The sequence below is a fragment of the Pseudidiomarina marina genome, from assembly GCF_003987045.1.
Taxonomy (GTDB): domain Bacteria; phylum Pseudomonadota; class Gammaproteobacteria; order Enterobacterales; family Alteromonadaceae; genus Pseudidiomarina; species Pseudidiomarina marina.
Map to the genome: position 1 here is coordinate 115,343 of NZ_PIPZ01000004.1, position 57,671 is coordinate 173,013.

Sequence of the window (57,671 nt, forward strand, 5' to 3'; positions counted from 1 at the left end):
GCGTAACGCTTTGGCTTCAATCTGACGAATCCGCTCACGGGTAACGTCAAACTGTTTACCAACTTCTTCCAACGTATGGTCGGTATTCATATCAATACCAAAGCGCATACGAAGTACTTTTGCTTCACGTTGCGTCAACCCACCTAACACTTCGCGAACCGCGTTGCGTAAGCTTTCTGAAGTCGCTGAGTCCACCGGAAGATCCAACGTGGTGTCCTCAATGAAGTCGCCAAGATGCGAATCTTCATCGTCACCAATTGGAGTCTCCATCGAAATGGGCTCTTTAGCGATTTTCAGCACTTTGCGGATTTTGTCTTCTGGCATGACCATGCGCTCGGCCAACTCTTCTGGGGTAGGTTCACGACCCATTTCCTGAAGCATTTGACGCGAGATACGGTTCAATTTATTGATGGTTTCAATCATGTGAACCGGAATACGAATGGTACGCGCCTGGTCCGCAATTGAACGCGTAATGGCCTGACGAATCCACCATGTTGCATAAGTTGAGAACTTATAGCCACGACGATATTCGAACTTATCTACTGCTTTCATCAAGCCGATGTTACCTTCTTGAATTAAATCCAAGAACTGTAAACCACGGTTGGTGTATTTTTTCGCAATAGAGATAACCAAACGCAAGTTCGCTTCAACCATCTCTTTCTTCGCACGGCGAGCTTTCGCTTCACCAATTGACATGCGACGGTTGATATCTTTGACTTTAGCAATGGTTAAGCCAGTTTCCACTTCCACTTCTGCAAGCTTGTGAATACAACGCTCCAACTCTGGTTGCAGCGTTGATAGCGACTCGGAATACGCTTCGCCATCGTCAATGGCTTTCGCCAACCACGCGGTGCTATTCTCGTTACCCGCAAACAGCTTCATGAATGCGCGTTTCGGCATGCCCGCCTGTTCAACACACATTTTCATGATTAAACGTTCTTGTACACGCACGCGGTGCATCATGTCACGCATGTCTTTAACTAAGCGATCAAACTGCTTTGGTACCAGACGGAATTGCTTAAACAATTCGCTTAGCGCTTCAATTTCTTTGCGCGCTTTTGCGTTATCACGACCATGCTTGCTAATTGCGGCACGGGTTTTCTCGTATTGGTCACGAAGTTCAGCGAATTTCTGACGCGCGAATTCAGGATCGATACCGCTATCTGAGCTGTCATCATCACTGTCATCGTCGTCGTCATCAACGTCTTCATCTTCGTCTTCAAGCTGGTCTTCGCTCAGTTCAGAACCAATGTGCGTTGCAGCGACAGGCGCTTCATCCACTTCATTCGGGTCAATAAAACCAGAAATAATGTCGGTTAAACGCATTTCTTCCGCTTCGCATGAATCCCACTGGTCCAACAAGAAGTTGATGGCTTCAGGATATTCAGCAACGGAACATTGAACTTGGTTAATACCATCTTCAATGCGTTTTGCGATGTCGATCTCGCCTTCGCGAGTTAACAATTCAACTGTGCCCATTTCACGCATGTACATGCGCACAGGGTCAGTGGTGCGACCCAACTCACCATCCACGCTTGCTAATGCTTGCGCGGCGGCTTCAGCTGCGTCTTCATCAGCGGTGTCTTCGCTCATCATCAATTCATCGGCATCGGGTGCGTTTTCAAACACCTGAATACCCATGTCATTGATCATGCCGATGATGTCTTCGATTTGATCCGAATCAACGATCTCAGAAGGTAGGTGATCGTTCACTTCTGAAAAAGTGAGATAACCTTGCTCCTTACCTTTGGCAATAAGAAGCCTGAGCTGTGATTGACGACTCTGCTGCATACAGATCTACCACCTGTTATTAATATAGAAAAGTAACCGGTCTTAAACTTACGGCGACTCAAAAAGGTACGATTATGTACACTAATTAGATGAGTGCGTGAGGTATAAAATTCAAGACCGGAAATTGTAGCAGATACTGTCGTTTTCAGCCAGAATTTAATCAGTTATTCTCAGGAATTCGTGTCAATGCTAACTCACCGGTACCAATTAAATTGCCGTCGGCAAACACAATTGGGGTGCATTCATCGCGAGTGGTGTTGCCGTCAGCGTGCACACGTTGGGTACGATAATACAGTACGCGATAGCGTACATTATCAACCGTCCATAAGTCGGAAAATTCCGGCGTGCCTAATTCTCGTTGCACGGCGTCAACGGACATTCCATTAGTAAATGACGCGATGGCTGTGCGATTACGTTTCTCTTTTTTGGTCACACTATCACTCGAGCTATAGTGCTCACCATCGCCGTTCACAGCAATTACACAGCCTTGCAAACCTGCAGATAAGATAACAACAGCACCAACCATGGCTAACTTTGGAAACTTCATGTTTTACTCCTCATTTTTATTCTATTTAAGTACAAATTTATGGTTTACACCTAATTGTGTATGCAAAATTAATGCCACAAACTTATACTATTGTTTTTAATGTGTTTTTTTATAACAAACGATGCAAAACATTGGTGTGGAACGCGAATGTTTTAGTAAAACCGAACGCAAATTAGCGTTTTTCACGATCTTTCAAATACTGCAACAAGGTGAGGTATTCTTGTTTTTCTGCTTTATTCAACGGCGCAGTACGCTCTTTCTCCAGCAACTCATTCGCTCGCTGTTCAACAAACAAATCAATGAAAAAGGCAAAAATATCGAAGAATTCCTGCGCTGCCTTTTCGGCATCAAGATGATGCTCCCAACGAGCCAACTGGCGTAACGCTTTTTCTTCGGGCTCGCCACGCCATAATTCTAATATTTGTGCCGAGGTTAACGACTGTAAGTGAGTCTGTTCGTGCAATTTCAACAACAAATCGATACCTGGTTGTTTCAACGCACTTAATTCAGTGTGTAGCGGAATTTCGCGACCGATTTCTGGGTGTTGCACCAACAAGCCGATTGCGCGACGCATTGGGGTCAGTTTTAGAGCCGACTGTTCGGGCTTTGTCCGTGCAGGCGCTTTGATTTGTGCTTCTAACTGTGATGTCTCCCGACGGAGCAGTCGCGCCAAACGCTCCATTAGAGTTTCACGGTAAAAGTCACTCGCGATGCGCTCAATAAGTGGTTTTGCCTGCTTCAATAGCAATGATTTGCCGGCATCCGATTGCACGTCAATGGTTTCGGTGAGGTGGGCAAAAAAGTAATCGGTAAAGCTTTGCGCTTTTTGCAGCCGCTGAGTAAAGGCTTCTGCCCCCTCTTTGCGCACTAACGTATCCGGATCTTCGCCATCAGGCAAAAATAAGAAACTCAATTCAATGCCATCATTGAGCAATGGCAAGGCATTTTCTAATGCTCGCCAAGCAGCGTCACGGCCTGCCCGGTCGCCATCGTAGCAACACACCACTTTACGCGTGGCGCGAAACAACATCTGCAATTGGTCCGTTGTCGTTGCGGTTCCAAGTGATGCCACCGCATAACTAATACCGGCTTGTGCCAACGCAACAACATCCATGTAGCCTTCAACAATCACAACCTGTTCGAGTTCACGGTTTGCTTGTCGCGCTTCGTAAAAACCATAGAGTTCACGGCCTTTGTGGAAGATTCGAGTTTCTGGTGAGTTCAAATACTTCGGACCGTCCCCCTCGAGTACACGCCCGCCAAAGCCAACCACGCGCCCACGTCGATCACGTATCGGAAACATCACACGGTCGCGGAAGAAGTCGTAATAGCGGCCTTGCTCGTTTTGATTCACGAGTTTCAGATCAACCAGTTGTTGCTTGGATCGTTGATCTGATCCTAAGGCATTCAAAACGCCGTCCCAACCGTCAGGGGCATAGCCAATTTGAAACTGCTTTACGATGTCGCCACTTAAACCACGTCCTTTTAAATAGTCGATAACACGTTTTGAGTTGGCATGATGACGTAATTGGTGCGCAAAGAACTTGGTTGCGCGTTCCATTTGCTCGTAATCGCTGGACTCTTGCGCGCGCTTGCGCGCATCGGCCGCTGGATTTGTTGAGGTCTCCCGCGGCACTTCAAGACCGAGCATGTGAGCTAACTCTTCCACTGCCTCTGGGAACTCAAGGCCATCAAATTTCATCAAGAAATCAAGCGCATTGCCATGCTCACCACAACCAAAACAATGATAAAACTGTTTGTCGGGCGCTACAGTAAAACTCGGTGATTTTTCGTTATGAAACGGACAACAGGCTTGGTAGTTTCGCCCTGCCTTTTTCAGCGGTACACGGCTATCGACAATCTCTACGACATCAGCTCGTTCAATGAGATCGTGAATAAAGCTTTTAGGAATTAAACCTGCCATGGCCTGCCTGTGCACGTAATTATAATGGAATTGCGAAGCGAGAATTGTGCCTTAGATTGTACTCTGACTTGAGTTTGGTGCAAGCCAGATATGAAAAAGCCGGACTGAGTCTAACTCATTCCGGCTCTTCGAGGTCTGTGCTGTAGTGACACCGCTATCGGCTGTGCCGCTACGGTACCAGTTACTTAGTACAGACGAGTGCGACGTGCATTTTCACGCGACAATTTTTTCGCGTGACGCTTAACCGCAGCTGCTTTCTTGCGCTTACGCTCAGAAGTTGGCTTTTCGTAGAATTCACGACGACGAACTTCTGATAATACACCTGCTTTCTCGCAAGAGCGCTTAAAGCGACGCAGAGCTACGTCAAACGGCTCGTTTTCTTTTACTTTAACAACTGGCATTAAAATCTCACCTCAATGAAAATTCTGTTGTTGAATTAGTTGAATCAACTGTGGATGAATAAATCTGGTTAAAAAATAACCACCACGATTAAATTTGGTGCTGAATTGTAGCGAGTTCAGATCCTGATGTAAAGCCTAAGATCAATTTAAATGAGTATGTTTTGGGGAAGGAAGTGTCACCACTGTGAGACAGGCTGAACAGGCTCACATTGGGGTGTGGCGACACTTCCAATAGCGTTATGAACCAACTTAAAGTGCCAGCTCGCCTAGCATTCTCGCACAACTATGCGACGATAATTGACGCACAATTTTAGTTTTATCTAAAATAATTTAAAAATCATGCAGTTCTGCCAATTAGTTTGTAAACTATACCTTCTTACTTTTGCCTGGAGCATGTCATGTTGGATACCTTTCTATTTCAATTCACTTCTTTATTCACCATGATCAACCCCATTGCTGCGGTACCGATTTATATTGCACTCACTGAAGCGATGGCACCAAAGGCAGCGCGTTGGGTTGCCATGCGGGCGGCAATTACCGCTTGTATTGCTCTTTGTGTATTTGCATTAGTAGGCGAAGCAATTTTTAGCTTCTTTAATATTTCAGTGAACGGGTTACGGGTTGCCGGTGGTATTTTATTCTTCGTGATGGGGTTTGAGATGCTACGCGGTCGCACTGTGCCAAAACGTGTTGATGGCGAGACCGAAAGTGATTTTGGCTCGGATGTCGCAGTCACCCCAATTGGTATTCCGATGGTTGCAGGGCCTGGTGCCATCACCATGGTAATCTTGTTTATTCAAGAAAGCCCAGCAACATCAAATACCATTAGCTTATTCGCAGCAATCATCGCGGTATGTATTCTCACGGCTTTTGTATTAGCAACTGGTCGTCAGTTGATGGCAAAGCTTGGCCGCAGTGGTAGTAAGATTTTAATGCGATTGATGGGCCTAATTGTGATGTTGATTGCCGTCGAGTTTTTCTTCGCCGGCATCAAGCCATATATTATCGATATTGCCCGCGCTATTTAAGCGCGGGTACTTCCATACCGCGTTTGGCATAAAACTCTGCGACATGTTGTTCTAAGCGATCTTCATCAATGGCGTCGCGCAAATCTTGCATGACCTTCTGATAAAAATGCAGGTTGTGAATAGTATTCAAGCGACCACCGAGCATCTCGTTAGAACGGTCTAAGTGATGCAAATACGCGCGAGAATAATTTTTACAGGTGTAGCAATCACATTCAGGATCAAGTGGCCCGGTATCGGTACGATGAACCGCATTACGGATTTTCACCACACCATTACTAACAAACAAATGACCATTACGGGCGTTTCGCGTTGGCATCACGCAGTCAAACATATCCACGCCACGACGTACGGCTTCCACTAAATCTTCTGGTTTACCGACACCCATCAGGTAGCGCGGTTTATCAATTGGCATTTCTGGCGCGATATGATCCAAAATTCGCATCATATCTTCTTTTGGCTCACCAACTGACAGGCCACCAATGGCATAACCATCAAAGCCAATATCTGTGAGTCCTTCCAACGAAATAGTACGTAACTCTTCGTACATACCGCCTTGAATAATCCCGAATAATGCCGATGGATTATCGCCGTGTGCGGTTTTAGAACGTTCCGCCCAGCGCAATGACAACTCCATTGACGAGCGCGCTTCGGCGTGTGTTGCAGGATACGGCGTGCACTCGTCGAAAATCATGACAATGTCTGAGCCAAGGTCGCGTTGCACTTCCATCGACTTCTCAGGGGTGAGAAGAATTTTTTCGCCGTTAATTGGCGAGCGGAAAGTTACACCTTCTTCGGTAATTTTACGTAGCTCGCCCAAGCTAAAAACTTGGAAGCCACCTGAATCGGTCAGAATTGGTTTATCCCAATTCATAAAGTCATGCAGATCGCCGTGTTGCTTAATAATCGACGTACCTGGACGCAGCATAAGGTGGAAGGTGTTACCCAAACAAATTTGAGCACCTGTTGCTTTAACTTCTTCTGGCGTCATGCCTTTTACGGTACCTGCAGTACCTACTGGCATAAAAGCAGGTGTTTCAACGACACCGCGATCAAAAACCATACGGCCTCGGCGCGCTTTGCCCGAGGTTTTCAATAATTCAAATTTCATTTTTTCACCGATAAATTATCACGGAAAAACAGTCCGAGGCGCTTAGTATACCTTAGCGCTCAGTTCGGGTCACAAACATTGCATCGCCATAACTAAAGAACCGGTAACGTTCATGCACGGCTTCACTGTATGCATTAAGTACATGCTCGCGTCCGGCAAAAGCCGACACCAACATAATCAGCGTCGATTCTGGCAGATGAAAGTTGGTGATCATGGCGTCCACAACTTGGAATTCATACCCTGGGTAAATAAAGATATCGGTATCAGAAAAGAATGGCTGTAATGCTTCACCATTTTGCTTCGCGGCTTGTGCTGCCGATTCGAGCGAACGAACCGATGTTGTGCCGACTGCAATCACGCGACCACCGCGCCGACGCGTTGCTGCAATTGCGGCGACGGTTTCTTCCGGTACTTCAGCATATTCACTATGCATGTGATGCTCTTCGATATTATCAACTCGCACCGGCTGGAATGTTCCTGCGCCTACGTGTAGCGTCACATAGGCAAACTCCGCGCCCTTTTCACGTAATTGTGCCAATATTGCATCGTCAAAATGAAGTCCCGCTGTGGGTGCGGCTACTGCTCCTGGCTTTTTGTTGTAGACGGTTTGATAGCGCTCGCGATCACTGTCCTCATCCGGACGGTCGATATAAGGTGGTAATGGCATATGTCCATATTGCTCAAGCACATTTAGTACCGGCTCTTGGGTATTGAACTGCAACTCAAACAACGCATCTTGGCGACCGACCATTTCGACTTCCACTGCGCCTTCTAAAATCATTTTTGCGCCAGGCTTCGGCGAGCGATTGCTACGCAAATGCGCAAGCACGCGGTGTTCGTCGATAATCCGCTCAACCAACACTTCAACTTTACCGCCAGATACCTTTTCACCCAACATTCGCGCCGGTATCACTCGGGTATCGTTAAAAATAAGCAGATCACCCGCTTGTATGTGGTCCACAATATTTTTGAAGGTTTGGTGTGTCACCGCACCAGTTGTGCCATTCAGGCACAATAAACGACTGGCACTGCGCTCCGGTTGCGGATAACGCGCAATCAATTCATCAGGTAATTCAAAGCTAAAATCTTTAACATTCATGGCGGTTTCATCACAAATTCAATTGGCGCGTACTTTACCGTTTTTACGGCTTGAAAAAAAGTGAAGGTAAAAAAAAGCGCGCCGTAGGAGGCGCGCTAAAAACGAGATGACAACCGATCGTGGAGACCGGTTGCAGTTAATACGTTCTCATCATTAAAAATGGATCAAAAAAAAAGAGCACCGAAGTGCTCTTTTTCTCATTTCGATAGTCATTAAACGCCAAAAGCGGCCTTAATGATAAAGAAGAAAATAATCGACATGATAGCGCCGGCAGGGAGTGTGACAACCCATGACACCACGATATTACGCACAACACCTAGGTTTAACGCTGCAATACCCCGAGCCATACCAACACCTAATACCGCACCAACCAACGTTTGCGTGGTTGAAATTGGTAAGCCTGTACCTGATGCGATAACAACCGTTGTCGCGGCAGCCAATTCAGCAGCAAAACCGCGGCTTGGTGTTAAGTGTGTGATGCCTTTACCAATGGTTGCAATAACACGACGGCCCAGCATTGCCAAACCGAGCACAATACCAAATGCACCAATAGGAAGTACCCACCAAGCAAGCTTCGCTTTCGAGGCAATTTCACCGCCACTTTCTACCACACTGACAACAGCGGCTAATGGACCGATTGCATTAGCTACGTCGTTTGAACCGTGTGCGAATGCCATAGCACAAGCCGTTACAATCATCAGAACAGCAAAGACTTTTTCTACGTTGGTGTAGTGCATGTCTTTGTCAGCGGCAGGATCAAACTTCAAACGTGAAATGAGGATTTTACCCAAAATACCGACAACAACGGCAATACTGATTGCAAGTGAATATCCTTCAACACTGCTTAACTCGATACCAACGTGCTTTAAGCCTTTCTTGATAGTTACAAGCGAAATCATGAAGCCTGTCAGTGCCATGTAAAAAGGCACATAACGCTTCGCCATGTTCAATGGGTTTTCGCTGTCAAAAATAAGCTTTTGGGCACTTAAGAATACGAAGTAGGCGATAATACCTGCAATCATCGGCGTTACTATCCAGCTACCGATAATGCCGACTACCGAGCCCCAATTGACTGATTCAACTCCAACGCCAACGGCCGAGAAGCCTACAATCGCGCCAATGATTGAATGCGTCGTTGAAACTGGCCAACCTGCCCAAGACGCGATCAACAACCAAGTTCCAGCGGCGAGCAATGAACCAATCATGCCAAACACCAACAATTCGGGTGTATCAACAAAATAGGCTGACTCAATAATGCCTTTTCGTATGGTTGAGGTGACTTCACCACCCGCCAAATAGGCGCCAGCAAATTCAAAAATCATCGCAACAACAATGGCTTGCTTAATGGTAAGGGCTTTGGAACCAACAGATGTTCCCATCGCATTGGCAACGTCGTTCGCACCAATGCCCCATGCCATAAACAAACCAAATACAGCCGCTAGCACGATCAATGTCATGCTATAAGTGCTTAAAATATCCATCTAAATTACCCCGACTTAGACTCGTGCAAGCATGAGCTCAAAACGTGCACCCACGCGCTCGGCTAGGTCGGCCAAATCACCAACCCAATCTAAAATTTGATACAAGAACATGGCGTCAAGCGGATTCATATCCTGCTCAAGGGCACGCAATTGACGACGCAATTTTACTTGAAGTGCATCGGTGTCTTGCTCAATTTCATCCAGTTCAGAAATCATCTTATCAACGATGGTTCGTTCACGACCTTTGAAGCCAACCTCAAGCAGATCATCAAACTCACCAATTGTTTCTTTAGCTTTATCGGTAGCATCTAGGCAACGCGATAAATAAGCATCGAAACCTTCAACCATTGAGGCAGGGATTTGCATTTCACGGCCAGTCATCAAGCCTGAAATATCCTTTGCTTTATTGGCAATACGATCTTGCTGCGATACCAATTCTAATAAATCAGTCCGCTCAACTGGCATAAACAATCCGCCAGGAAGATTCAATCGAATTTCGCGTTTAAGGTCGTCAGCGGCTTTTTCTTTTTTGACGATCTCTTTTCGGTGGATTTCAGCTTCTTCCCAGTCACCTGCATAGACGGCTTGGAAAAAAGGCTTTAAGGTCATCGCACAATCGTGCACTTGATCAATATGCTCGATCATCGGTTTGATCGGTGACTTGGCAAATACACCAAGAAACGAGTTTGCAGACATAAAAGTTCGCCTTTGTTGCTGCGGAAATATACGTTAGATATACCTGATTTCAGGTGCGCGAATACTAACGAAGATTAATAAGTCACGCAAAGAATAATTTAACTATTGTGCTTAAACAATAACCTATTTATTGTGAAAAAGTCACATCACAGCTTGGAGTATTAAGGAAAATGTTCGAGTGGATCATGATGCCAGAAGCTTGGCTTGCGTTATTGACCCTAACGCTACTAGAGATTGTTCTGGGCATAGACAATATCATCTTTATTTCAATTTTAGTGGGCCGCTTGCCTGCGGAGCAACGTCACAAAGCGAGACAGATCGGTTTGATGCTTGCAATGGGCATGCGTATTGCGCTGCTATTAGCGATTGTTTGGGTCATGGGCCTCACCAAGCCACTCTTCTCGGTACTGGAATACTCGTTTTCAGGTCGAGATTTGATTTTGCTAGGCGGTGGCTTATTTTTGCTGGCAAAAAGCACACTTGAAATACATCATTCTTTGGAAGGTGCCGAGTCTCATAAGTCGGCAGGTAAGGCTGCGACATTTGGGGCAATTATCGCGCAGATTGCTGTTATCGATATCGTTTTTTCGCTCGATTCAGTGATTACCGCAGTTGGATTAGTGGATCATGTCAGTGTGATGATTATCGCGGTTGTTGTTGCTGTGTTGGTGATGTTAGTTGCGGCAAAATCAATTGGCGATTTTGTTGATGCGCACCCGACTATAAAAATGCTGGCATTGAGCTTCTTAATACTTATCGGATTTACTTTGGTTGGTGAAGGTTTAGGCTTCCACGTTCCGAAAGGCTACGTATATTTTGCGATGGCATTTAGTCTGGGCGTCGAGCTACTGAACTTGCGCGTCCGGAAGCATCGAGAGCCTGTTCATTTGAAGAAACGTATTGGCGACGGACAATAGTCCGTCGCAATACTTACAACAGGTTAGAAAGAGTAAACCAGCGTTACTGCTGTTTCGGTGTCGAGCTTTTCTTTGCTCTCATCTTCTAAATAAGAGTTGTGAGAGCCAGCCACCGAGAATTTCAGCGCAAGTGAACTGTTCACATTTGCAGAAATCGAAACTTCAGCACGGGTCTTAGTATTCTCTTCACCAACTTCGGTAGACGCTAACGCGTTGAATTTCGAGTTTTTCGAGATATCCCAAACAAGGTTACCCGCTAAACGCAGAATCGCGCTGCTCTCTTGTTCTTGCGGAACGCCACCAACAATCGGCTTGTTAATTGAGTAACCAGGACCCACTTCGTAATCAGCATACAGCGCTTCGCTATAGCGATAACGTGCACCATAACCTACCGCGAACGTACCTTGATACTCGTAACCGCTGAATTTATCTTCCTCATATGAGCCGAATACAAAAACTGATGAACGGCTTTCAGGCGAGAACTTATAGTTACTCTGAGCAGATAAAAACGTTTTGTCACCCGTTAAGATGGTATCGCCTGTCGCTTGGTCTTTTTGTTCTGAGCGATAGTAATCAATAACACCTTTATGACGCCAATTCTCAACGTCGCGTGCAAGGTTCAGCTTAGCCTTAAAAGTCTCGGTGTCTGTGTTACCCGACGTGAACAGCAAGCCTATTTCCGCACTAGCGTCCCATTCCGATTTGGTCTCGGTATCTAGATCACTGGCATCGTCATACATAAAAATACTTGCAGACGCAGTCGGGCTAGCGAACCCAACGACTGTAACTAGGGCTAATGATAATAATGTTAAGCGCACATGGACCCCCTTTCCTTTCTTTTTTATTCGCAATTCCAGCGAAACCTCACCCTTCATTATACAGATTAAGGTTTCGCTCGCTAAGGGTGATTTAGTTCACTTTAGCGTCTAATTCGCCCCGTTCGTAGCGCTTAAACATTTCCTCAAGCGATATCACTTTAATTTTGCTGGCTTGGCCTGCACAACCAAACGCCTCGTAACGCGCCTTGCAAATTTCGTACATGGCGTCCGTTGAAGCCTTCAAATATTTACGCGGATCGAAGTTGCTGGTGTTTTGTGCCAAGTGACGACGTATCGCACCCGTTGAGGCTAAACGCAAGTCGGTATCAATGTTAACTTTACGCACGCCATGTTTGATGCCCTCTGCGATTTGCTCTACTGGCACGCCGTAGGTTTCTGGAATCTCACCGCCAAATTCGTTGATTACTTTTAACCACTCTTGCGGCACTGACGATGAACCATGCATTACTAGATGCGTGTTTGGAATGCGCTTGTGGATTTCTTTAATGCGATCAATCGCTAAAATATCACCGGTTGGTGGACGCGAGAACTTATAGGCACCATGCGAGGTTCCGCAAGCGATAGCTAATGCGTCAACATTGGTTGCACGAACAAACTGTGCGGCTTCTTCTGGGTCCGTTAACAATTGGTCATGCGTTAATTTACCTTCTGCACCAACGCCGTCTTCTTCGCCTGCTTCACCTGTTTCAAGCGAGCCTAAAACACCCAGCTCACCTTCAACGGATACACCGCAAGCATGCGCCATGGCGACAGCTTCTTGCGTTACTTTCACGTTGTAATCATAGTCTGCTGGTGTTTTACCATCTTCTTTTAACGAACCATCCATCATTACTGAGCTAAAGCCAAGTTGAATTGAACGCTGACAAATGGCTGGTGATGTACCATGATCTTGGTGCATAACCACAGGAATATGTGGCCATTCTTCAATTGCTGCCAAGATTAAATGACGCAAAAACGGGGCACCAGCATAGCTACGCGCACCCGCTGAAGCTTGAACGATAACTGGGCTATCGGTTGCATCTGCAGCTTCCATTATGGCGCGCATTTGCTCAAGATTGTTTACATTAAATGCCGGTACGCCGTAATTATTTTCAGCTGCGTGATCAAGCAACTGACGTAATGAAATCAATGCCATGTAATATTCTCCTAATTTCCTATTTGGTTTGGCGTATTAGCCATTTAACGCGCGTTCTTCCAGAATCGCGACAGCAGGTAATTTCTTACCTTCTAAGAATTCTAAAAATGCACCGCCGCCGGTTGAGATATAACTAATTTTATCAGCGATGCCGTACTTATCAATTGCCGCCAGTGTATCGCCACCGCCAGCAATCGAAAATGCTTTACTGTTTGCAATAGCATGCGCGAGAGCTTTAGTACCTTCACCAAACTGATCAAATTCAAATACGCCCACTGGACCATTCCACACAATGGTGCCGGCTTGTTCAAGAATCTTTGCAAAAGCTTCTGCTGTATCAGGGCCGATATCGAACACCATGTCATCTGCAGTAATACTGTCGACTGATTTAGTCTCTGCTTTCGCATCTGCACTGAATTCTTTACCGGTAACCACGTCAGAAGGTAACGGAATGTCACCACCTTTTGCTTGCGCCGCCGCTACAAGACGTTTGGCTTCATCGATTAAATCTTCTTCGTATAGTGATTTACCAACGTTATGACCGGCCGCAGCAATGAACGTATTCGCAATACCACCACCAACAATCAATTGGTCAACTACGCTTGATAGCGACTCTAAAACCGTCAGTTTGGTTGAAACTTTTGAGCCACCTACTATAGCTACGAGCGGACGCGCCGGGTTTGCAAGCGCTTTACCTAAAGCATCTAGCTCGGCAGCCAGTAACGGGCCAGCACACGCCACATCCGCAAACTTAGCAACACCATGTGTTGATGCCTGTGCACGGTGTGCGGTACCAAAGGCATCCATCACAAACACATCGCATAACGCCGCTAATTTTTGTGCCAACGTATCGTCGTTTTTCTTTTCGCCTTTATTAAAGCGAATGTTTTCAAACACAACCACTTCGTTGCTATTTACTTCAACACCGTCAAGGTAATCTTTGGCGAGGCGAACTGGAACATCTAATGCATCGTTTAAGTAGTCAACAACGGGTTGCATGGAAAATTCAGCGTCGTAAACGCCCTCTTCCGGACGGCCTAAGTGTGACATCACCATCACTTTTGCACCAGCCGCGAGTGCGGCTTGGATAGTCGGCATCGCTGCACGTAAGCGCGCATCAGAAGTGACCTTGCCATCTTTAATAGGTACGTTCAAATCTTCGCGAATGAGAACTCGCAATCCTTCAAGATCTAAATCCGCCATGGTAATTACAGCTGACATATCTTTGCCTCGTCTATTCATTTCAAATCAGTAATTAATTCCGTGCAAGCATCACTTGCGCGGTATCTAACATGCGGTTTGCAAATCCCCACTCGTTATCACACCAGCACAACACTTTAATTAATCGCTTATCTGCTACACGTGTTTGGGTGCCATCAACAATGCTTGAGCGTGGGTCATGGTTAAAATCTATCGATACTAACGGTTCATCAACAAAACCCAGAATGCTTGCCATTGGCCCGCGCGCAGCATCAGACAGCACTTCATTGACATGCGTCACAGTCACTGGCGTATTTACCGTGACGCTTAAATCCATTGCCGTCACATTCGTTGTTGGCACGCGTACTTGGATTGCTTCAAAACGTCCAGCAAACTTCGGTAGAATTCGCTCGATACCTCGAGCTAAGCGCGTATCGACCGGAATAATAGAGCGCCCAGCAGCACGAGCTAAACGCGGATCAGTGTGATAGGCATCAATGACTTGTTGATCATGCATGGCGGCGTGAATGGTTGTAATAGCGCCACTATCGATACCAAAGGCTTCATCAAGTACTTTGATAACTGGCACGATGCAGTTTGTGGTACACGAGCCATTCGAGACCCATTTGTGGTGAGCCTCAATAGCATCCGAATTTACGCCATAGATTGCGGTGAAATCTAAATCTGCACTGCCTGGTTGCGAAAACAAAACCTTTGGAACGCCGACTTTTTCATAGGCGGCGCCATGCTCAGGATCACCATGAACACCGGTGCAATCTAACACCAAATCAAGCGCCAGATCACGCCAGTTCAAATCTCGAATTTCGCTTTCCGCTGACACCACAATGCGATCACCGCCAACCTCAAGATGATGTTCATCACGAACAGCAACTGGGCTTTGAAAACGACCATGACTGGTGTCGTATTTTAGTAAATGAGCCATCGCCTCAACGGGCGCCAGCTCATTAATCGCAACAACTTCAATATGGTTGCGATAACCGCGCTCGTACAATGAGCGCAGAACACTGCGCCCAATACGTCCAAATCCATTGATACCAATACGAGCTGGTTTTACACTCATGCGTTTAGTAGTTCCTGTGCCGTCGCAATGACGTTTTCAGTGGTGAAACCAAAGTGCTTAAATAAATCACCTGCAGGCGCTGACTCCCCAAAGCTGGTCATACCGATAATACGACCATTTAGGCCCACATATTTGTACCAATAATCGGCAATACCAGCCTCAACCGCAATGCGCTTCGTGACAGCACTTGGTAATACGTGCTCACGATAGGCTGCATCTTGCTGCTCAAACACATCCGTTGCTGGCATTGAAACAACGCGCACTTGATGTCCTGACGCTTGCAACGTTTTCGCTGCACTAACAGCAAGCGCAACTTCAGAGCCTGTTGCAATGAGAATCAATTCAGGTGCTTGTTCGCAATCAAGTAAAACATAGCCACCACGCTCGATGTTTTTCAGTTGGTCATTAGTGCGCTGTTGTTGTGCAAGATTTTGACGACTGAAAATTAGTGACGTCGGCCCATTCTTACGCATTAATGCGTATTTCCAAGCAACAGCAGACTCAACTTGGTCACACGGACGCCATGTACTCATATTCGGTGTCATACGCAAACTAGCAATTTGTTCAACCGGCTGATGGGTAGGTCCGTCTTCACCAAGACCAATTGAATCGTGAGTGTAGACGAAAATACTTTGCTGCTTCATCAGCGCAGCCATACGAACCGCGTTGCGCGCGTACTCCATGAACATCAAAAAGGTGGCGCCGTAGGGTGTAAACCCACCATGCAAGGCAATGCCGTTCATGATGGCCGACATGCCGAATTCGCGAACTCCGTAGAATACGTAATTACCACTGGCATCATCTTTGCTAATACCTTTGGAGCCGCTCCACAGTGTTAGGTTCGACCCTGCTAAGTCAGCCGAGCCACCGAGCAGCTCTGGCAATAACGGACCATAGGTATTCAGTGCGTTCTGCGATGCTTTGCGGCTCGCAATATCCGCTGGTTCGGCTTGAAGCTTGGCAATATAGGCATCAGCTTGTGCCACGAAATCATTTGGTAAATCGCCGGCTAAGCGGCGCTTTAACTCAGCGGCTAACTCTGGATATTCCTGCGCGTAGCTGTTGAAGCGCTGTTGCCAGTTGGCTTCAGCTTTGGCTCCGGCTTCTTTAGCAGACCAAGCAGCATAAACGTCGTCAGGTATCTCAAATGGTCCGTGCTGCCAGCCTAACTGCTCACGCGCAGCAACAATCTCATCGGCACCTAATGGCGCACCATGGCAACTTTCTGTGCCTTGTTTGTTCGGAGCGCCGAAACCAATAATGGTTTTGCAAATGATTAACGTTGGTTTACTCGTTTCAGCGCGTGCGGTTTCCACAGCGGCTTTTACTGCGTTGGCGTCATGCCCATCAACGTCGGCAATAACATGCCAGTTATAAGCTTCAAAGCGTTTCGACGTATCATCGGTAAACCAGCCCTCAACCTCACCATCAATTGAAATGCCGTTGTCGTCATAAAATGCGATTAACTTTCCGAGGCCTAACGTTCCTGCTAGTGAACAGGCTTCATGAGAAATACCTTCCATCAAACAGCCGTCACCAAGAAAGGTGTAGGTGTAGTGATCAACCACGTCATGACCCGGACGGTTGAATTGTGCCGCCAAAGTTTTTTCTGCTAGTGCCATACCAACGGCGTTAGTGACGCCTTGCCCAAGCGGGCCCGTGGTGGTTTCTATTCCCGGTGCATAGCCATATTCTGGATGACCTGGTGTTTTTGAATGCAATTGGCGGAAGTTTTTTAGCTCACTCAGATCAAGTTCGTAACCTGTGAGGTGCAACAGTGAGTAAATTAACATCGAACCATGACCATTTGATAAAACAAACCGGTCACGGTCGGCCCAATTCGGGTTGGCAGGGTTATGCTTTAAGAAGTCGCGCCACAGTACTTCGGCGATATCCGCCATGCCCATAGGCGCGCCTGGATGCCCAGAATTCGCTTGTTGCACGGCATCCATGCTCAGCGCACGAATAGCATTGGCTAGGTATTTTCGCTCAGTTACTGCTGTTGTCATAACAAACCCCGAATTTTAGCGTAAGGAAAAATGCACAAATGGTGCGCGTATTCTCCACAATTCGGGGCTTTGACGCAAATTAGATATCAGCTCGGAGTGCTTCAACCTTGTCCGTTTTTTCCCACGGGAACTCATCACGACCAAAGTGACCATAAGCCGCTGTTGGTTGATAAATTGGGCGCTCGAGGTCAAGCATTTGAATTAAACCGTATGGGCGTAGGTCAAAATGCTTGCGAACTAAAGCAATCAATTTTTCTTCGCTGTGCTCACTAGTACCGAAGGTTTCAATGCTAATTGACGTTGGCTCCGCAACACCTATCGCGTAAGACACCTGAATCTCAAGGCGCTCTGCAAGCCCGGCTGCTACTAAATTCTTCGCCACGTAACGTGCGGCATAAGCGGCACTGCGATCCACTTTCGACGGATCTTTACCAGAGAATGCGCCGCCGCCGTGACGTGCCATACCGCCGTATGTATCGACGATAATTTTACGACCAGTTAGCCCGCAGTCACCCATTGGCCCGCCAATAACAAACTTACCAGTTGGATTGATAAAAATGCGCTCTTGGCTTTTCGGAAACCATTCTTCTGGTAATACCGGCTTGATAATCGTTTCAATCACCGCTTCGCGTAGGTCTTTTTGACTGATATCTTGGTGGTGCTGGGTCGACAAAACCACGGCATCGATACCTACCGGACGGCCATCTTCATAAATAAAGGTTAACTGAGATTTTGCATCGGGGCGCAACCACGGTAGTGTGCCATTCTTGCGCACTTCCGCTTGACGCTGCACTAAACGATGCGCGTAGGTAATTGGTGCTGGCATCAGCACGTCAGTTTCGTTCGAGGCGTAGCCAAACATCAAACCTTGGTCGCCGGCACCTTGTTCTTCTAAACTACCGCGATCAACCCCTTGATTGATATCAGGTGATTGCTTACCAATAGCATTTAGTACCGCGCATGAGTCGGCATCGAATCCCATATCTGAGTGCACATAACCAATATTACGAACTGTATTACGGGTAATTTCTTCAATATCCACCCAAGCGTTGGTGTTAATTTCGCCGCCGACAAGCACCATGCCGGTTTTCACATAGGTCTCACAGGCGACGCGTGCGCGCGAATCTTGTGTGAGTATCGCATCAAGTACCGCGTCAGAAATTTGGTCGGCAATTTTGTCCGGATGACCTTCTGATACGGATTCAGAAGTGAATAAATGCTGTGCCATGCTTTGCAATCTCTAATCAAAGTTGGGAAGAAAAAAGTGGGCGTAGTTTAACTGAACCACACCCACTTTTCTACATTTAGACGTCTAAAAGTCTTTATTTCTGTTTTAATGTCGCCATATCAATAACAAAGCGATATTTCACATCACTTTTGAGCATCCGCTCATATGCTTCGTTAATGTCGTCCATGGCAATCATCTCAATATCTGAAGTGATGCCATGTTCAGCACAGAAATCCAGCATTTCTTGAGTTTCTGCGATACCACCAATTAACGAGCCGGCTAAGCTGCGTCGTTTTGCAATTAAGTTGTATACCGCAGGTGACGGATGCGATTCAGCGGGTACGCCGACTAATGTCATGGTGCCATTCAAGCGCAATAGCGTCAGGTAGGTATCCAGGTCGTGTGGCGCTGCAACCGTGTTAAGAATGAAATCAAGGCGATTACGCCATGCTTTCATTTGCTCTTCGTCTTTTGAAATGACCACATGGTCAGCGCCAAGACGTTTAGCATCATCAACTTTGCTTGGCGATGTCGTAAACAGTACTACTTCAGCACCCATGGCCTTGGCTAATTTAACCGCCATGTGACCTAGTCCGCCCAAGCCAACCACACCGACTTTATGACCGTCACGAACACCCCAGTGACGTAATGGTGAATAAGTGGTGATACCAGCACAAAGTAGCGGGGCAACGCCGGCTAGATCGAGCTTGTCTGATACTTTCAAAACGAAATCTTGATCAACAGTGATACGATTTGAGTAACCACCGAAGGTCACCCCACCAGAGTGTTTATCTTCACCATTATAGGTTCCAACAAAACCATTATCGCAATACTGCTCGTAGCCATCTTCACAGTTAGCACAGGTGCGACACGAATCCACCATACAACCAACACCAACGGTATCGCCAACTTGATATTTGGTGACCTTTTTACCAACGCGCGTGACTTTACCGACAATTTCATGGCCTGGCACACATGGAAACACAGTACCGCCCCATTCATTACGAGCCTGATGCAAATCAGAGTGACAAACGCCGCAGTAGGCTATCTCTATTTCAACATCGTTTTCGGTGGGGTCACGACGTTCGAACTCGAAATATTCAAGCGGCTTATCGGCTGCTTGAGCCGCAAATCCTAATGCTTTTGGCATGTTTACTCCTTAATTGTCACCGTATAACAACGCTTCATTCACGGTTTGAGTTAATGGGTGATAGCCTGGTTTTGCTTGCTGATAGACTTCACGTGCCCATTTTAAATTATCGGATGTTTTCGCTAGTTCACGGTAAAGTGGACTAACCAGCTTATTCCGACCAATCGTTAGCAAATAACTACGCAATCTTTCGCGCGCTGGTTCATATTTTTTCACAATCGCCAGTTTTAACCAGGCATGTGCAATTTCACTATTCTGAATGTTCGTTAAATTAAACTCGCGATCGAGTCGCGCCATGTTGTTGGCAGAGATATCTAAAGGCAGATTGTTGATAAAGTGCAACCATTCATGCGTTGTCCATTTATCAGTTTGTAACTGACCGCCTTTCAACCACCGCTGCATCTGTTGTTCTACTTGAGTAAACGCATCTGACGTCGGTTTTGGTGCATCTTCTGGTAAACCTGGCTCATGCAACCACTCGTTGATTTTACTCATGGTGACAGTGTCTGGCTGTTTATCCAGAAGTTGACGCTTTAGGTATGTTTTGAATTGCTCCGTTGAAATACTTTGAAACGCGAAGTCTTCAAAGTACTGACGCAAAAACTTGTCAAACATGTCGCGACCAAATTTTTGCTCAAGGTAAACCAAGAACAATTGGCCCTTTACATAAGGTACTTGGGAGAAAACATCATCAGGATGTCGCGTGCCTAAATCGATATTGAGCACAGTATCCTGCGGTTTTAAAAGCTCCATGTTATCTAATAAGTCCTGGTACCCCAGCGCTAGCTCCATGTTCGCGCGGCGCTCACCAAACAAAGCTTCCATGATGCGGTTTTCAACGTAGCTCGTGAAGCCTTCGTTTATCCACAAATCGCGCCAGCTTGCATTTGTGACAAGATTACCTGACCAACTATGTGCAAGTTCATGTGCAATAAGGTTTACTAAACTCCGATCGCCGGAAACAACAGTTGGCGTGATAAAAGACAACCGCGGATTCTCCATACCACCAAACGGAAAGCTCGGCGGCAAAATGAGTAAATCGTAGCGATCCCAGCGGTATGGCCCATACATTGCTTCGGTGGTTTCAATCATGGCTGGGGTATCCGCAAATTCCCAAGCGGCGTCTTCTAAAATGTACTGTTCTGCAAACACCGCAACATTTTCACTAATTGACTTAATCGCTAAATCACCTGCGGCAATCGCAATCAAGTAAGGGGGAATCGGTTGGGGCATGGCGAATTCATAGGTTCCAGGACGCTCATCACTTAAGCTGTTATCGGCGCTCATCACTGCCAATAGGCCTTTGGGTGTGGTGATGGTTGCGTTGTAGGTTAATCGTAATGCTGGGCTGTCTTGAATAGGAATCCAGCTACGCGAATGTATTGGTTGGGATTGGCTAAACATAAACGGATGCTTTTTGCCCGCTGTCTGCTCTGGCGTTAACCATTGCAAACCACTTGCTGTTGGTGCGGTTTGGTAATGAATACGCACTTGCTTGGCCACGCTACCAATATCAACAATTAATTCGCGGCCTAGGCTTGGGTGAACATCGCCTAAAGTAAACTTCGTTGGCTGCCACTGATCATCGATTAACAATTCTGCACGTTCGATGGTTAAATCACTGGTGTCGAGATAAAGCTGCGTGGTTTTATCATGACGAGCCAAGGTATAGGTTGCATGACCTTTCAATTGACGCGCTTCAAAATCGACCGTCAAGTTCAGCTCAAGGTGCGGCGTCGACACTTGATTCAAACGTGCGTAACTGTGGACATCTTCTGCTTGAGCAGGTTGACCCGCCACCAAAGCAACAATAAAACTCAACATTATTACGAATCGCGACAGATACATGTAATTCATCTCCTAGGTAATCACGCTTGAGCCATGATCGGTCGGATGACTAACAAAATCAAATTTTTTCAAGCTGTCAAACTTTCCGCTGAATGATAAGATGCAATCAAATCTGGCTACTCAGAAGGGTTTACCTTTCATGCGAATTCCACGCATTTATCAGACTGCTTCAAGCCCCTGGAGCATTGGTGAAATGATTGAGCTTGAAGCCGATGCAGCGAATCATGTTGGTCGAGTTTTACGAATGAACACGGGGCAGCAACTTGAACTTTTTAATGGTGACGGCAGTAATTACGCTGCGACAATTATTGAATCGTCAAAACGCTCGGTTACTGTGCAAGTCGAGCATATTGAAGCAAATGCATCGGAGTCTGCTGTGCACATTCATCTCGCGCAAGGCATATCGCGCGGTGACCGAATGGATTTTGTTTTGCAAAAATCAGTGGAATTAGGTGTGGCAGAAATTACACCTCTGTTCACGGAGCGTTGTGGCGTTAAGCTGAGTGGAGAGCGGCTATTGAAAAAACAGCAGCAATGGCAAAAAATAGTTATAGCCGCTTGTGAACAAAGTGGCCGTAGCAAGGTTCCAACAGTACATACGCCGGTGTCATTTAACCAGTGGTTGACGCAGTTACCGGAAGGGCTTCGCCTAACTCTCGACCCCTATGCTGAAAAGCCATTGCGAGATCTCGCCGAATATCCGGAGAAGTTGACCCTTTTTATTGGCCCAGAAGGCGGTCTTAGTGACCATGAAGTGACAAGCGCCAGTGAACATGGTTTTTTGCCAGTTCGCCTTGGTCCTCGCATTCTGCGTACCGAAACGGCCGCACTGACGGCTTTAAGTATTATTCAATATCAATTTGGCGACCTAGCCTAACTGATGGCTTAACGATTAGCCTAATTAAGGAATTCTAATGAAACTTGCGATGATTATGGACCCGATTGAATCGGTTAAAACCTACAAAGACACAAGTTTTCGTTTGCTGCTTGAAGCTCAGGCGCGAGACTACGAAATCTACTATCTCACCATGAATGATTTGTCGCTCATTGAAGGTGAGCCGATGGGTAACGCCCGTTCACTGCAAGTTGTCGACCAACCGACCGATTTTTATACACTAGGCGAGCCGACAGAAATGAATTTGGGTAGTTTTGATGTCATTTTAATGCGCAAAGACCCGCCGTTTGATACCGAGTTTGTTTACGCGACGTACTTACTTGAGCTAGCCGAGCGTCGCGGTGCTCTGGTGGTGAATAAACCACAAAGCTTGCGAGATTGTAATGAGAAACTCTTCACCGCTTGGTTCTCTGATCTCACCCCGCCAACGATTGTTACCCGTCGTGCCGAACAGATCCGTGCGTTCCACGAGCAGCATCGTGACATTATTCTAAAACCATTGGACGGCATGGGTGGTGCTTCAATTTTCCGTGTTCGTGATGATGGTACTAATTTAGGTGTGATTATTGAAACCCTAACCAACCATGGTCAGCAGTTCGCCATGGTACAAAAATACCTACCAGAAATTAAAGACGGCGATAAACGTATTTTGATTATTGATGGTGAGCCAATGCCATATTCCCTTGCTCGCGTTCCATCAGCAGGTGAAACTCGCGGCAATTTAGCCGCTGGTGGCACCGGCCGCCCGCAGCCGCTTAGCGAATCGGACTGGGAAGTTGCGCGTCAAGTTGGCCCAGAATTAAAACGTCGTGGTTTAACCATCGTCGGCTTAGATGTGATTGGCGACCGCGTGACCGAAATAAATGTCACCAGTCCTACTTGTATGCGTGAAATTGAGGCCGCATATGATATTAATATCGCTGCCAAAGTTTTTGAGGCCATTGAGCGCCAGCTTGGCATGTGTTGATTGTTGTAAACATCATGCTATTGCGGAGAAGTTAAACAGATGGAAACCTTACAAAGCCTGCAAAATCACTTTTTGATCGCTATGCCGAGCATGGATGATCCGTATTTTGCGCGCACAGTCACTTATATTTGTGAACACAATGCGGAAGGCGCTATGGGGCTCATCATTAATCAACCGGTGGAGCTAAGCGTCGAAGATTTGTTGGAAAAGTTGGAAATTGTGATTCCAGAGCATAACCAACGATTGGATGGCCCTGTCTATTCAGGCGGCCCACTTGCTCGCGACCGTGGTTTCGTATTGCACTCAGCCGATCAAAATTGGCGTAGCTCAGTACAGCTTAGCGATGATGTTGTGATTACCACATCGAAAGATATTCTTGAGGCGATGGGTAAAGGCAATATGCCAAGTGACTACTTACTCACCTTGGGTTATGCGGGCTGGGAAGCAGGCCAACTTGAACGCGAATTAGCCGAGAATAGTTGGCTGACCATCCCTGCTGATAACGACATTTTGTTTCACACGCCAAGCAAAGAGCGTTGGCAAAAGGCGGTGAAGAAATTGGGTATTCAAACATGGCAGCTTGGTCCTGACGTGGGGCATGCATGAGCCAAGTCATCGGCTTCGATTTTGGTACACACAGTATTGGTGTCGCCGTTGGTCAAACGATTACCGGTACTGCCTCACCACTTGCGGCGCTGAAAGCTAAAGATGGCCAACCGAGCTGGGATGCTGTCGAAAAGTTGATTAAGGAATGGCAACCGGAGTTTCTTGTGGTTGGTTTGCCGCTGAATATGGATGGCACTGAGCAACCGCTTACCGATCTTGCTCGCAAGTTTGCGAATCGACTGCATGGTCGCTTCGGCATTCAAGTGGTATTGCAAGATGAGCGCTTAACCACGGTAGCTGCAAAAGAAACCCTATTTGGCCGCGGCGGCTATAAACAATTGCAAAAAGGCAAAGTTGATAGCGCCGCTGCTCAGTTGATACTTGAAGATTACTTTAACCAGAATTAAAGATTTTCTTCTGCGTATTGTGCCAACGAACTACGTACGACACCGTTGAGGTTCACCGTTGCACTGCCTGGGTAGTCTTTGAACCGCTCCACTATGTAGGTTAAACCTGACGTTACTGCAGTTAAATAGTAACTATCAATCTGCGCTAAGTTCCCCGAACAAATAATTTTTGTGCCGGTACCACAACGGGTAATAATGGTTTTCAATTGAGATGCGGTTAGGTTTTGCGATTCGTCTAACAGTACAATTGCGTTTTGAATACTGCGACCTCGCATAAAATTCAACGATTTAAACTGAATATTCGCCTTGTTCATGATGTAGTTTAGGCTCGATTCCATGCTCTCATCGTGTTTATGCAATACCTCGAGTGAATCGGTGATTGCCGCCAGCCAAGGCGCCATTTTCTCTTCTTCAGTACCGGGCAAATAACCAATCGACTCAGCAATTTCTGGGGTATTTCGTGTAACAATGATTTTCTCGTAAATACCCTGTTCAACCACCAATTCGAGTGCTGAAGCTAAAGCTAGTAGTGTTTTACCGCTACCCGCAGGCCCCGTCAAAATAACAAGATCAATTGCTGGGTCGAGTAAAGCGTTCATTGCCATAGCCTGATAAATGTTCTTGGGCTGAATGCCCCAAGCCCGATAGCTCATCATACGCTCAAACCCAATGTCATGAAGGCGCACGTGTTGGTTATCGTAACCAACGACCTTTGCAGCAAAGTGTTCAGTTTGGTCAATAATGTATTGATTACGAAAAACCGTAGGCAATACTTTGCGCTCCACTTCGTGAAACGTTTCACGCCCCTCTTGCGCACTGGTTACCTCCCCCACGTGCTCCCAAAAGTCACCTTCAATTTCAACAAAGCCTTTTGAGAGAAATCGAATATCATCAATTAATTGGTCGGTGCGGTAATCTTCAACATGCTTCACGCCGGCGCCCTTGGCCTTTAAACGCATGTTGATATCTTTCGTAACCAGAACAACTTTCGTATCAGGATGTTGGTGTTGAATGGCCAGCGCCGATTGAATAATTCGGTGATCATTCTCGGACAGGTTTAACACGGCATCCTGCTGTTTTAACTGGTAATCTGGAAATATTGCTAAGGTACCTTGAGCTTGGTGAGCACCTTGCATATTGCTTAACGGAACGCCGGCAATAATTTGTTCTGGCGTGGCATCCTTCAATGCGTTTTCCAGTGAGCGAATTGCCGTTCGCGCTTCGCGGCTAACGTCTTTATGACGGTCTTTAATGTTATCGAGCTCTTCTAACACCACCATCGGAATCACAACGTGGTGTTCATCAAAATTCAAAAACGCGAGGGGTTCATGGAGGAGAATATTGGTATCAAGCAGGTAATACTTTGGAACGGTTTCAGTCATAACGGACCTCAAGCTACGTTGATATTTTAGTGATTGTGATAACGTGCCTTTCATTTCTAAGACTAGCCTAACTTTTATGAAAATGGTGTGAATATTGAAATAATTTTCGCTACCATGTGCGCCCTTTTTATCGACTATGCTGTATAGGTCATTTATTCATGGTAGCGAACGCAACATCAATGCAATTTATTCCAGGTCAACGCTGGCTCAGCGAAACCGAAATGGAGCAAGGCTTGGGTATGGTAAGCCAGCTTCAAGGACGCATGGTCACGGTGTTATTTCCCGTTACCGGCGAGTTTCGCCATTACGCAATGAATGAAGCGCCACTCGCTCGTTATCGATTGCTGGTTGATGAACAAGGGCACCATGGTGATGGCTGGTCTTTTCGTGTAACTCAAGTTGAAGAGCACGAAGGGCTTCTAACCTATCACGGCATGCGTGAAGACAACGATGAAGCCGTTGTCGTGCCCGAGGCACAGCTTGCGGCACAGGTAGCCACCAACCATCCGCTGACGCGGATTCTTGCCGGCAAAGTCGATCGCCTCGATATGTATCAATTGCGCCAGCAAGCACAGCAACATTTACAGAGATGGCAAAGCAGCTCGGCTGCTGGTTTGATCGGGGCGCGAGCCGACTTATTACCACATCAGCTGTATGTTGCTGGACAGATAGCCGATCGTCATCACCCGCGCGTATTACTCGCCGATGAAGTTGGTCTTGGTAAAACCATTGAAGCTGGGTTGATTCTGCAGCGCCGACTGCTAACTGGGCGCAGTGAACGTATCTTGATTGTGGTACCAGACAGTCTTGCTCATCAATGGTTAGTCGAGCTACTGAGGCGATTTAACTTAGGCTTTAGCCTATTTGATGTTGAACGATGTGAGCAAGCGGCCCTTGATGGCGATGCCATTTTTGCCAGTGAACAACTCGTTTTAGTTCCGCAATCGTTGCTTGCAAACCCTATTTGGTCTGGCGAGTTGTTTGAAGTGAGTTGGGACTTACTTATTGTCGATGAAGCGCATCAACTCGCCCCAGCTGAAATATGCTTTGCGTTACTACAACAACTTTCCCAGCACGTTCCAAGTGTACTGCTGTTAACCGCAACACCGGAACAGGCGGGGTTAGAAGCCCATTTCGCACGCTTACAATTGTTAGACCCTGATCGGTTTAATAACTTCGAGGCTTTTGTTGAAGAACAAGAGAGTTATCAAGCCTTGGTACCAAAAGCTGAAGCGTTAGCCAACAGCGGGCAGTTGGAGGCGCTTGATGAGCTCTTAGACAGTTATGGTACTGGCCGAGTGATGTTTCGAAATAGCCGTCGTCACATCGGTGGCTTCCCGACACGTCATCTGCAAGTTACCGAGTTGGACGCGGGCGATGCTCTGCTCCAACGCTTTGAATGGTTAGTTGCCCTGCTCAAAGCTCATAAAAATGAGAAATTTGTACTCATATGTCGCAGCAGCGAATTGGTCTTGGCGTTGCACGAAATGCTGCGTGTACAACAAGGCATTCATGCCGCAGTATTCCATGAGGGGCTGAGCTTAGTTGAGCGCGACCGCGCTGCCGCCTACTTTGCCAGCCCTGAAGATGGGTGTCAGTTACTCTTATGTTCCGAAATTGGTAGTGAGGGACGCAACTTCCAGTTCGCCCAACACTTAATTCTGTTCGACCTGCCGCGACACCCTGACTTATTAGAGCAGCGTATAGGTCGACTTGACCGTCTTGGGCAACGAGAAGACATCTATATTCATGTGCCAGTGGTTGACAATAGCGCCGAACAAATTCTGTTTGCTTGGTATGAAGCAATGAATGCCTTTACCCAAACCAACGCTATTGGTGCCATGTTGTATCGCCACTTTGCACCAGCGCTCGAGCAACTCATTGATCACCAAACAAATGGCGATTTCGATGAGGAGTTGTTAAGTATAACGCTACAAGAAACTCGCGATATGGCGGCAAAAATGCGTGTCGCGGCAGATGCCGGACGCGATCGCTTACAAGAGCTCAATGCCTTTCGTCCTCATCAAATAAACGAGCTACTCAGCGCAATTGAAGCCATTCAACAACCTGCAGAACTCGAGCGATTCATGTTGTCGTTTTGGGATCGCTTTGGCCTCGAGTTCGATCGCTTGAATGACGATAGCGGCTGGTTATACCCAACCGATCAAATGCGTATACCTCTAGCAGAGCTACCAGAAGAAGGTTTGACAGTGACATTCTCACGTGCTTATGCGTTAGCACACGAATACGTGACGTTTTTGAGTTGGGATCATCCATTAGTGCAACAAGCGCTTGAACTATTGACGCGTGATACGTTTGGTAGCACAGCCGTTGCATTACTTCAAAATCGAGCTTTGCCTGCTGGTGCATGGTTTATTGAACTACAATTCAGTAGCGTTGTGCTAGCACCGAAACAGCTAGCCGTGCAGGAGTTTTATCCACATCATAGTTTCCGCGTTTTACTCGATGGTCAAATGCGCGACCTCACTAATAAAGTGGCTCCGGGCGCACTTGATAAACAATTGCAGTTTGTGGATAAGAAACAAGCTCGGCTATTACTCAAACAACTACGAACAGAATGCCAAACAGCCATACAGGCCGCTTGGAAGCCAGCCGAAGAGCAACAACATAAGGCACTTGCAAGCGCCAGCGAACAGGTTACTGAAGTGCTCAATCACGAGTTGGCACGTTTAATTAAGCTAAAACAATCGAACCCGTTAGTGCGCGATAGTGAGCTAAACGCTATTTCACAGCGTCGCGATGCGCTTCTGGCTGCATTCGAGCAACCATTGCTGCAACTCGATTCGGTTCGTATCATGGTGAATATGCCAGCATGACGCTATTGCACTATTCACCTCCAACAACGCCATACTTGGATATTGTCTATAGTGACGATGACGTGGTGGTTATTAATAAGCCGAGCGGTTTGCTTAGTGTTCCTGGCAAGGCTCCCGAACATCGCGACTCAGCTTGGTTTCGTCTAGAGCGAAGCTGTCCGCAAGTGCGCGTTATCCACCGTTTAGATATGGCCACATCAGGATTGTTGGTCTTTGCTCGAAATAAAGTGGCACAGGCATCGTTACAACGTCAGTTTGAACGGCGTACTGTCAGTAAATGCTATCGAGCACAGGTATGGGGGCATTTACCTGCACAACGTGGCGCAATTGACTTGGCACTGCGCTGTGATTGGCCAAATCGACCACGGCAGATGGTTGATTTGGTTCTTGGCAAGCCTGCACTCACCTTTTATCAGGTGATTGGAAAGCATGTGCATGGTGATATCGTCGCGCTCACGCCTTATACAGGTCGCTCACATCAGTTGCGTGTTCACATGCAGGCGCTTGGTACGCCAATAATTGGTGACAAATTTTATGCATCCAGTGAGGGATACGCTGCTGCAGCGCGGCTATTATTACACGCTGAACACTTGGCGTTTGATCAGCCCACAAGCGGTGAGCGTTTGGTCTTTAATTGCCCTGCCGACTTTTAATTAATTCATAAGCCGCTTGAATTTGTTGTGCTTTCGCTCGCGCTGATTCGCGCATTTCCGGCGGTAAGCCCTGTGCGGCAAGCTTATCGGGGTGATGCTTGTTCATCAATTTACGATAGGCCTTCTTGACCTCAGAAAAGCTTGCTGAGCGACTCACACCGAGCACGGCATAGGCATCATCAAGTTGATTCGCCGTGGTTTGCTGGCTGTACTGCTGCGAACTTCCGCCGGTGCCGAATCGCTGCCCGGCTTGTGCCATTTGCAATAAGATATCCAATTGTGCGCGACGAAACCCAAGTGCTTGCGTTACCTTCAGTAAAACCTCGTATTCGGCTTGCTCAAGCTGTCCATCGTGCAGTGCAATTGTTAGTAATTGCTCGAGGAAAAACTGCAGCAGATCTCGCCGCCACGCAAGTTGAGTTCGAAGTTGCTGAACGCGCTGAGTGAGCGGGAAATCAGATTGTTTACCTTCGCGAAAGCTCTCTTGAGCATCAATACGCGCTTCTTCTGAAAGCTGGAGGTGATCCATTAAGCGCGTGACGTAATCTATGTCTTGTTCGGTCACGCGGCCTTTTGATTTTGCTAAGTGCCCTAAAACGGCAAACAAAGTACTCACGAATTGCTGGGGTTGAGTGCTGTTTTGCTGCATTGCGCGGGTTAGTGATTTATCAAACCAGTGACCAATCATTAGTCCCAACAGTAGACCGATGAATCGCGCAAATAAAAAACCAAAAAAGCCGCCGAGAATTTTACCCCAGATCATGGGTACTCCTGTAATTGTGCTAGTCGCTTGGGAGTGCCGACATCAGTCCACTCCGCGGAAATAATCGATGCTGCGATTTGTTCGTTTTCAATACCACTGTCTAATAATGGCCGCAGTCGAATAAACTGTTCACTACCAGATTGGTAATCGCTAAATAACTGCGGCGAAAATAGCCCCATCCCGGTATAGGTATAAGTTTGCTTACTTCCCGTTGCCGCTTGTAACATGCCGCTTTGCACAGCGAAGTCGCCGTGGGCGTTATGCGGCGGGTTGTTCGCCAGCAATAGATGGGCAACAATACCAGCAGGAAGTTCACGAGGTAATGCACTGAAATCTAAAGTGGTGAAAATATCGCCGTTGATTACCCAAAATGGCTCGTCGCCAAGCATTGGTAACGCTCGAATAATACCCCCAGCGGTTTCTAATCCCCCCTCAGGTTCGGGTGAAAATAGAATTTCCAATCCAAACTGCTTGCCATTACCCAGAGCTTGCACCAATTGTTCGCCCAACCACGCATGGTTTATCACCACTTGTTTAATGCCTTGTGCGGCAAGTTTTTCCAAATGGTATTCAATGAGGGGCTTACCGCGCACCCGCAACAACGGCTTCGGCGTCGTATCGGTGAGTGGTCGCATGCGCTCGCCTCGACCAGCCGCCAGTATCATTGCTCGCACTAGATGCGCTCCTGCAGTGCCGGCTGAATATGTTCTGCTAGCCAGCGCCGATAGTCGGCAAATTCTGGGTAGAGCCCAGCGACATCGTATAAATAGCCGACCGTTCTCGGAATATCCTGCAAATAGCCCGCCTTACCATCGCGGTGATAAAGCCGTGCAAAAATACCCGCAGCCTTGGTATGGCGTTGCATTCCCATTAAATCAAACCAACGTTGCCACTGCGATTGTTCCACTGTACTAGGAAGGAGTTGTTGCTCTTGCAATCGTTCAAATAGTTCATTGCTCAGTTCAATCACTTGCTGTTGCGGCCAACGCACATAACAGTCTCGCAATAAGCTGACGGCATCATAAGTAATTGGCCCTTTCACCGCATCTTGAAAGTCAATATAGGCTAGTTCGCCATTCCCTTGCACCATGATATTACGCGCGTGGAAATCGCGGTGAACGCCAACCTGTGGTTGCTGTAGAGCGTTTTCTATCAATACGTCTGTAACTCGTCGCCACATCGCTTGGTGCTCACCAGTCAAGTCTAAACCAAGATGCTCAACCACCAGCCAATCATGGAATAAGTCGATTTCACGGCGCAGAAGTGCCGTATCATAAGGAGGCAATTCACCGAGTTCGGTGCTTGTTACTGGCATGATGTCACATAAATCGCGTAATGCTTTACGATACCAGTCTAACATTGACGAGTCGGTCAATTCACTGAGCAACAGGGTCGAACCTAAGTCACTCAATAACATAAAGCCTTGCTTTTCGTCTGACGCGATAACCGAAGGAACCAAGACACCAGCTTCGGCATATGCTTGCGCGATAGCTATAAATGGTTGCAATGACTCCTGTGGTGGCGGCGCATCAACGGCAATAAGACTGCGATGACCATCAGAGCAGCGAAAATAACGACGAAAACTCGCATCTCCGGAAACTGGCTGCAATTGCTGTTGATGATACCCGGTGACTGCTTCGCACCAAGCTTGCAGTTTCAGTTCTCGTTGTTCGTTCACATCACCCTCACATTGCGTCAATATTCGCCAACTCGTTCTACTTTCGTAAGATTCTAAAAAAACCACAGTGTAGCAAATGGCGAGAGAATAAAAATTGCTTTATCATACCCTGCACATTGTGAAGGACAACCCAGGGTAAACCGCTCTATGCAAAAAATTTTTCAGACGTCATTTTGGACAGTCGCGCTAAGTGTTAGTTGTGCCACTGTTCATGCACAGCAGTCTTCGTCTGCGGTGCTGTCTGAAGTTTGCCCGTTACCTGCGCCACTATTTAAGACGCCGATACAACCTATCGAGAACTTGCAACCCGGTGCCATCGGCGTACGCGCAGATCGCGCCGATATCGATTCTCAATCTCAAGTTGCATCGTTCTTCGGTAACGTTGAAGTTCAGTTTGATCAGCAACAATTGAGAACTCAACAAGCACAGATTGATCAACTAAGCGGTAATATCAACGCCAGTGGCGCAACGCTATTTACAGACGGTTACGTTCAAGTGTCATCGGAAAACTTTCGCTTAAATTCGGGCGAAAATCGGGCTTTTTTGAGCGGTGCTGAATATCAACTAACTGAAACCGGAGCCCATGGTAAAGCCGATATTTTATCGTTATCACCACAGCAAGTTTTGCTTGAAGGCTCAACATTTACAACCTGCCCGAGTGATAGCCCAGTTTGGCAAATGAGCGCTCAAGAAATATCGTTAAACGAAGACGAAGAATGGGGTGAAGCTTGGCATGCCAAATTTGAATTGTTCGGCTTACCAGTGCTGTATCTGCCATATATTAACTTTCCAGTTACCGATGCACGCAAATCAGGTTTTTTATTTCCGACTTTTGGATCGTCACAAAAAAATGGTTTTGAGGTTGAAGTTCCTTATTACTTCAATATCGCACCGAATATGGATGCCACAATTGCGCCACGTTATATGGCCGAGCGCGGCACACAAATTCAGGCTGAATTTCGAACACTAAGCGAAACCGGTAATGGCCAATATAATGTTGCTTATCTTGAGCAAGACAAAAGCACCGACGACAACGCTGCTCGTTATTTGTGGCGTATTGAGCAAAATCAACGTTGGGGCGAACACTGGCGCGGATATATCAACGGCACATTTATTAGCGATGATGATTACTTAAACGATTTAGGCAGCGATTTTGCAGGCCGAGCTGATGCGCAACTATATCGACACGCTCAACTTGATTACCTCAACGAGAACTGGCAAGTGACCATGCGCGCTGAGGATTTTGAATTGCTTGGCTCGTATCGTTCGCCTTATCGAACCATGCCGCAAATTAAAAGCTATTACGCCGCCAACGCCGGCTTTGATGTTGATTTTGCGTTGTTTGCTGAAATGTCCCACTTCCAAAATCAGGACTTGAGCCAGGACACGGCGACTCGAATGCATATTGAGCCACAGTTGAGTTATCACTTAGAACAACCGGGTTACGATTGGTTAGCGGAACTCAGCTATGCCTACACTTATTACAATCAAGACGCAGATTTTGAGAATAATCGCTCGGAGAACCCTTCGCGTAGTCTTCCGACATTTCGCTGGCGTGGGCGAGTGAATCTAGAACGCAACATCGACATTAAACAACGCAATTATACCCACACGTTACAACCCCAAATTCAGTATTTGTATACGCCGTATCGTGACCAATCAGGTATTGGAATCTACGATTCGACCTTAATGCAAGACGATTACCAAGGGTTGTTTCGGGCTCGTCGATTTTCAGGCTTAGACCGTATCGCAGATGCCAATCAGGTTACGATAGGTGCCTCTTCAAGCTTGTTCGATCAACAAGCAAAAGAGATTGCGCGGGTGAGCTTTGGTCAGATCTATTATTTTGAAAATAGCCAAACTCAACTATTCGATACGAGTACTGAAACGTCCGAGAATCGTTCTGATCTGGCGCTAGAAACACGCTTTCGAATCAATGACAACATGTTCTTCAATAGCTCAATTCAATACAACCTAGAGCTAAATAGCACACGTAAAAGTCAAACGACTTTGGAATATCGTCTCAACGAGTTTAATTTAGTTCAGTTGAGCCACCGTACGGTAACGAATCTACTTGAGAATGACGTGGAACAAGTTGGCATGTTGGGTGTCGTAGAACTCAGCCCCCGTTGGCAACTTGCATCAAATTGGTACTACGATTTGCAAAACAGTCGTACCAACGATGCTTTCATTGCGTTACAGTACAGCGATTGTTGTTGGGCTATGCGAATAAGTGGTTATCGACGCATTAACCGCAATTTAGAAATAAATACCGGCGTCCCCGATTTAGGTGCGCCGGAGTTTGATAACGGAATTAGTGTACAATTCATTATAAAAGGTTTGGGCAGCGATAATCGCAGCTTACTTGATATGCTTGAACAAAGCTTGTTTGGCTATCGTCACCCGTTCCACTTAAGCAACTAGGTAGTATTCATGGGTAAAATTGTAAAGGTTTTCGTTGCAGCAATGCTGCTTTCATCAAGCGCTTCAGCATGGAGTCAACAACTACTTGACCGTGTCGCCGTTGTTGTCAACGAGGGCGTTGTTCTTCAAAGCGAAGTCGAACAATTGCTTCAACAAGTAAAACGAAATGCGCAGCAAAAAGGTACCGACCTGCCATCCGATCGCGTGTTGCGTATTCAAGCCATGGATCGTTTGATATTAGCTGAATTGCAGTTACAAATGGCTGAGCGCATGGGTATTACTATCTCCGATACGCAACTCCAACAAGCGTTAGAGGCTATTGCGCAAGATCAAAATATGTCAATGGATGAATTGCGTTCAACGACTGAAGCGAGCGGTACCAACTGGGATAACTATCGCGAAACAGTTCGTAAAGAAATGATCATTACCGAGACCCAACGCGCTACCGTTAGACGTCGTGTTTATGTATCGCCACAAGAAATCGAAAACCTTGTGAACGCGATGAAAGAAATGACCGAACAGGAAGTGGAATATCGCTTGAGTCATATCTTAGTTGGTTTTCGCGAGGGCGCCGATGCGGACGAGGTGCAAGCAACGCGCGAGCGCGCAGAGAAATTGTTAGAACGCTTACGTGACGGCGCAGATTTTTCGCAGGCGGCAATCACGTCATCGTCAGGTCCCCGAGCTCTTGAAGGTGGTGACCTTGGCTGGATGAATATTAATGCGATGCCGACGTTATTTGCTGATGCGGTTCGTGATAAGGGTAAAGGCGAGTTTATTGGTCCACTGCGTAGCGGTGTTGGTTTTCACATTTTGAAAGTCAGCGATGTTCGCGGTATTGAACAAGTACAAGTGGACGAAGTGAAAGCGCGTCATATTCTTATCAAACCATCAATTATTCTTTCTGAGCGTAAAGCGCAAGAGAAGCTTGCTGGCATTCGCGAGCGTATTCTAGCTGGCGAAGTCGAGTTTGCTGATGCCGCGCGCGAGCATTCTGCCGATCCTGGCTCTGCCGCTGCGGGGGGCGACCTTGGTTGGGCAGAACCGAATATTTATGCCGAAGAATTTAAGCGTCAAGTTGAGCGGTTACCAATTGGTGAGTTAAGTGAACCATTTGAAACTCAATTTGGCTGGCACATTGTTGAAGTCATGGAGCGTCGTCAATTAGATGCCACTAAGCGCAGTCAGCAAAATCGCGCATACCAGCTATTATTTAGCCGGAAGTATCAAGAAGAGCTTGAAAACTGGCAGCAAGAATTACGTGATCAAGCATACATTGAAACATTGATTCAATAAGGCAAACGATGACGGTTGCGCGAATTGCATTTACCCCAGGTGAACCGGCTGGTATCGGACCTGATTTAATTGTCAAACTCGCGCAACACGCTTGGCCAATTGAGCTTGTTGTGATTGCTGATGCAACATTGCTCGCACAGCGTGCAGCGCAATTAAAGCTCCCTTTAACTATTCGCCAATATACCCCTGATAAACCTGCTGTTGCTCAGGCTGCGGGTTCATTAACGGTGTGTCATACTCCCCTTGCTGAAGATGTCATTGTGCAGCAGCTCAATAGCAACAATGCCAAATACGTTTTGGCGACTCTTGAGCGTGCCAGTCAAGGTTGCCTAAGTCATGAATTTGCTGCCGTGGTTACAGGACCGGTTCACAAAGGTGTGATCAATCAGGCTGGAATTCCCTTTAGCGGCCATACCGAGTTTTTCGCGCAACATAGTAAAACAGCTCGTGTTGTCATGATGTTAGCGACTGAAGGCTTACGGGTAGCGTTAGTGACAACTCATTTACCGCTAAAAGATGTTGCAGCGGCAATTACTCGGGCTGCGGTTGAAGAAACCTTGCAAATTCTGCATGCTGATTTAGCTAAAAAATGGGGAATCGCAGCGCCTCGAATTTTAGTCTGCGGATTGAATCCCCACGCTGGTGAGCAAGGACATTTGGGTCGCGAAGAGATTGACCATATTATTCCTGCAATTCAAAGCATGCAAAGACAAGGATTCAAGGTGAGTGGCCCGTATCCAGCCGACACCGTGTTTCAGCCACATTATTTAGCCGAAGCTGACGCCATTGTCGCAATGTATCATGACCAAGGTTTACCTGTGTTAAAATACAAAGGGTTTGGCAATGCCATCAATATAACCTTGGGATTGCCATTTATTCGCACTTCAGTCGACCATGGTACCGCTTTGGACCGGGCTGGCACACACAACATAGATGACAGTAGTGCATTACTCGCTTTGCGCACTGCAATCGACATGGTAAATCGATGACAAAAACACATTTGGGTCACCGCGCAAGAAAGCGTTTTGGACAAAACTTCCTCCATGATCAATTCGTCATCAACGATATTGTTGACGCAATTAATCCGCAACCCAGCGATAACCTCGTTGAAATTGGTCCCGGATTAGCGGCTCTCACTGAGCCGGTCGTGGACCGCGCCGGTAAACTCACGGTGGTTGAGTTAGATCGCGATCTCGCTGATCGCCTCGAGCAGCATCCATTTTTAAAAAGTAAGTTAACCGTGTTTCGCGGCGACGCACTAAAAACAGATTTTCGGCAATTTGCCAGCGAGCAGCCGATTCGCGTTTTCGGTAACCTGCCCTACAACATTTCCACGCCACTTATATTCCATTTGTTGGAACATTTGGACGTTGTAGAAGATATGCACTTTATGCTGCAGAAAGAGGTTGTCGAGCGTTTAGCAGCAGAGCCAAACAGTAAAGCCTATGGGCGGATTAGCGTTGCCGTACAACAAGCATGTGCCGTTGAACCAGTACTTATGGTGCCACCGGGTGCATTTACTCCGCCGCCCAAAGTGGAGTCAGCTGTCGTGCGCTTGGTACCGCACAAAACATCGCCTTACCCAGTCAACGACCGAAAAGCGTTACATAAAATTTGTTTGATTGCTTTTAATCAACGCCGTAAAACAATTCGTAATAACCTCAAGCAAATTATGAACGACGAGCAGCTTGAGGCTCTAGGAATTGATCCAGGTGCTCGTCCAGAAACATTATCTGTAGCTGATTATTGCCGACTGGCGAACTGGTACAGTGAGCAGCAAGGTGACCATGCATAATATCGACATTCAAGTGAAAACTCATTTTATTGCTTCGCATTCAAATGAAAGCGCGAATGAATATGCATTCGCTTATACCATCACCATTACCAACCATTCCGACGTGACCGTTCAGTTACTGAAGCGCGCTTGGAAGATAACTGACGCCGATCATAAAATTACTCGCGTAGCCGGCGACGGTGTCGTGGGTGAACAACCACAGATTGCCCCCGGCGAGAGCTATAGCTATACCAGCGGCACGGTGCTCGCTACGCCAATTGGCACCATGGAAGGCTTCTACACAATGGTTGCAACATCAGGCGAGCATTTTGATGTTGAAATCCCTTCGTTTCGACTCGCTATTCCAAACATCATTCATTAGTCATGGCGCGCTATCTCGTTGGTGACATACAAGGCTGTGCCGCGCCACTAAAGCAAGCGCTCAAACAAATCAATTTTGATGCCAAGTTTGATGAGCTTTGGTGCGTTGGCGACATCATCGGTCGCGGCCCAAGCCCACTCGAATGTCTCGAATTGATACGCGACATGGGAACTGCCACCAAGATGGTTCTTGGTAATCATGATTTAAACCTGTTAGCGGTATTAAGCGGTGTTCGTGAAGCCAACCCCAACGATCGATTAGATACAGTCGTTAACTTACCAGAAAGCGAAAAGCGCGAATGGATAGATTGGTTAGTACAACACCCGCTATTAATACGTAGCGAAGATAATTTAATAATGACCCACGCTGGTATTTATCCGTGGTGGAGTGTATCTGAGGCAGAGTCATACGCTAAAGAAGTGTCTGAAGCACTCCAACAGGCATGGCGCTCAAACAAGCTCGACAAATTCTTAGTGGCTATGTACGGCAATGAACCAACGCAATGGTCAACCTCGCTCGAAGGAATGGACCGTATTCGGTTCTTTATAAATGTATTTACCCGCATGCGTTTCTGCGACCTCAGTGGCCATTTGAATTTTTCAGTCAAACAATCGCCTGACGATTGCAACGTCCCTGCACATCTCAAGCCTTGGTTTGAATTGTGGGATGTATCCGAGCACACCTTAGTATTCGGGCACTGGGCAGCATTGATGGGTAAAACATTACGCGATGATGTCATTGGCTTAGATACGGGCTGTGTTTGGGGCGAGTATTTAACCGTGATGCGATGGCCGGACGGCCATCGCATCAAAGTACGAGCTGCTGGTTAGCTCAAAGTGATTCGAGCAAACTTGCGTTTCCCAACTTGATAAACAGCAGTGGTTCCCGCCGTTAACGTTAGCTTGGTATCGCTAACTTTTTCTCCGTCGATTTTCACAGCACCTTGTTTGATCATTCGCATTGCTTCAGAAGTCGAAGCAACAAGCTCTGCGTCGCGCAATAAATTACCAATGGCCAATTCGCCATTATCACTGGTAATTGTGAGCTCTGGCATTTCATCAGGAATAGCGTTTTTACTGAAACGCTGAACAAAATCTTGTTCTGCAGCGTTCGCTGCCGCTTCATCATGGAAGCGCGCGATAATTTCTTTTGCTAATAACACTTTATAATCACGCGGGTTAGCGCCATCAGCCACTGCCTGTTTGAAGCTCTTGATTTCATCTAAAGGACGGAAACTCAATAACTCGTAGTAGCGCCACATCAATTCATCAGAGACCGACATGACTTTGCCGAACATGTCATTTGCGGGCTCGGTAATACCAATATAGTTACCGAGTGATTTTGACATTTTCTGCACGCCGTCTAAGCCTTCGAGCAACGGCACCATAATGACCGTTTGTGGCTTCTGACCTTCATCTTTTTGCAGCTCGCGTCCCATCAATAGGTTAAAGCGCTGATCGGTTCCACCTAACTCAACGTCCGCTTTCAATGCAACCGAATCCCAGCCCTGCACCAACGGATACAAAAACTCATGAATCGCAATTGGCTGACCTGAACCATAGCGCTTCTTGAAGTCATCGCGCTCAAGCATGCGCGCTACCGTCTGACGCGCGGCTAACTTGATCATGCCAGCCGCACCCAACTCATTCATCCATTCAGAGTTGAATCGAATTTTGGTTTTCGCCGGGTCCAAAATTTTAAATACTTGCTCTTTGTAAGTTTGCGCATTCGCTAGCACATCTTCTCGCGACAATGGCTTACGGGTGACATTTTTACCAGTTGGATCACCAATCATGCCGGTAAAATCACCAATTAAAAATATGATTTCATGACCTAGATCTTGAAATACGCGCATTTTGTTAATGAGAACGGTGTGGCCCAAGTGTAAATCCGGTGCAGTTGGGTCAAAACCGGCCTTAATGACAAGTGGTTTGCCACTTGCTAGCTTCTCTTTAAGCTCTTCTGCTAAAAGAATTTCTTCGGTACCACGCGCAATTTCCGCAAACGCATCCGCAGCTGACAAGGTCATATTCGGCTTTCTCCCTACGCAATTCAAATTGGCCACAAACCCCGCATTGTATGCTATTTCCTTAACTCTTTTAAGCGCAATTAATAGTAAATTGACTGGAAAATCGCCATGCTTCATATTATTCTGCAGTCTGACTTAAAAAAATAATGCGCTAACACATCGGAAGGTTATGAAGTCGATTCCTAAGTATATGACAAGATTCATCGCCGCTTTGCCGCGTCGACATCAAGTACTGCTCAGCTCTGTCTGCGCGGTAACACTCCTTGTTGTGTTGCTTCCATCCGAGTCTGCGACAGCATCTAAGCACGTTTCTGAACCACAATTAGGCCAAGCCGAATTAATCCTTGGACAACGCTATCAACTGCAGATTAATGTCGAAAACCCGCAATCAAATGCTTCGGGTCAGCAAGACACAACTGTACGTTGGAGCGGCTATGAAGTTCGTTCGGGTGACTCGTTAGCGCGTATTTTTGACCAAATGGGGTTCACCCCGCAGCAACTCTATCGCGTTACTCAAGACGCTCAGGCAGATAAACTCCTGCGCAAGATTCACCCAGGTGATACCTTACGCTTTGCCAAAGATGAACACGATGATTTGATTCAAATTGCTTATCAAATCAATCCAACTGATACGTTAATTGTTAGCAAATCGGAAAACGGTTTCGTTAGTGAAATTGAATCAAAAACAGTTGAAGTAAGAACTGAAACTGCGCACGCACGAATCACTTCGAGTTTTTGGAATGCGGGTATTGATGCCGGTTTGACTGAAGGTCAAATCATGAGCATTGCAGATATTTTTGGTTGGGATATCGATTTCGCGCTCGACTTACGTGAAGGTGATGAGTTTAGCGTCATGTTCGAGAAAGAGTATGCTGATGGCGAGTTCGTTGGTTATGGCCGTGTTCTCGCTGCTGAATTTGTAAACCGCGGCGAACACTACCAAGCCTTTTTACATGAAAACGGTGATTTTTATAATGCCGAAGGTCGAGCAATGCGGAAATCATTCCTGCGTTCACCGGTTAAGTTCACCTATATCAGTTCAAGTTTCAACCCGCGTCGCTTGCACCCTGTAACTGGTCAAGTTCGACCGCATAATGGTATCGACTACGCTGCTCAAACTGGCACACCAGTGATGTCCTCTGGTGCAGGTAAAGTGATTGCTAGCGCCTATAACAACCTAAATGGTCACTACGTGTTTATTCAACATGGTGAGCGTTATGTGACGAAGTACCTGCATTTGAGTAAGCGCCTTGTCAAGAAAGGGCAACGGGTGAAGCAAGGTGAACTGATTGGCCGCGTCGGCGCGACGGGTCGTGTTACCGGTGCGCACCTGCATTATGAGTTTTTAGTTGATGGCGTACATCGTAATCCACGCACAGTTAAGTTCCCACAAGCCGAATCACTGGTTGCTGCGGAACTGCCGGTATTCAAAGAGATAGCGCAACAGCGTCTCGCAGTTTTGAATGATAGTAAGCGGTTGTATTTGGCGATGCGCTGATGCCTCAACGTGAGCTCTTCCTCGGCCTCATGTCCGGTACTAGTATGGACGGGCTTGATGTGGTTCTCGTAGAGTTCGATGCAGCGCAACCAGAGCTTCTGCAACATCGTCAGTATCCCCTCGATGACGAGCTTCAAGAGCAACTACATATCCTTTGTCACGAATCAACAGGCGAACTTCACTTATGGGGTTGTGCCGATCGACGTTTCGCCGAGTTTTGTGCCGAATCGGTGAATCACTTTCTAACCTATTTCGATATTTCACCGAGTGCCATTAAAGCGATTGGGAGTCATGGACAAACGGTTCGTCATCAACCCGATCAGTCTCCAGCCTATACACTTCAGCTCGGTGATCCGAACACGCTCGCTGCGTTAACAGGAATACCTGTCGTCGCCGATTTTCGGCGCAAGGATATCGCCTTAGGAGGGCAAGGCGCCCCACTGGTTCCAGCATTTCATCAGGCCATTTTTAGTAGCTTTGACGAATCACGGGTTATTCTAAATCTTGGTGGTATTGCGAATATTACGTGGCTTCCAGGTACGCCGGCAGGGGTGACGGGATTTGATACTGGACCTGCAAATACACTACTAGACCGATGGTTTACAGCCTGTCATCCCAACCATGAAGATGATTTTGACCGACACGGTGCATTTGCCGCTCATGGGCAAGTTCTTGATGATGTTCTAGCGAAACTTCTTGATGATGATTATTTCAAACGTCCTCCACCTAAGAGTACTGGTCGTGAAGATTTCAATTTAAAGTGGCTTGAAAAGTACCTTGGCGATTTATCGAAATTTAAAGCAGAAGATTTACAAGCGACCCTAGTCGAACTGACAGCTTGCACCGTAGCTCAAGCCATCAAAGACTGGTTGCCAGAGCGACCCGAGACAATTTTTGTTGCGGGGGGTGGTGCTTACAACCCAATTTTAATGAGTGCTCTGAAGGCGAAGTTGCCACATTGCGGGTGGCATGCAACTTCGGTGCTTGGCGTTGCACCTCAACACGTAGAAGCCATGGCATTTGCCTGGCTTGCACGTTGCTATATGCATCGTGTGCCAGGCAATTTACCGGCTGTTACCGGAGCAAGCCGCCCAACTATACTCGGCGGCTTGTACTTACCGTAGTAAAACGTTGTCGTTTAACTTCCTAACTCAGCAAAAGCATCGCGAGTCAGATTCTCGTTGTTACCATCTGTTCCAACAACAATACTATCTTCAATGCGAATGCCGCCATATGGACGTAACTCGGCAATCTTATCCCAATTGAAGTCTTTGTTACCGGCATGTTCTTCGAGTAACTGATCAACAACGTAGAGGCCTGGCTCAATAGTGAACACTTGTCCTACTTCAACATCACGGAGTAAACGCAAGAATGGATGACGTGGATCGCGAGCAATGGTGTCACCACGATCATTCGCCAAGAACCCACCCACATCATGCACTTGCAAACCAATGAAGTGACCCAAGCCATGTGGGAAGAAGGCGCTGCTGTATCCTTGTTCGTAAATACTTTCAGCAGTTCCCTTAACAAAGCCAAACTCACCAAGAATTTTTGCAATTTTAAGGTGCTGACTAACATGCAGCTCGTAATAATTGATGCCTGGTTTAATTTCGCTTAACAAGCTTTGTTGCGCATCATCCATCGCTTCGATGAGATCCGCAAAGAAGCCCTCTTCACGTGAGTAAGTACGGGTGATATCCGCACAGTAACCGCGATACAATGCACCAGCATCAATCAGGAATGAACGTGATTGCTCAGGAGCGCTAGTTTCATATACATCGTAATGCAGTACCGCACCGTGTTCATTCAATGCCACAATGCTGTTATATGGTACTTGGCTTTCACGAAAATTAATGGCGGCAAGGTAAGCGTGATGAATTTCTAACTCACTAGCGCCAGCCATGAATGCATCACGAGCGGCAAGATGCGCCTTAGCCGCCAATTTATTCGCCTGCCGCATGTTTTCTACTTCCCACGCCGTTTTGATTGCGCGATGGAAGTGCAGATGATCGATTAAATTTGCTGGATTACGTGCCTTTACTGGCCAGCTCGCCACTGGCTCGGCAAAATCTTCGCCAATGAAAGCAGCGGATTTGATCTTGTCACCGAGCCAATCCGTCATTTTTTCTTGGTTATCAATAACGATCAGCTCAACGTGTTGCTGCCATTCTTCTGCGGGAATCTTCACTTCCGCGTGCCAGAAATCGCGAGGTTTGAACAAGAACACGACTGGCTTTTGCCCTGGCTGGTAAAAAATGGCACTCTTCGGGCTTTCGATGACAGGAACCCAATACTTAAACAGTGGATTCACTTTATAGGGAGCTGGATTATCGTCCAAGAAGGCGACGCGTGGTTGCCCTGCATAGATAAGAACAGAATCGAAACCAGTTGCGGTAAGAGCTTCGTCAAATCTGGCTTTAACTGTGGCGATATGGTCTGCGTATGCGCTCATAAATACCTCGGTTAGAATGTTTGGCAACATTCTAACCGAAACAACGCATTAACTCATCTCTAGATGGCGAAGCTTGACCCACAGCCACAGGTAGTCGTCGCATTCGGGTTATCTACAAAAAAACGTGCGCCTTGCAACCCTTCTTCGTAATTTACCGTGCCGCCAACCAAATATTGCAGACTCATTGGATCAACCACCAATGTCACACCGTTTTTCTCGATTTCCATATCACCAGGGTTGGTCTTTTCATCGAAGGTAAAACCATACTGGAAACCTGAGCAGCCGCCGCCTGTCACATACACACGCAGTTTCAACGCCGGATTTTCTTCTTCAGCGATAAGTTTTTTAACTTTGTTAGCTGCGGATTCAGTAAACTGAATAGGCATGGCTTGTGCAACATCTGACATAGTCTTTCGGTACCTCTTGAAAATTCTGGTGCTATTTTCTCTTACCTGACTAAAAGGGTCAAGTATTGCCTTGCAGAAGTTGGCTCCAATAGAAGCTTCGTGTCAGCGATTGATTCGAACCATCTATCTTCACTTCAACATCAATACGCTCCGGTAAAAAGTCTTCCGGTAGCACAAAATCACCCGCTTGGACGGTAAAGTATCGCATACTAAATTGACGATCTTTCGCTTCAATATTTGCCAGAGCCATTAAGTCAAAACTCGCCGACTTGCCGTCCTTTCGACCATGCAAACGCATGGTTAACGTCCCCTTAGTGAGGTTACGCAGACGTTCCATTTGCACCACTGCAATACGAAAATGATAATGGTCGGCGGCAATGTTCTGCTGTAACTCAAGCGAATCAATGACAACGCCACTGGCTTCCATTTCTGGCGCCATAATTTTTTGGTAGAACGTCAATTCACGACGCAAGGCAAAGTTCTCGTCCTGCGCCATCAGGAGCTCTTGCTGCAAACTTTGACTGGCAGCGCGTTCTATCCCTAATTCAACGGTCGCAATGTGCTGCTGATAATCAAAGGTTTCAGCTCGCTCATAAAGTTGCTCAATTGTCGCCTCTTGTTGAGCAACTTTATCGATAAGCTTTAAAACATGCCAATGACCACCCCAATAGCCAGCTAATGCACCGATAGCGATTGCTAGTGCAATGACACCCCAGCCACCAAAGCGGTGAACTAATGCTGCTGTTATGATATTTTGCTTCTCTTTCATGGGCTCACTTCTTATCATGAATTAGCGCCATGCTACGCAGGCACTGGTTAGGACGCAACTAAAAATAAACACATGGGCTTTCAGATGATTCTTTGGTTAAAAGCGTTTCACGTTATTTTTATGGTGGCTTGGTTTGCCGGCATCTTCTACTTACCTCGATTATTCGTGTACCACGCGCAGAACCAAAACGACGCTGTTCACGAGCAGTTCAAAGTTATGGAGCGCCGTTTACTCTACTTTGTAACGCCATTTGCCATCTTGACGTTGGTTTTTGGTCTCGCATTAATGTGGATTTATGGCAGCGCTTGGCTAAAAGCCAGCGGTTGGCTGCATGTAAAACTTGTCATCGTTACATTGCTCTACGTTTATCATGGCTATTGCTTTAAGCTGTTGGCCGATTTCAAACACAATCGAAACACCCGCAGTCATAGATTTTACCGCGTTTTTAACGAGATTCCGGTGCTTGCATTATTTGCCATCATCATTTTAGCCGTGGTCAAACCGTTTTAGCGGTTTGATCATTCTTTTTAAGCGCAGTTTCTGTTAAAGTACTGGCCCAGTGTGTGCAATCACTGCAGGGCCTTTCATCATGAATTTTACCGGTTCAAATATCCTTTCTGTTGAGCAATTCGATATCGACAGTATTCAGACTATTTTTGCTATTGCCGACCGCATGCAACCTTATGCTCGCAGGCAAAAACGTACCAAAGTGCTCGATGGTGCCATTCTAGGTAATTTGTTTTTTGAACCGTCTACCCGAACCCGTGTTAGCTTTGGCACCGCGTTTAATTTACTTGGCGGCGAGGTACGTGAAACAACCGGTATGGAGAGTTCCGCGCTAGCTAAAGGCGAATCACTCTACGACACGGCGCGCGTGCTCAGTAGCTACAGTGACGTGATAGCGATGCGTCATCCAAAATCTGGCTCAGTAGCCGAATTTGCCGAAGGTAGTCGCGTACCTGTTATCAATGGCGGTGACGGTGCGAACGAGCACCCAACTCAAGCACTACTTGATTTATATACCATCAAAAAAGAATTGGCTTATCACGGCCACGACGTTGATGGTATGCACATTTGCATGATCGGTGATTTAAAATTTGGTCGAACTGTGCACTCACTGTCGCGCTTACTCGCTATGTACAAGGATATTCGCTTCACTCTGATTTCGCCGCGAGAGCTGGCAATGCCTGATAGTGTACTTGAGGTGCTTGATAAGGCTGGCCATCGGGTTACCATTACCGATCAGGTTAGCGGAAGTTCGGATGCCGACATTGTCTATCAAACTCGCATTCAACAAGAGCGCTTTACAACGCCACAAGAAGCAGACATGTACCGTGGTAAATTCCGCCTCAACAGTGAAATTTATACGAAACACTACAAGCCGAACACCGTGATTATGCACCCGCTGCCGCGTGACTCACGCGCTGAAGCAAATGAATTAGATAACGATTTGAACCAAAACCCGAATTTAGCCATATTCCGTCAAGCAGATAATGGCGTTCTCATTCGGATGGCACTCTTTGCGCTCACTTTAGGTGTGGCCGATCAAATTGAAAAATACGAGTGCGACGTCAACTGGTATAGCGAAAAGCGCACCAGTTATTAAGTAACTTAAACGATTACGAGGAAACGAATGTCACGTTCTGACGAATTATTCGCACAAGCTCAACACAGCATTCCCGGTGGTGTGAACTCTCCGGTGCGCGCTTTCAACGGCGTTGGTGGCTCACCAATTTTTATCGAAAGCGCCGATGGTGCCTATATGTTTGATGCCGACGGTAAACGTTACATCGACTACGTTGGTTCTTGGGGCCCAATGATTCTTGGCCATAACAACCCAGCCATTCGCGAAGCAACCCATAAAGCAGTAGACCGTGGCTTGAGTTTTGGTACGCCAACGGCAAATGAAATCACCATGGCTGAGAAAATCAAAGCACTGGTGCCGTCAATTGAGAAAGTGCGGATGGTCAATTCGGGTACCGAAGCAACCATGACTGCAATTCGTTTGGCGCGCGGCTATACCGGTCGTGACAAAATTTTAAAATTTGAAGGCTGCTATCACGGTCATGCTGATGCGTTATTGGTAAAAGCTGGATCGGGTGCGTTGACGCTTGGCGTACCAAATTCGCCAGGTATTCCAGAAGATTTTGCAAAACATACGCTCACTGTAACTTTCAATGATATTGAATCAGTTCGTCAGATTTTCGGCGAAGTTGGCGACGAAATCGCGACTATTATTGTTGAACCTGTTGCTGGCAACATGAACTGCATTCCACCTGCTCCTGGCTTCTTAGAAGGCTTGCGCGAAATTTGTGATGAGTACGGTAGCGTATTGATTTTCGATGAGGTAATGACTGGTTTTCGTGTTGCTCGCGGTGGCGCTCAAGAACGTTACCAAGTCACGCCTGACCTAACCACGCTCGGCAAGGTCATTGGTGGCGGCATGCCAGTTGGCGCTTTCGGCGGTAAACGCGAAATCATGGATTACATTGCGCCGGTAGGCCCTGTTTATCAAGCCGGTACATTATCAGGTAACCCCGTTGCGATGGCAGCAGGTCTTGCCGCATTAACCCAGCTTGATGACGAGCAGTTATATCCAAGCTTATATGCCAAGGTTGATCGCTTAGTCGACGGGCTTCAAGCCCTCGCGGATGAGGCTGGTGTTCCATTCACCACGAACCGTGCTGGTTCAATGTTTGGCTTCTTCTTTAGCTCGGATGGCCCAATCACCAGCTATGCACAAGCTACACAATGCAATATGGAGCACTTCCGTAGCTTCTATCACAGCATGCTAAAACAAGGTGTGTACTTAGCGCCGTCAGCGTTTGAAGCGGGCTTTATGTCGGCTGCACATACGGATGCTGACATTGACGCCACATTAGCTGCTGCCAAGGTTGCATTTGCAGCGCTAAAATAAGCGCTGCCACCACGACTTCTCTTCAATATTGCCCGAGCACCCAAGGTCCTCGGGCAATTTTTTTTGTCGGGCCGGTAATAGTCGAGCATTATTACAGTCCACTGGAATACGCACGCCGAGCTGCGGATGAAAGCCCGCCGCTTCGACATCGGTTGGTGAGTTTAATTGCAACGGTACAATTGGTATCTGCTCAAGTACTTGCTGCACTACCTTTAGTGCACCACTGCTGCCGGTGAGTTGCACCGGTTGATTATCGTCTCGCCCCAACCAAACGGTAACCACATGCTGATTGTCATACGCCACGAACCAGCTATCACGATAATCATTAGTGGTACCACTCTTACCAGCTAGTTTGTTAACGCCAAAAGCATCCGCTAGCTTGCTCCCGGTACCTTCATTGATAACCCCACGCAAACCAAAGTTCACCAAAAAGCCTGAAGCCTCACTAAAGAGTCGTTGCTGTTGGGAGACGTTGCGCTCGTAAACGGTTAACCCTTCATGATTGGTCACCGCACGTATACTTTGTAGTGGGCGATAACCGCCATGCTGTGCCAGCATGGTATATATCTCAGTAATAGCCATAGGGGAAAGTGGCACAGCGCCGAGAGTAATGGCTGGAACACTTGTAATTGGCGAATCGACGCCGCTCATCTGTAGCAGTTCGGCTAAGCGTTCAATACCGACTTCAACGCCGAGACGAACAGCTGGCACATTTCGCGACTGTGCGAGCGCATCATAAGCCAACATTTCGCCTTCGAATTTTTTGTCGAAATTCTGCGGTATCCATATTGGTTGGTTCGACTGTGCTAGTTGAAATGGTTCATCAGAAACTAAAGAGCCTAATTCAAAATCTGGTAGAGACTGGAAAGCTTCAGCATAAATGAGTGGCTTAATCAGCGAGCCAACCGGTCTCATCGCTGCAACAGCTCGGTTAAACCCAACTTGGCGTGGATTCTTATCACCAACAACTGCAGTAACGCCCGCCTCTTGATGGTTGGCAATAACAATCGCACCTTGTAATTCATCATCGTCGCTCACGCGAGGTAATTCGGTAACAATTGCTGCTTCAGCTGCGTTCTGGGTCACTGGATCAAAATAAGTAAAAACCCGCAAACCTTCTTGCTGCCAATTCACTGGAAGGTTTAAGCGTCCCAGCTCAAACTTCACCAACTCCATATAATGCGGTAGGTTCTCAGTAACTAACCGCCCCGTACCTGCTGGTAGTACAGGCTGACTCACGCTAGCAACATATTGCGTTTTATTCATAAGGTTTTGCGCAAACATGAGTTGCAATATGAGGTCGCGACGCTCTTGCGCACGTTCTGGGTAGCGACGTGGGTCATAATACGAAGGACCTTTGATAATGCCGACTAGCAGCGCAATATCGGCGGCATTAAGTTCTTCAACTTGCTTTCCAAAATACAGACGGCTCGCTAAGCCGACACCGTGTATTGCCGAGCCTCGATCTTGACCGAAATACACTTCATTCAAGTAGGTTTCAAGTATCTCGTTTTTGCTAAATCGATAATCGAGCACGATTGCCATTAAAGCTTCGTTCATTTTTCGCCACAATGACCGCTCGCGCGTTAAATAAAGATTTTTAACCAACTGTTGGGTCAAGGTACTGCCACCCTGCACCGTGCGCATGGCAGATAAATTGGCAAGCGCAGCACGACCAATCGACGTTAGAGAGATACCTGAGTGATGATAAAAATCGCGGTCTTCTACCAACAACAAGGTTTCGATAAGAAGACTCGGAACGCGCTCAAGACCAACCAGCAACCGATCTTCATCGTTGCCACCGGATAATCGACCTAAGTAAGGTGGTTCCAGTTGAATTCGATTTAACGTACGACCATCAGGTAAGCTTAAAATTGCTTGTACACGATTACCGGCAAAATTTACTTGCACACGCTTCGCCATTTGCGGGCCGTTAGCAAAATCGAATGGTCGCCGATAAAACTCAACGCCATACTCGGTCAAGCGGTACTGACCTGAATCTTTGACGGTATCAACCGCACGATAATTAAGGCGGCGCAATTCACTAATTAATGTTGATTTATTAACTGTTGCTTGTGGTTCTAGGGTAAGACTACGGCCATAAATTAACGCCGGCGCTTGATATCGACTCGAGCTAAAGCGCTCGGTTAATGTCGCATCGAGATAGATAAGATACCCAACAAGTACCACAATGCCGACAATCGACAGCTTTAATCCGAGCATGACAATGCGTCGAATAAAAGATGGCTTCGGCGTCGACTTTTTCTTTCGGGTCATTTTAATTGTCTCTTCGTCTTATGCGTTGCTTGCGCTTGTAACGGATCATCAGGCCAAGGGTGCTTTGGATAACGCCCTTTCATCTCTTTTTTGACGTGTTGATAAGCATTTTTCCAAAAGCTAGCTAAATCGGCGGTGCGTTGCAACAAACGCCCCGCTGGAGAAAGTAAATCTATGGTAATACTTTGTCTGCCGTTACAAATGGTTGGCGACACTGGCTCGCCGAAAAGCTCCTGCAACTTAGCAGAAAGTTTCGGTTTTTCAGCACAATAGTCAATTGCAACAAGCCGGCCACTCGGGATAGCGAGAGCCGCTGGACATGCTTCATCAAGTTGCTGTTGTTGTTGAAACGTCAATCGTGCTTGAAGTGCGGGTAGCGGGTCCCATGCATGCAACTTGCTGAGGCTATCAATGGATTGCCAATACGGCTCAGCCCATTGCTCAATGCTATCGACTAATACCTCAATCGCAATTGACGGCCACTCGGTGGGTTGCTGAAGTTTCTCATACAGACGAACTCGCGCCAGCCACTGCTGCGTTGCTGGGCTCAGTTGAAATAGCTCTAGCCCCCGCTCACGCATCTGCGCTTTGACATAATTACCCAGTGCATGCAGCCGCTGTTCAGAGCTAATTTTATCGGGTTGCGGAATCTCGCGCAGTACGATTGCACCTATTGCATCAACCTCTAAAGCTTGCAAACGTTGCTGTGGCCCCTGCCAACGAACCTCGACACGGCGTTCTCGTATTATCGCTGGATGCTCAAGATCGGTGTTATTTAGCGGAATCGCTGTACGAATAATCGCGTCACGGTGATGCTCAGATAAGGTCATATCAAGCACCAATAACCAGTCATCGCGGCTTCGGGTGTCTTGTTGATGGAGCATCGCGCCAGCGCCGTTACTCAACAAATAGCGGTCTGAGTTTGCGCGCAGTTTAGCAACACGATCGGGGAATCCCCACAGTAACACCTCACTGCATAAGCTTGCATCGACTCTCGGTTGCGTCAGTTCCAATTGCTTACACCAATATTGATAACGTTGACGCATCGTTTGCGTCAAACGCTCAACTGGCAGCGGAAATTGGTTTGCCTCGACATTGTGTTCAAGCTGGGCGACTAACCAAGCCGCTGTGGCGGCGTGTGTTGCTGATGTCGTTTTTGCACGAACTAAGAGCGTGGCCAATCGTGGCTCGGTGCCGAGGTCAGCAACTTGATGACCAAGTGCTGTCAGCATGCCTTGCTCATTACATAATTCGAGCGCCTTTAACACCGAGTTTGCTTGCGCTAAGTTTCCCCGATTCGGCAAACTGAAAAACTTTAATTGCTCGGGACTAGAGCCCCAACGTCGGCACTCAAGTAGAAAGCTAGTCAAGTCAGCGGTTTCCAGCTCAGGTGCTTGATAATCACGCAAACCATGCTCGTCGGCCTGTGCCCATAATCGAAAACAGTGTCCCGGACCAAGACGCCCAGCGCGTCCAGCACGCTGCGTTGCCGACGCCTTGCTGATACGGCTTGTGACGAGTTTGGTGATGCCATGTTGTGGATAAAACTGAGCCTGTCGCTCTCGCCCACTATCTACCACCACATCAATGTTTGGAATGGTCACACTGGTTTCAGCAATATTTGTTGAAATGACGAGGCGCCGACGCGTGTCGCGTTCGTCTAATACTTGCTTTTGCTGGGCTAACGGAATTTGTCGGTGCAGTGGCATCACGAGCCACTCGGAATTCCCTTCGAACATGGCGCTCAGTTGATCGATCTCACGCTTGCCCGGTACGAATACCAGAACACCCTTTGATGCCAAGCGCATAGCTTCACGGATGACCGCCGGCATGGCTTGCAGCCAAGTTTGATTTGCTGGCACTGGTTGATACTGAATATTAATTGGATACTGTCGCCCTTCACTTTGCAGCACATGCGCATCGCCAAGCCAATTTGCAATTGTTTGTGCTGGCAACGTTGCCGACATAATCAGTAACCGAAGGTCGTCACGTAAACTGGCGCTCTCTAATGCCATTGCCAAACCTAAATCAGTGGCAAGATTACGCTCGTGAAATTCATCAAAGATAATTAAGCCGGTACCAAGCAGCTCAGGGTCTCGCTGGATATATTGAGTAAACATCCCTTCGGTAACTACCAACAGCCGCGTTTGCGCATTGAATTTTGCTTCACCGCGAATGTGATAGCCCACCGATTCACCAACCGCTTCCCCAAGCTGTTCGGCAAGAAAATGTGCAATTGAGAGAGCCGCCATACGCCGCGGCTGGAGAAGGAGAATTCGTTGCTGTTGAAAAAGTTCGCTTTGCATGAGCGCAAGCGGTAATGCCGTCGACTTCCCTGCTCCGGGCGGCGCTTCTAGCACCACAGGTGCACTCGGTAGTAACCGAATCACATCATCGATGAGTGCTGTTACTGGCAGCACCTGTGGTGTCGTCATAAGGTTATTTCAATAACGTGGCTGCAATGGTGCGGAACCCAAGCGCTGTTGCCCCAGCTGGCCACATTGCGTTGGCACTGCCGTTATAGGCGCCAGCAATATCGAAGTGCAACCATCCAGCACCATCGTTCGGCGCAAAGCGTAATAAGAAACCAGCGGCATTACTTGCGCCACCTGCGCCACCACCTTTCTGTGGTCGACTATTGGCGGTATCGGCAAATGCTGACGGGCAATTATCTTTGTGCCATTGATTTAACGGTAAACGCCACAAGAGTTCGCGTTGCTCATCGGCAATTTTAAGCGCTGACTGCGCTAATGCATCATCGACACTAAATAAAGCATTGTACTCGGTACCCACGGCAACTTGCGCAGCGCCAGTTAAAGTAGCAGCGTCAATGATCAATGGGGCCTTAACCTCGCCAGCATAAATTAATCCATCGGCTAAAACTAAACGGCCTTCGGCATCGGTATTCACAATTTCCACGGTCTGACCGTCTTTATAAGTAATAATATCGCCAAGCTTGTACGCGCTACCGTCAATCAGGTTTTCAGCGCAGCACAACACCAATTGCACTCGTTTTTGTAGACCTTGTTGAATTGCATGCACAAGCGCGCCTGCGACTGTTGCTGCACCGCCCATGTCACATTTCATGGCGAGCATGCCTTCGCTACTTTTAATGCTGTAGCCACCACTGTCAAACGTGATGCCTTTACCAATTAATACAGCATCAACTGGCGCATCAGCTTGTTTCGACGGGTTATAATCCACCACCAACATAACCGGTGGGCGCTTGCTTGCGCGGCCTACGGTGTGGATACCCATGCGTCCGTCAGCAATCAATTCATCGCCAACGACAGTACGTACATTTACCGCATCACCACCTATGCTCGTCAATTTATCAGCGACTTTGCTAGCGAGTGACTCAGGATAAATTTCGTTTGGTGGTAAATTAATTAACCCACGAATCCATGCAGCTGTTTCACGCAATTGTGTCAGTTGTTCTGAAGCACTTGCCCAGTTAATTTGGTTTTTCGTTAACGTGTCGGTGAATCCATTCGAGAAAGCCCATTGACGCTCAATATCCCAGCCTTCACCTTCTAGCGAAACCGACTTTACCCCCATTGAATCAAGCTGACGGCCTGCCTTTTGAATCTTCCGTAAGTTGTTAGCTTCATTTTCAGCAACATAAATTGTCGCACCCTGCTCACCAAGAATCACCGCAGTGCTTGGCTTCCAAGCCGATTGATTTGGTTGCTGTGTCGAAACAAAGACAGATACAGTGCTAGACATGCGAATACGCTCCCAGTATGTTTTTGGCTTTTAATGCTCTATCGTATCCGAGCTATATGAGGCTTACAATGCTGTTTCACAACCCTTTACGACAGGCTGTGCTAATTAAACGCTATAAACGCTTTTTAGCTGATGTTGAACTCGAAAACGGTGAAGTTGTTACCGTACACTGCCCGAATACAGGCGCCATGACCGGCTGTGCCGAAGCCGGCATGCGAGTATGGCTAAGCGATTCTGCCAATTCTAAACGAAAATACCGTTTCACTTGGGAAATCGCCGAAACTTTCAAGGGGCAATTAATTTGCGTCAATACGCACCGTGCTAACCGTGTTGCAGGAGAAGCTTTAGATAGCAATGTCATTGAGCAGCTAACCGAGCTTCAGCAGTTGAGTGCAGAACGTAAATACGGCTATGATAACCGCCGCATTGATTGGTTTGCTCGCGATTCACAACACCGCGAAGTCTATATTGAAGTAAAGAGTGTGACCTTAGCAGATGCTAACCAAGGCTACTTCCCTGATACCGTCAGTAAACGTGCTTCAGACCATTTAAGAAGTTTGCAAGACATGGTCGCTGACGGCCATCGAGCTGTAGTTTTGTATACCGTTTTACACAGCGGTATTGAAAACGTGAGTGCTGCACGGCACATTGACCCGAAGTACGCTGAGGAATGTCAGAAGGCAAGTAAGGCGGGTGTGGAGTTTTACGCGTTAGGCTGTGAATTAACGTTGCAGGCAATAACGCCGCGACAAGAACTACCCGTAATAATATAGATAATGCGAAAACTTCAAATGCAAATTATTAGAAATTAAATTGCGCCGATATTCGCTTTCTGGTATATGTACCGACCTTTTTAATAACAACGTCTCATACAGGAGAACCATAATGCCTCAAGGAACGCCGAAAAAAGCCCATGGCATTCTGGCGCAAGCTGGTTTAGAGCCATACGAGCTCGGGCCGGACGAAGAGTACATGAATGAGGCGCAACGTGCGCATTTTCGTAAAATTCTTGAAGTGTGGCGCGCACAATTGCGTGAAGAAGTTGATCGCACCGTGCATCACATGAAAGATGAAGCAGCAAACTTCCCTGACCCGGTTGACCGTGCTGCTCAAGAGGAAGAGTTCAGTTTAGAGCTTCGTACACGCGACCGTGAGCGTAAATTGATTAAGAAAATCGAAAAAACGCTGCAGAAAATTGAAGCAGATGATTTCGGCTTTTGCGATCAGTGCGGCATCGAAATCGGAATTCGCCGCTTAGAAGCTCGCCCAACCGCAGACCTCTGTGTCGATTGCAAAACGTTAGCTGAAATCAAAGAGAAGCAAATGACTGGCGCCTAGTATGGCCGCTTCGTTACCCTATTGTGGACGCTTTGCCCCGACCCCGTCGGGGCCTCTTCATTTTGGCTCTCTCATTGCAGCTCTCGCGAGTTACCTCGATGCGCGCGCACACGCTGGAAAATGGCTAGTGCGCATCGAAGATGTCGACACCCCGCGTGCCGTTGAAGGCGCCGACCAAGTCATTCTTGAACAGCTAAAACGTCACGAGTTACATTGGGATGGTGACATCTGGTACCAAAGTGAAAGGACAGACGCTTATCAAGTTGCATTAGAATATCTTCAGCATCGCCACCTAACCTACCGATGCGAGTGCTCTCGAAAGCAAATCAAAGCGCTAGGGCCTTACTACACAGGCATTTGCCGAAACAAAAACATCGACTCAACAGATTCTGCCATTCGATTTCGTAATGATGAACCCATTCTCTCGTTTGAAGATGGTTGGCAAGGTCATGTAACCATCGACCCAAATTTTGCCAGTGAAGATTTCGTTTTATTTCGACGCGATGGATTATTTACTTATCAATTAGCCGTTGTCGTCGATGATATCGAGCAAGGCGTTACCGATATCGTGCGAGGTGAAGATTTGCTTACTGCCACAAGTTGGCAATTGAACTTATGGCGGTACTTTACTGATCGGGTTCCGCGTTTTAAACACGTGCCGTTGGCGCTGGATGAACATGGCCGCAAATTGAGCAAACAGAATCATGCTCCGGCGCTGAACAATGACGATGCAAAAGCACAATTACAAGCCGCACTCGTGTTTCTTGGATTAACCCCAAGCCATAAGCTCACAGTACCGCAGTTACTCGCTGAAGCTGTCACGCAATGGCAAGCGCGGAGCTTCCCTGAAACGCCCCAGCAGGATACAATATAACCGTTTGCGACATCAGTTGGAGAACCTCTTATTATCAAACGCATGAAAGCTTTGGCCCAACGCGCTTTAAAGCGCCCTGCGGACAATGCAAATTTACCGCAGAATATTCTCGCTAAGCCTAAAATTATTCCTCGCGATAAACATCCAATATCGCGCAAAGATATTTCAGAGCCAGCTCTGAAAGTACTGTACCGACTACATAATTCTGGCTACCAAGCCTATTTGGTTGGCGGTTGTGTGCGCGACCTGATTCTAGGACTTCATCCAAAAGACTTTGATATCGCAACTAACGCAACACCTGAGCAAGTGCGTAAGCTATTCCGCAACTGTCGATTAGTCGGCCGCCGATTTCGCCTCGCGCATGTTGTCTTTGGTCGTGAGATTATTGAAGTCGCAACCTTTCGTGGTCATCACGATAGCGCAGAAGATGAACGCACCGATAAAGTAGCGAAGCAGGACGACGAAGGCATGTTGCTGCGTGATAACGTCTACGGAACGATCGACGAGGACGCACAACGCCGAGATTTCACAGTCAATGCGCTGTATTACAACATTGCCGACTTCAGCATTATTGATTTTGCCGATGGCATGAAAGATATCGAAAGTGGTGTATTGCGCATGATTGGCGATGCGTCAACGCGTTACCGCGAAGACCCTGTGCGTATGCTACGAGCAGTTCGTTTCGCAACCAAACTGAACATGCGCCTGGATGATACGGTGGCAAAGCCAATTCGTGAGCTTGCTCCGTTATTGCAAAATATTCCGCCAGCTCGACTGTTTGAAGAAGTCCTAAAGCTCTTCACCGCAGGGAAAGGCTTAGCCAACTTCGAAATGTTAGTGGACTATCATTTATTTCAGCAATTGTTCCCATTACTGAAATCGTATTTGTCAGCGCCGACTGAAGCTCCGTATCAAATGCTGCGGCAAACCTTTTTAGATACCGACACTCGGGTGCGCAACGACCAACGCATTACGCCTGCTTACTTGTTTGCCGCATTGCTCTGGTGGCCGCTGCAAGCGCGCATGGAACAATTAAGTGTCGAAAGTGGTTTACCGCCGGTCGATGCGTTGAATATTGCTGCCGCTGATGTGATTGGGCGTCAGGTACAAACCATTTCGATTCCGAAACGATTTAGTATTCCAGCTCGAGAAATTTGGCAACTACAACAACGTATGGAGCGAGCTAAAGGTAAGCGAATTAATAGCTTGCTCACGCATCCTAAATTCCGTGCGGCCTATGACTTTTTGTTACTCCGCGCAAAAACAGCGACCCCGCTCGAGCAAAAACCTCTCGAACAACGGGCTCAGTTTTGGACCAAGCTTCAAGAAAATACCAATATAGGCTCCTCGTCGGTTACTACCGATGATGACAAACCAAACAAGAAGCGCGGACGTCGTGGCGGTCGCCGACGCCGAACCAAATCGACCAAGAAGACAGATTAATGGCAAAGGTCTATATTGCATTGGGGGCTAATTTAGGTAATCCAGTGGAAACGCTTAAAGACGCGATTCTCAGCTTGAGTGGCCTGCCGCAATTTCAATTTGTTAGAAGTAGTTCGCTTTATACCAGCACGCCGATGGGGCCAAGTGATCAACCAGATTACGTGAACGCCGTCGCGTGTGCGGAAACAAGCCTCGCGCCGCTAGATTTACTTGATTTATTACAGGCGCTTGAGAGTCAATTTGGTCGGCAGCGGATTCGTCACTGGGGTCCACGGACGCTAGACCTTGATATACTGCTTTATGATGACCTCACCATCGATGATCCGCGGCTGCGGATACCTCATCCAGGTATGACAGAACGTGACTTTGTGCTGGTACCGTTAGCTGAACTGGAG

The 57,671-nt window shown here is 47.2% G+C and carries 51 protein-coding genes (2 of these 51 running past the window's edge); 24 read left to right on the plus strand and 27 right to left on the minus strand.

Translation table 11 applies throughout. The annotated features are described in order from the left end of the window. The 4 genes from rpoD to rpsU form a co-directional block, all read right to left on the minus strand. Positions 1–1,791: the 5' portion of an RNA polymerase sigma factor RpoD gene (rpoD, locus tag CWI76_RS10590; RefSeq protein WP_126760325.1), read on the minus strand. Its footprint begins 54 nt before the window's first position; 1,791 of the gene's 1,845 nt are visible here — the first part of the coding sequence; its start codon is at positions 1,789–1,791; its stop codon lies beyond the left edge, outside the window. 160 nt (positions 1,792–1,951) lie between these two features. Further along, positions 1,952–2,338, minus strand: coding sequence for a DUF3192 domain-containing protein (locus tag CWI76_RS10595; protein ID WP_126760326.1), 387 nt, complete (start codon positions 2,336–2,338; stop codon positions 1,952–1,954). A 172-nt stretch (positions 2,339–2,510) separates the two neighbouring features. Then, a complete protein-coding gene (gene dnaG / locus CWI76_RS10600) occupies positions 2,511–4,262 on the minus strand; it encodes a DNA primase (protein ID WP_126760327.1) in 1,752 nt (583 codons plus the stop codon). A gap of 185 nt (positions 4,263–4,447) precedes the next feature. Next, positions 4,448–4,663 carry a 30S ribosomal protein S21 gene (gene rpsU, locus CWI76_RS10605; RefSeq protein ID WP_034733010.1) on the minus strand — a complete coding sequence of 72 codons (216 nt, stop codon included), beginning with the start codon at positions 4,661–4,663 and terminating at the stop codon, positions 4,448–4,450. Positions 4,664–5,061: 398 nt separating this feature from the next. On the opposite strand from rpsU, the gene CWI76_RS10610 reads away from it, so the two are divergent. Then, complete coding sequence (locus CWI76_RS10610; protein ID WP_126760328.1) at positions 5,062–5,691, plus strand: MarC family protein; 630 nt, start codon at positions 5,062–5,064, stop codon at positions 5,689–5,691. Here CWI76_RS10610 and tgt read toward each other — a convergent pair. From tgt to CWI76_RS10630, 4 genes are all read right to left on the minus strand, one after another. Then, positions 5,684–6,799: a tRNA guanosine(34) transglycosylase Tgt gene (gene tgt, locus CWI76_RS10615; protein ID WP_126760329.1), complete on the minus strand. Its 1,116-nt coding sequence runs from the start codon at positions 6,797–6,799 to the stop codon at positions 5,684–5,686. The two genes, CWI76_RS10610 and tgt, sit on opposite strands and share 8 nt — an antisense overlap. A 52-nt stretch (positions 6,800–6,851) precedes the next feature. Beyond that, a complete protein-coding gene (gene queA / locus CWI76_RS10620; RefSeq protein ID WP_126760330.1) occupies positions 6,852–7,898 on the minus strand; it encodes a tRNA preQ1(34) S-adenosylmethionine ribosyltransferase-isomerase QueA in 1,047 nt (348 codons plus the stop codon). 212 nt (positions 7,899–8,110) lie between these two features. Beyond that, positions 8,111–9,379 (minus strand): inorganic phosphate transporter, encoded by a 1,269-nt coding sequence (locus CWI76_RS10625; RefSeq protein WP_126760331.1) that lies wholly within the window; start codon positions 9,377–9,379, stop codon positions 8,111–8,113. Between the two features lie 15 nt (positions 9,380–9,394). Further along, positions 9,395–10,075: a TIGR00153 family protein gene (locus CWI76_RS10630; protein ID WP_126760332.1), complete on the minus strand. Its 681-nt coding sequence runs from the start codon at positions 10,073–10,075 to the stop codon at positions 9,395–9,397. A 170-nt stretch (positions 10,076–10,245) separates the two neighbouring features. Here CWI76_RS10630 and CWI76_RS10635 point away from each other — a divergent pair, with 170 nt between their 5' ends. After that, complete coding sequence (locus tag CWI76_RS10635; RefSeq protein ID WP_126760333.1) at positions 10,246–10,992, plus strand: TerC family protein; 747 nt, start codon at positions 10,246–10,248, stop codon at positions 10,990–10,992. Between the two features lie 23 nt (positions 10,993–11,015). On the opposite strand, the gene CWI76_RS10640 is transcribed toward CWI76_RS10635, so the two are convergent. The 8 genes from CWI76_RS10640 to CWI76_RS10675 all read right to left on the minus strand — a co-directional run bounded on the left by CWI76_RS10640 (position 11,016) and on the right by CWI76_RS10675 (position 21,482). Then, positions 11,016–11,810 carry a DUF481 domain-containing protein gene (locus CWI76_RS10640; protein ID WP_241968020.1) on the minus strand — a complete coding sequence of 265 codons (795 nt, stop codon included), beginning with the start codon at positions 11,808–11,810 and terminating at the stop codon, positions 11,016–11,018. Positions 11,811–11,901: 91 nt separating this feature from the next. Then, complete coding sequence (fba, locus tag CWI76_RS10645) at positions 11,902–12,966, minus strand: class II fructose-bisphosphate aldolase (protein WP_126760334.1); 1,065 nt, start codon at positions 12,964–12,966, stop codon at positions 11,902–11,904. 36 nt (positions 12,967–13,002) lie between these two features. Then, positions 13,003–14,187 (minus strand): phosphoglycerate kinase, encoded by a 1,185-nt coding sequence (locus CWI76_RS10650; protein WP_126760335.1) that lies wholly within the window; start codon positions 14,185–14,187, stop codon positions 13,003–13,005. Between the two features lie 34 nt (positions 14,188–14,221). Next, positions 14,222–15,247, minus strand: coding sequence for a glyceraldehyde 3-phosphate dehydrogenase NAD-binding domain-containing protein (locus tag CWI76_RS10655; protein WP_126760336.1), 1,026 nt, complete (start codon positions 15,245–15,247; stop codon positions 14,222–14,224). Further along, positions 15,244–17,256: a transketolase gene (gene tkt, locus CWI76_RS10660; RefSeq protein WP_126760337.1), complete on the minus strand. Its 2,013-nt coding sequence runs from the start codon at positions 17,254–17,256 to the stop codon at positions 15,244–15,246. The genes CWI76_RS10655 and tkt overlap by 4 nt, the downstream gene beginning before the upstream one ends. 79 nt (positions 17,257–17,335) lie before the next feature. Continuing rightward, on the minus strand, positions 17,336–18,484 hold the full coding sequence (gene metK, locus CWI76_RS10665) for a methionine adenosyltransferase (protein ID WP_126760338.1): 1,149 nt from the start codon (positions 18,482–18,484) through the stop codon (positions 17,336–17,338). A 94-nt stretch (positions 18,485–18,578) separates the two neighbouring features. Then, positions 18,579–19,634: an NAD(P)-dependent alcohol dehydrogenase gene (locus CWI76_RS10670; RefSeq protein WP_126760339.1), complete on the minus strand. Its 1,056-nt coding sequence runs from the start codon at positions 19,632–19,634 to the stop codon at positions 18,579–18,581. 9 nt (positions 19,635–19,643) lie between these two features. Continuing rightward, the gene (locus CWI76_RS10675) at positions 19,644–21,482 is read right to left on the minus strand and encodes a M1 family metallopeptidase (protein ID WP_126760340.1); all 1,839 of its coding nucleotides are present in this window, start codon (positions 21,480–21,482) and stop codon (positions 19,644–19,646) included. 139 nt (positions 21,483–21,621) lie between these two features. Here CWI76_RS10675 and CWI76_RS10680 point away from each other — a divergent pair, with 139 nt between their 5' ends. The 4 genes from CWI76_RS10680 to ruvX are packed head-to-tail and all read left to right on the plus strand — an operon-like array spanning position 21,622 to position 24,357. Next, positions 21,622–22,359: a 16S rRNA (uracil(1498)-N(3))-methyltransferase gene (locus CWI76_RS10680; RefSeq protein ID WP_126760341.1), complete on the plus strand. Its 738-nt coding sequence runs from the start codon at positions 21,622–21,624 to the stop codon at positions 22,357–22,359. 37 nt (positions 22,360–22,396) lie between these two features. Further along, complete coding sequence (gene gshB / locus CWI76_RS10685) at positions 22,397–23,344, plus strand: glutathione synthase (RefSeq protein ID WP_126760342.1); 948 nt, start codon at positions 22,397–22,399, stop codon at positions 23,342–23,344. Between the two features lie 39 nt (positions 23,345–23,383). Next, on the plus strand, positions 23,384–23,950 hold the full coding sequence (locus tag CWI76_RS10690) for a YqgE/AlgH family protein (protein WP_126760343.1): 567 nt from the start codon (positions 23,384–23,386) through the stop codon (positions 23,948–23,950). Then, positions 23,947–24,357, plus strand: a complete 411-nt coding sequence (gene ruvX / locus CWI76_RS10695; RefSeq protein WP_126760344.1) for a Holliday junction resolvase RuvX — start codon at positions 23,947–23,949, stop codon at positions 24,355–24,357. The genes CWI76_RS10690 and ruvX overlap by 4 nt, the downstream gene beginning before the upstream one ends. Here the strand turns inward: ruvX and CWI76_RS10700 are convergent. After that, positions 24,354–25,739, minus strand: coding sequence for a PhoH family protein (locus CWI76_RS10700; protein ID WP_126760345.1), 1,386 nt, complete (start codon positions 25,737–25,739; stop codon positions 24,354–24,356). The genes ruvX and CWI76_RS10700 overlap by 4 nt on opposite strands. A 158-nt stretch (positions 25,740–25,897) precedes the next feature. Between CWI76_RS10700 and CWI76_RS10705 the strand changes: the two genes are divergently transcribed. Beyond that, on the plus strand, positions 25,898–28,576 hold the full coding sequence (locus CWI76_RS10705) for a helicase-related protein (protein ID WP_241968021.1): 2,679 nt from the start codon (positions 25,898–25,900) through the stop codon (positions 28,574–28,576). After that, entirely contained in the window at positions 28,573–29,229 is a 657-nt protein-coding gene (locus CWI76_RS10710; RefSeq protein WP_126760346.1) for a pseudouridine synthase, read from the plus strand. The genes CWI76_RS10705 and CWI76_RS10710 overlap by 4 nt, the downstream gene beginning before the upstream one ends. Here the strand turns inward: CWI76_RS10710 and djlA are convergent. From djlA to CWI76_RS10725, 3 genes are read right to left on the minus strand one after another with little or no spacing between them, the layout of a single operon-like run. Then, on the minus strand, positions 29,207–29,992 hold the full coding sequence (djlA, locus tag CWI76_RS10715; protein ID WP_126760347.1) for a co-chaperone DjlA: 786 nt from the start codon (positions 29,990–29,992) through the stop codon (positions 29,207–29,209). The two genes, CWI76_RS10710 and djlA, sit on opposite strands and share 23 nt — an antisense overlap. Further along, entirely contained in the window at positions 29,989–30,657 is a 669-nt protein-coding gene (gene murU, locus CWI76_RS10720; protein WP_198678617.1) for an N-acetylmuramate alpha-1-phosphate uridylyltransferase MurU, read from the minus strand. Before murU ends, djlA begins: the two co-directional genes overlap by 4 nt. An 8-nt stretch (positions 30,658–30,665) precedes the next feature. Beyond that, a complete protein-coding gene (locus tag CWI76_RS10725; RefSeq protein ID WP_126760349.1) occupies positions 30,666–31,670 on the minus strand; it encodes an aminoglycoside phosphotransferase family protein in 1,005 nt (334 codons plus the stop codon). Positions 31,671–31,817: 147 nt separating this feature from the next. Here CWI76_RS10725 and CWI76_RS10730 point away from each other — a divergent pair, with 147 nt between their 5' ends. Genes CWI76_RS10730 through CWI76_RS10755 form a run of 6 tightly spaced genes read left to right on the plus strand, consistent with a single transcriptional unit; the run spans position 31,818 to position 38,376 of the window. Next, entirely contained in the window at positions 31,818–34,094 is a 2,277-nt protein-coding gene (locus CWI76_RS10730) for an LPS-assembly protein LptD (protein ID WP_126760350.1), read from the plus strand. Between the two features lie 9 nt (positions 34,095–34,103). Then, positions 34,104–35,390 carry a peptidylprolyl isomerase SurA gene (gene surA / locus CWI76_RS10735; protein ID WP_126760351.1) on the plus strand — a complete coding sequence of 429 codons (1,287 nt, stop codon included), beginning with the start codon at positions 34,104–34,106 and terminating at the stop codon, positions 35,388–35,390. A gap of 8 nt (positions 35,391–35,398) precedes the next feature. Beyond that, on the plus strand, positions 35,399–36,379 hold the full coding sequence (gene pdxA, locus CWI76_RS10740) for a 4-hydroxythreonine-4-phosphate dehydrogenase PdxA (RefSeq protein ID WP_126760352.1): 981 nt from the start codon (positions 35,399–35,401) through the stop codon (positions 36,377–36,379). Beyond that, entirely contained in the window at positions 36,376–37,185 is an 810-nt protein-coding gene (gene rsmA, locus CWI76_RS10745) for a 16S rRNA (adenine(1518)-N(6)/adenine(1519)-N(6))-dimethyltransferase RsmA (RefSeq protein ID WP_126760353.1), read from the plus strand. Before pdxA ends, rsmA begins: the two co-directional genes overlap by 4 nt. After that, complete coding sequence (gene apaG, locus CWI76_RS10750) at positions 37,178–37,546, plus strand: Co2+/Mg2+ efflux protein ApaG (RefSeq protein ID WP_198678613.1); 369 nt, start codon at positions 37,178–37,180, stop codon at positions 37,544–37,546. Before rsmA ends, apaG begins: the two co-directional genes overlap by 8 nt. A 2-nt stretch (positions 37,547–37,548) precedes the next feature. Beyond that, the gene (locus CWI76_RS10755; protein WP_126760355.1) at positions 37,549–38,376 is read left to right on the plus strand and encodes a symmetrical bis(5'-nucleosyl)-tetraphosphatase; all 828 of its coding nucleotides are present in this window, start codon (positions 37,549–37,551) and stop codon (positions 38,374–38,376) included. On the opposite strand, the gene tyrS is transcribed toward CWI76_RS10755, so the two are convergent. Beyond that, positions 38,373–39,575 (minus strand): tyrosine--tRNA ligase, encoded by a 1,203-nt coding sequence (gene tyrS / locus CWI76_RS10760; RefSeq protein ID WP_126760356.1) that lies wholly within the window; start codon positions 39,573–39,575, stop codon positions 38,373–38,375. The genes CWI76_RS10755 and tyrS overlap by 4 nt on opposite strands. A gap of 190 nt (positions 39,576–39,765) precedes the next feature. Here tyrS and CWI76_RS10765 point away from each other — a divergent pair, with 190 nt between their 5' ends. Next, positions 39,766–41,073, plus strand: coding sequence for a peptidoglycan DD-metalloendopeptidase family protein (locus CWI76_RS10765; RefSeq protein WP_404409972.1), 1,308 nt, complete (start codon positions 39,766–39,768; stop codon positions 41,071–41,073). Next, on the plus strand, positions 41,073–42,197 hold the full coding sequence (locus CWI76_RS10770) for an anhydro-N-acetylmuramic acid kinase (RefSeq protein WP_126760358.1): 1,125 nt from the start codon (positions 41,073–41,075) through the stop codon (positions 42,195–42,197). The genes CWI76_RS10765 and CWI76_RS10770 overlap by 1 nt, the downstream gene beginning before the upstream one ends. Positions 42,198–42,211: 14 nt before the next feature. On the opposite strand, the gene pepQ is transcribed toward CWI76_RS10770, so the two are convergent. The 3 genes from pepQ to CWI76_RS10785 are packed head-to-tail and all read right to left on the minus strand — an operon-like array spanning position 42,212 to position 44,701. Then, a complete protein-coding gene (pepQ, locus tag CWI76_RS10775) occupies positions 42,212–43,525 on the minus strand; it encodes a Xaa-Pro dipeptidase (protein ID WP_126760359.1) in 1,314 nt (437 codons plus the stop codon). 59 nt (positions 43,526–43,584) lie between these two features. Continuing rightward, positions 43,585–43,932: an iron-sulfur cluster insertion protein ErpA gene (gene erpA, locus CWI76_RS10780; protein WP_092858575.1), complete on the minus strand. Its 348-nt coding sequence runs from the start codon at positions 43,930–43,932 to the stop codon at positions 43,585–43,587. 58 nt (positions 43,933–43,990) lie between these two features. Then, positions 43,991–44,701: a DUF6776 family protein gene (locus CWI76_RS10785; RefSeq protein WP_126760360.1), complete on the minus strand. Its 711-nt coding sequence runs from the start codon at positions 44,699–44,701 to the stop codon at positions 43,991–43,993. An 84-nt stretch (positions 44,702–44,785) separates the two neighbouring features. Here CWI76_RS10785 and hemJ point away from each other — a divergent pair, with 84 nt between their 5' ends. The 3 genes from hemJ to hemL all read left to right on the plus strand — a co-directional run bounded on the left by hemJ (position 44,786) and on the right by hemL (position 47,618). Further along, positions 44,786–45,211 carry a protoporphyrinogen oxidase HemJ gene (gene hemJ / locus CWI76_RS10790; protein ID WP_126760361.1) on the plus strand — a complete coding sequence of 142 codons (426 nt, stop codon included), beginning with the start codon at positions 44,786–44,788 and terminating at the stop codon, positions 45,209–45,211. A gap of 79 nt (positions 45,212–45,290) precedes the next feature. After that, positions 45,291–46,307 carry an aspartate carbamoyltransferase gene (locus CWI76_RS10795; RefSeq protein WP_126760362.1) on the plus strand — a complete coding sequence of 339 codons (1,017 nt, stop codon included), beginning with the start codon at positions 45,291–45,293 and terminating at the stop codon, positions 46,305–46,307. Between the two features lie 27 nt (positions 46,308–46,334). Beyond that, positions 46,335–47,618 carry a glutamate-1-semialdehyde 2,1-aminomutase gene (hemL, locus tag CWI76_RS10800; protein WP_126760363.1) on the plus strand — a complete coding sequence of 428 codons (1,284 nt, stop codon included), beginning with the start codon at positions 46,335–46,337 and terminating at the stop codon, positions 47,616–47,618. On the opposite strand, the gene mrcB is transcribed toward hemL, so the two are convergent. The 3 genes from mrcB to pepB are packed head-to-tail and all read right to left on the minus strand — an operon-like array spanning position 47,610 to position 53,621. After that, positions 47,610–49,895: a penicillin-binding protein 1B gene (gene mrcB / locus CWI76_RS10805; protein WP_198678614.1), complete on the minus strand. Its 2,286-nt coding sequence runs from the start codon at positions 49,893–49,895 to the stop codon at positions 47,610–47,612. The two genes, hemL and mrcB, sit on opposite strands and share 9 nt — an antisense overlap. Further along, a complete protein-coding gene (gene hrpB / locus CWI76_RS10810; RefSeq protein ID WP_126760364.1) occupies positions 49,892–52,330 on the minus strand; it encodes an ATP-dependent helicase HrpB in 2,439 nt (812 codons plus the stop codon). The genes mrcB and hrpB overlap by 4 nt, the downstream gene beginning before the upstream one ends. Positions 52,331–52,334: 4 nt before the next feature. Beyond that, complete coding sequence (gene pepB, locus CWI76_RS10815; RefSeq protein WP_126760365.1) at positions 52,335–53,621, minus strand: aminopeptidase PepB; 1,287 nt, start codon at positions 53,619–53,621, stop codon at positions 52,335–52,337. Between the two features lie 68 nt (positions 53,622–53,689). On the opposite strand from pepB, the gene sfsA reads away from it, so the two are divergent. The 5 genes from sfsA to folK all read left to right on the plus strand — a co-directional run. Then, a complete protein-coding gene (sfsA, locus tag CWI76_RS10820) occupies positions 53,690–54,394 on the plus strand; it encodes a DNA/RNA nuclease SfsA (protein WP_126760366.1) in 705 nt (234 codons plus the stop codon). Positions 54,395–54,506: 112 nt separating this feature from the next. Then, positions 54,507–54,959, plus strand: a complete 453-nt coding sequence (gene dksA / locus CWI76_RS10825) for an RNA polymerase-binding protein DksA (protein ID WP_055439665.1) — start codon at positions 54,507–54,509, stop codon at positions 54,957–54,959. 1 nt (position 54,960) lies between these two features. Beyond that, positions 54,961–55,833: a tRNA glutamyl-Q(34) synthetase GluQRS gene (gene gluQRS, locus CWI76_RS10830; RefSeq protein ID WP_126760367.1), complete on the plus strand. Its 873-nt coding sequence runs from the start codon at positions 54,961–54,963 to the stop codon at positions 55,831–55,833. Positions 55,834–55,875: 42 nt separating this feature from the next. Then, positions 55,876–57,276 carry a polynucleotide adenylyltransferase PcnB gene (gene pcnB / locus CWI76_RS10835; RefSeq protein ID WP_126760368.1) on the plus strand — a complete coding sequence of 467 codons (1,401 nt, stop codon included), beginning with the start codon at positions 55,876–55,878 and terminating at the stop codon, positions 57,274–57,276. Continuing rightward, positions 57,276–57,671: the 5' portion of a 2-amino-4-hydroxy-6-hydroxymethyldihydropteridine diphosphokinase gene (gene folK, locus CWI76_RS10840; RefSeq protein ID WP_126760369.1), read on the plus strand. It continues 84 nt past the right edge of the window; only the first 396 of its 480 coding nucleotides appear in the window; the start codon lies at positions 57,276–57,278; its stop codon lies off the right edge, out of view. The genes pcnB and folK overlap by 1 nt, the downstream gene beginning before the upstream one ends.

What these genes read in the sequence shown, in the direction of transcription:
- CWI76_RS10595 (WP_126760326.1), bottom strand. Translation starts at nt 2,338, where the DNA reads ATGAAGTTTCCAAAGTTAGCCATGGTTGGTGCTGTTGTTATCTTATCT.
- dnaG (WP_126760327.1), bottom strand. Translation starts at nt 4,262, where the DNA reads ATGGCAGGTTTAATTCCTAAAAGCTTTATTCACGATCTCATTGAACGA.
- rpsU (WP_034733010.1), bottom strand. Translation starts at nt 4,663, where the DNA reads ATGCCAGTTGTTAAAGTAAAAGAAAACGAGCCGTTTGACGTAGCTCTG.
- CWI76_RS10610 (WP_126760328.1), top strand. Translation starts at nt 5,062, where the DNA reads ATGTTGGATACCTTTCTATTTCAATTCACTTCTTTATTCACCATGATC.
- tgt (WP_126760329.1), bottom strand. Translation starts at nt 6,799, where the DNA reads ATGAAATTTGAATTATTGAAAACCTCGGGCAAAGCGCGCCGAGGCCGT.
- queA (WP_126760330.1), bottom strand. Translation starts at nt 7,898, where the DNA reads ATGAATGTTAAAGATTTTAGCTTTGAATTACCTGATGAATTGATTGCG.
- CWI76_RS10625 (WP_126760331.1), bottom strand. Translation starts at nt 9,379, where the DNA reads ATGGATATTTTAAGCACTTATAGCATGACATTGATCGTGCTAGCGGCT.
- CWI76_RS10630 (WP_126760332.1), bottom strand. Translation starts at nt 10,075, where the DNA reads ATGTCTGCAAACTCGTTTCTTGGTGTATTTGCCAAGTCACCGATCAAA.
- CWI76_RS10635 (WP_126760333.1), top strand. Translation starts at nt 10,246, where the DNA reads ATGTTCGAGTGGATCATGATGCCAGAAGCTTGGCTTGCGTTATTGACC.
- fba (WP_126760334.1), bottom strand. Translation starts at nt 12,966, where the DNA reads ATGGCATTGATTTCATTACGTCAGTTGCTTGATCACGCAGCTGAAAAT.
- CWI76_RS10650 (WP_126760335.1), bottom strand. Translation starts at nt 14,187, where the DNA reads ATGTCAGCTGTAATTACCATGGCGGATTTAGATCTTGAAGGATTGCGA.
- CWI76_RS10655 (WP_126760336.1), bottom strand. Translation starts at nt 15,247, where the DNA reads ATGAGTGTAAAACCAGCTCGTATTGGTATCAATGGATTTGGACGTATT.
- tkt (WP_126760337.1), bottom strand. Translation starts at nt 17,256, where the DNA reads ATGACAACAGCAGTAACTGAGCGAAAATACCTAGCCAATGCTATTCGT.
- metK (WP_126760338.1), bottom strand. Translation starts at nt 18,484, where the DNA reads ATGGCACAGCATTTATTCACTTCTGAATCCGTATCAGAAGGTCATCCG.
- CWI76_RS10670 (WP_126760339.1), bottom strand. Translation starts at nt 19,634, where the DNA reads ATGCCAAAAGCATTAGGATTTGCGGCTCAAGCAGCCGATAAGCCGCTT.
- CWI76_RS10675 (WP_126760340.1), bottom strand. Translation starts at nt 21,482, where the DNA reads ATGTATCTGTCGCGATTCGTAATAATGTTGAGTTTTATTGTTGCTTTG.
- CWI76_RS10680 (WP_126760341.1), top strand. Translation starts at nt 21,622, where the DNA reads ATGCGAATTCCACGCATTTATCAGACTGCTTCAAGCCCCTGGAGCATT.
- gshB (WP_126760342.1), top strand. Translation starts at nt 22,397, where the DNA reads ATGAAACTTGCGATGATTATGGACCCGATTGAATCGGTTAAAACCTAC.
- CWI76_RS10690 (WP_126760343.1), top strand. Translation starts at nt 23,384, where the DNA reads ATGGAAACCTTACAAAGCCTGCAAAATCACTTTTTGATCGCTATGCCG.
- ruvX (WP_126760344.1), top strand. Translation starts at nt 23,947, where the DNA reads ATGAGCCAAGTCATCGGCTTCGATTTTGGTACACACAGTATTGGTGTC.
- CWI76_RS10700 (WP_126760345.1), bottom strand. Translation starts at nt 25,739, where the DNA reads ATGACTGAAACCGTTCCAAAGTATTACCTGCTTGATACCAATATTCTC.
- CWI76_RS10705 (WP_241968021.1), top strand. Translation starts at nt 25,898, where the DNA reads ATGGTAGCGAACGCAACATCAATGCAATTTATTCCAGGTCAACGCTGG.
- CWI76_RS10710 (WP_126760346.1), top strand. Translation starts at nt 28,573, where the DNA reads ATGACGCTATTGCACTATTCACCTCCAACAACGCCATACTTGGATATT.
- djlA (WP_126760347.1), bottom strand. Translation starts at nt 29,992, where the DNA reads ATGATCTGGGGTAAAATTCTCGGCGGCTTTTTTGGTTTTTTATTTGCG.
- murU (WP_198678617.1), bottom strand. Translation starts at nt 30,657, where the DNA reads ATGATACTGGCGGCTGGTCGAGGCGAGCGCATGCGACCACTCACCGAT.
- CWI76_RS10730 (WP_126760350.1), top strand. Translation starts at nt 31,818, where the DNA reads ATGCAAAAAATTTTTCAGACGTCATTTTGGACAGTCGCGCTAAGTGTT.
- surA (WP_126760351.1), top strand. Translation starts at nt 34,104, where the DNA reads ATGGGTAAAATTGTAAAGGTTTTCGTTGCAGCAATGCTGCTTTCATCA.
- pdxA (WP_126760352.1), top strand. Translation starts at nt 35,399, where the DNA reads ATGACGGTTGCGCGAATTGCATTTACCCCAGGTGAACCGGCTGGTATC.
- rsmA (WP_126760353.1), top strand. Translation starts at nt 36,376, where the DNA reads ATGACAAAAACACATTTGGGTCACCGCGCAAGAAAGCGTTTTGGACAA.
- apaG (WP_198678613.1), top strand. Translation starts at nt 37,178, where the DNA reads ATGCATAATATCGACATTCAAGTGAAAACTCATTTTATTGCTTCGCAT.
- CWI76_RS10755 (WP_126760355.1), top strand. Translation starts at nt 37,549, where the DNA reads ATGGCGCGCTATCTCGTTGGTGACATACAAGGCTGTGCCGCGCCACTA.
- tyrS (WP_126760356.1), bottom strand. Translation starts at nt 39,575, where the DNA reads ATGACCTTGTCAGCTGCGGATGCGTTTGCGGAAATTGCGCGTGGTACC.
- CWI76_RS10765 (WP_404409972.1), top strand. Translation starts at nt 39,766, where the DNA reads ATGACAAGATTCATCGCCGCTTTGCCGCGTCGACATCAAGTACTGCTC.
- CWI76_RS10770 (WP_126760358.1), top strand. Translation starts at nt 41,073, where the DNA reads ATGCCTCAACGTGAGCTCTTCCTCGGCCTCATGTCCGGTACTAGTATG.
- pepQ (WP_126760359.1), bottom strand. Translation starts at nt 43,525, where the DNA reads ATGAGCGCATACGCAGACCATATCGCCACAGTTAAAGCCAGATTTGAC.
- erpA (WP_092858575.1), bottom strand. Translation starts at nt 43,932, where the DNA reads ATGTCAGATGTTGCACAAGCCATGCCTATTCAGTTTACTGAATCCGCA.
- CWI76_RS10785 (WP_126760360.1), bottom strand. Translation starts at nt 44,701, where the DNA reads ATGAAAGAGAAGCAAAATATCATAACAGCAGCATTAGTTCACCGCTTT.
- hemJ (WP_126760361.1), top strand. Translation starts at nt 44,786, where the DNA reads ATGATTCTTTGGTTAAAAGCGTTTCACGTTATTTTTATGGTGGCTTGG.
- CWI76_RS10795 (WP_126760362.1), top strand. Translation starts at nt 45,291, where the DNA reads ATGAATTTTACCGGTTCAAATATCCTTTCTGTTGAGCAATTCGATATC.
- hemL (WP_126760363.1), top strand. Translation starts at nt 46,335, where the DNA reads ATGTCACGTTCTGACGAATTATTCGCACAAGCTCAACACAGCATTCCC.
- mrcB (WP_198678614.1), bottom strand. Translation starts at nt 49,895, where the DNA reads ATGACCCGAAAGAAAAAGTCGACGCCGAAGCCATCTTTTATTCGACGC.
- hrpB (WP_126760364.1), bottom strand. Translation starts at nt 52,330, where the DNA reads ATGACGACACCACAGGTGCTGCCAGTAACAGCACTCATCGATGATGTG.
- pepB (WP_126760365.1), bottom strand. Translation starts at nt 53,621, where the DNA reads ATGTCTAGCACTGTATCTGTCTTTGTTTCGACACAGCAACCAAATCAA.
- sfsA (WP_126760366.1), top strand. Translation starts at nt 53,690, where the DNA reads ATGCTGTTTCACAACCCTTTACGACAGGCTGTGCTAATTAAACGCTAT.
- dksA (WP_055439665.1), top strand. Translation starts at nt 54,507, where the DNA reads ATGCCTCAAGGAACGCCGAAAAAAGCCCATGGCATTCTGGCGCAAGCT.
- gluQRS (WP_126760367.1), top strand. Translation starts at nt 54,961, where the DNA reads ATGGCCGCTTCGTTACCCTATTGTGGACGCTTTGCCCCGACCCCGTCG.
- pcnB (WP_126760368.1), top strand. Translation starts at nt 55,876, where the DNA reads ATGAAAGCTTTGGCCCAACGCGCTTTAAAGCGCCCTGCGGACAATGCA.